At 52.9% G+C, this 44,681-nt stretch carries 30 protein-coding genes; 19 read left to right on the top strand and 11 right to left on the bottom strand.

Annotated elements, in window-relative coordinates; all coding sequences use genetic code 11:
- Nucleotides 1-504 precede the first annotated feature (504 nt).
- Nucleotides 505-1,083, bottom strand: coding sequence for a hypothetical protein (locus BLT02_RS13855; protein WP_092996745.1), 579 nt, complete (start codon nucleotides 1,081-1,083; stop codon nucleotides 505-507).
- Nucleotides 1,084-1,670: 587 nt separating this feature from the next.
- Here BLT02_RS13855 and BLT02_RS13860 point away from each other — a divergent pair.
- The 8 genes from BLT02_RS13860 (at nucleotide 1,671) to BLT02_RS13895 (ending at nucleotide 10,985) form a co-directional block, all read left to right on the top strand.
- A complete protein-coding gene (locus BLT02_RS13860) occupies nucleotides 1,671-2,906 on the top strand; it encodes a hypothetical protein (protein ID WP_139187639.1) in 1,236 nt (411 codons plus the stop codon).
- Nucleotides 2,907-3,196: 290 nt separating this feature from the next.
- The gene (locus tag BLT02_RS13865; protein WP_092996751.1) at nucleotides 3,197-3,874 is read left to right on the top strand and encodes a polyphosphate polymerase domain-containing protein; all 678 of its coding nucleotides are present in this window, start codon (nucleotides 3,197-3,199) and stop codon (nucleotides 3,872-3,874) included.
- Nucleotides 3,875-3,948: 74 nt separating this feature from the next.
- Complete coding sequence (locus BLT02_RS13870) at nucleotides 3,949-4,620, top strand: DUF4956 domain-containing protein (RefSeq protein WP_092996754.1); 672 nt, start codon at nucleotides 3,949-3,951, stop codon at nucleotides 4,618-4,620.
- Between the two features lie 12 nt (nucleotides 4,621-4,632).
- Nucleotides 4,633-6,918 (top strand): carbohydrate-binding domain-containing protein, encoded by a 2,286-nt coding sequence (locus BLT02_RS13875; RefSeq protein WP_092996757.1) that lies wholly within the window; start codon nucleotides 4,633-4,635, stop codon nucleotides 6,916-6,918.
- 40 nt (nucleotides 6,919-6,958) lie between these two features.
- Nucleotides 6,959-7,642: a response regulator transcription factor gene (locus tag BLT02_RS13880; RefSeq protein WP_092996760.1), complete on the top strand. Its 684-nt coding sequence runs from the start codon at nucleotides 6,959-6,961 to the stop codon at nucleotides 7,640-7,642.
- Nucleotides 7,635-8,936, top strand: a complete 1,302-nt coding sequence (locus tag BLT02_RS13885) for a sensor histidine kinase (protein ID WP_207649416.1) — start codon at nucleotides 7,635-7,637, stop codon at nucleotides 8,934-8,936. The genes BLT02_RS13880 and BLT02_RS13885 overlap by 8 nt, the downstream gene beginning before the upstream one ends.
- Nucleotides 8,937-9,238: 302 nt before the next feature.
- Nucleotides 9,239-10,465 (top strand): phosphodiester glycosidase family protein, encoded by a 1,227-nt coding sequence (locus BLT02_RS18265; RefSeq protein WP_347475010.1) that lies wholly within the window; start codon nucleotides 9,239-9,241, stop codon nucleotides 10,463-10,465.
- Nucleotides 10,449-10,985, top strand: a complete 537-nt coding sequence (locus BLT02_RS13895) for a hypothetical protein (protein ID WP_092996763.1) — start codon at nucleotides 10,449-10,451, stop codon at nucleotides 10,983-10,985. The genes BLT02_RS18265 and BLT02_RS13895 overlap by 17 nt, the downstream gene beginning before the upstream one ends.
- A gap of 135 nt (nucleotides 10,986-11,120) precedes the next feature.
- On the opposite strand, the gene BLT02_RS13900 is transcribed toward BLT02_RS13895, so the two are convergent.
- The 3 genes from BLT02_RS13900 to BLT02_RS13910 all read right to left on the bottom strand — a co-directional run bounded on the left by BLT02_RS13900 (nucleotide 11,121) and on the right by BLT02_RS13910 (nucleotide 15,775).
- Complete coding sequence (locus tag BLT02_RS13900) at nucleotides 11,121-12,716, bottom strand: PP2C family protein-serine/threonine phosphatase (protein ID WP_092996766.1); 1,596 nt, start codon at nucleotides 12,714-12,716, stop codon at nucleotides 11,121-11,123.
- Between the two features lie 212 nt (nucleotides 12,717-12,928).
- The gene (locus tag BLT02_RS13905) at nucleotides 12,929-13,762 is read right to left on the bottom strand and encodes a formyltransferase family protein (protein ID WP_092996769.1); all 834 of its coding nucleotides are present in this window, start codon (nucleotides 13,760-13,762) and stop codon (nucleotides 12,929-12,931) included.
- Nucleotides 13,763-13,879: 117 nt separating this feature from the next.
- Nucleotides 13,880-15,775, bottom strand: a complete 1,896-nt coding sequence (locus BLT02_RS13910) for an MATE family efflux transporter (RefSeq protein ID WP_092996772.1) — start codon at nucleotides 15,773-15,775, stop codon at nucleotides 13,880-13,882.
- A gap of 374 nt (nucleotides 15,776-16,149) precedes the next feature.
- Here BLT02_RS13910 and BLT02_RS13915 point away from each other — a divergent pair, with 374 nt between their 5' ends.
- A complete protein-coding gene (locus tag BLT02_RS13915) occupies nucleotides 16,150-17,133 on the top strand; it encodes a serine O-acetyltransferase (protein ID WP_092996775.1) in 984 nt (327 codons plus the stop codon).
- Between the two features lie 243 nt (nucleotides 17,134-17,376).
- On the opposite strand, the gene BLT02_RS13920 is transcribed toward BLT02_RS13915, so the two are convergent.
- The 3 genes from BLT02_RS13920 to hflX all read right to left on the bottom strand — a co-directional run bounded on the left by BLT02_RS13920 (nucleotide 17,377) and on the right by hflX (nucleotide 22,684).
- Complete coding sequence (locus BLT02_RS13920) at nucleotides 17,377-18,000, bottom strand: superoxide dismutase (protein ID WP_092996778.1); 624 nt, start codon at nucleotides 17,998-18,000, stop codon at nucleotides 17,377-17,379.
- 66 nt (nucleotides 18,001-18,066) lie between these two features.
- On the bottom strand, nucleotides 18,067-20,634 hold the full coding sequence (locus BLT02_RS13925; RefSeq protein WP_092996781.1) for a M13 family metallopeptidase: 2,568 nt from the start codon (nucleotides 20,632-20,634) through the stop codon (nucleotides 18,067-18,069).
- 250 nt (nucleotides 20,635-20,884) lie between these two features.
- Nucleotides 20,885-22,684, bottom strand: coding sequence for a GTPase HflX (hflX, locus tag BLT02_RS17945; protein ID WP_242869821.1), 1,800 nt, complete (start codon nucleotides 22,682-22,684; stop codon nucleotides 20,885-20,887).
- Nucleotides 22,685-23,199: 515 nt separating this feature from the next.
- On the opposite strand from hflX, the gene BLT02_RS13935 reads away from it, so the two are divergent.
- The 6 genes from BLT02_RS13935 (at nucleotide 23,200) to BLT02_RS13960 (ending at nucleotide 32,578) form a co-directional block, all read left to right on the top strand.
- The gene (locus BLT02_RS13935) at nucleotides 23,200-23,652 is read left to right on the top strand and encodes a MarR family winged helix-turn-helix transcriptional regulator (protein ID WP_092996784.1); all 453 of its coding nucleotides are present in this window, start codon (nucleotides 23,200-23,202) and stop codon (nucleotides 23,650-23,652) included.
- A gap of 480 nt (nucleotides 23,653-24,132) precedes the next feature.
- Entirely contained in the window at nucleotides 24,133-26,709 is a 2,577-nt protein-coding gene (secA, locus tag BLT02_RS13940; RefSeq protein WP_092996786.1) for a preprotein translocase subunit SecA, read from the top strand.
- A 138-nt stretch (nucleotides 26,710-26,847) separates the two neighbouring features.
- Nucleotides 26,848-27,975 (top strand): peptide chain release factor 2, encoded by a 1,128-nt coding sequence (gene prfB / locus BLT02_RS13945; RefSeq protein ID WP_092996789.1) that lies wholly within the window; start codon nucleotides 26,848-26,850, stop codon nucleotides 27,973-27,975.
- A 152-nt stretch (nucleotides 27,976-28,127) separates the two neighbouring features.
- The gene (locus BLT02_RS13950) at nucleotides 28,128-29,531 is read left to right on the top strand and encodes an alanyl-tRNA editing protein (RefSeq protein ID WP_092996792.1); all 1,404 of its coding nucleotides are present in this window, start codon (nucleotides 28,128-28,130) and stop codon (nucleotides 29,529-29,531) included.
- A 186-nt stretch (nucleotides 29,532-29,717) separates the two neighbouring features.
- A complete protein-coding gene (locus BLT02_RS13955; RefSeq protein WP_092996795.1) occupies nucleotides 29,718-30,044 on the top strand; it encodes a hypothetical protein in 327 nt (108 codons plus the stop codon).
- A 221-nt stretch (nucleotides 30,045-30,265) separates the two neighbouring features.
- Nucleotides 30,266-32,578 carry a M13-type metalloendopeptidase gene (locus tag BLT02_RS13960; RefSeq protein ID WP_092996798.1) on the top strand — a complete coding sequence of 771 codons (2,313 nt, stop codon included), beginning with the start codon at nucleotides 30,266-30,268 and terminating at the stop codon, nucleotides 32,576-32,578.
- Between the two features lie 310 nt (nucleotides 32,579-32,888).
- Here BLT02_RS13960 and BLT02_RS13965 read toward each other — a convergent pair whose 3' ends face one another.
- The 3 genes from BLT02_RS13965 to BLT02_RS13975 form a co-directional block, all read right to left on the bottom strand.
- Entirely contained in the window at nucleotides 32,889-34,766 is a 1,878-nt protein-coding gene (locus BLT02_RS13965; protein ID WP_175453848.1) for a Na/Pi cotransporter family protein, read from the bottom strand.
- A 213-nt stretch (nucleotides 34,767-34,979) separates the two neighbouring features.
- A complete protein-coding gene (gene glgX, locus BLT02_RS13970) occupies nucleotides 34,980-37,070 on the bottom strand; it encodes a glycogen debranching protein GlgX (protein WP_092996804.1) in 2,091 nt (696 codons plus the stop codon).
- 455 nt (nucleotides 37,071-37,525) lie between these two features.
- Nucleotides 37,526-38,344, bottom strand: a complete 819-nt coding sequence (locus BLT02_RS13975) for a transposase (RefSeq protein ID WP_175453849.1) — start codon at nucleotides 38,342-38,344, stop codon at nucleotides 37,526-37,528.
- A 741-nt stretch (nucleotides 38,345-39,085) separates the two neighbouring features.
- Between BLT02_RS13975 and BLT02_RS13980 the strand changes: the two genes are divergently transcribed.
- From BLT02_RS13980 to BLT02_RS13995, 4 genes are all read left to right on the top strand, one after another.
- A complete protein-coding gene (locus BLT02_RS13980; RefSeq protein ID WP_092996810.1) occupies nucleotides 39,086-40,039 on the top strand; it encodes a carbohydrate kinase family protein in 954 nt (317 codons plus the stop codon).
- 276 nt (nucleotides 40,040-40,315) lie between these two features.
- Complete coding sequence (locus BLT02_RS13985) at nucleotides 40,316-40,942, top strand: cytidylate kinase-like family protein (protein ID WP_242869822.1); 627 nt, start codon at nucleotides 40,316-40,318, stop codon at nucleotides 40,940-40,942.
- Nucleotides 40,943-41,322: 380 nt separating this feature from the next.
- Nucleotides 41,323-42,291: a TAXI family TRAP transporter solute-binding subunit gene (locus BLT02_RS13990; protein ID WP_092996813.1), complete on the top strand. Its 969-nt coding sequence runs from the start codon at nucleotides 41,323-41,325 to the stop codon at nucleotides 42,289-42,291.
- 13 nt (nucleotides 42,292-42,304) lie between these two features.
- The gene (locus BLT02_RS13995) at nucleotides 42,305-44,389 is read left to right on the top strand and encodes a TRAP transporter permease (protein WP_092996816.1); all 2,085 of its coding nucleotides are present in this window, start codon (nucleotides 42,305-42,307) and stop codon (nucleotides 44,387-44,389) included.
- A 136-nt stretch (nucleotides 44,390-44,525) separates the two neighbouring features.
- Here the strand turns inward: BLT02_RS13995 and BLT02_RS14000 are convergent.
- A partial coding sequence (locus BLT02_RS14000) for a transposase (RefSeq protein ID WP_175453850.1) occupies nucleotides 44,526-44,681 on the bottom strand: 156 nt, incomplete at its 5' end.

The following is a 44,681-nucleotide window of genomic DNA, read 5'->3' on the forward strand; positions in this document are numbered from 1 at the left end:
GTTTTATTGTTTTGAGTTTATCTGTAGTTTAGTGTATCAGCCGACTGGCGCCGTAGGTTCCTTTTGAATTTACGGCCCGGTCGGACTGGTACCAGGTATCTACAGATCATACTTGCTGTATCTTCTATCCTGCCGTTTAAAAAGCGGATACAATTCTTTTGTGCCTGAGTATGGTTCAGTACATAGGTATATTTTTCTGTTTTTTTCTTAATATCCCCGACAGCGGATGCAACAAATGATGAAAAATTATATAAAGTCAGCTTGGCATAGATCTCCTGAAGGAGGAACTCTCTTTTCAGAGAGTGGATAGGGACCATGTTTCCTGCATATTTCAGATATCGGTATGCCACTTCATGATTCCACCGGAGGTTGTAGAGCTCTTTGAGCGTCTGCAGAGGAAAAGCATACTTTGGAAGATTTGTCACAATATACTCATAAGAATCTTCTCCAATAGGAAATTTCAGGACACGAAACTGCAATGCATCTGCATTATCTGATCCGGGCTCAATAAAATCGTAGTGCCGGGATGTTGATAAACAATGATAATTCTGCAGCTGAGCATTCTTTTTCGTCCATTTCCCGTATACCCTGAAGCTCGGCATCCAGAAAAATGTCATTTAAGAGGTCATAAAAGGTATTCAGGTGTATCTGGTTTATGCCTCTACGCCCCTTAATACAATTGATATGACTGAACGCATCAGAAGGATTATAAGGAAGATTGACGCGGGAACCATCTGCTCCAATAAGCTGATATCCTCTAAAAGTCTTTAAAATCTGTGCTTTTTGGGTAAAATGCAGAAAAAGTTCACGAAAAGCTTCTGGCTTCAATTGATTACGGCGTTGGATCATTGCAGAAGCTGTGGGTAATGATTTTTCACCATAGAAATCAACCAGTTCGTCATTGACTGTTTTAGATCCGGCAGTCATAACAAAGAGCATGGTCTGAACAAGAGATATTTTTCTTGTCCTGGAAAAAGCAGTATCTGTGGATGTAAATGATGTTTTTTTACAAGCGAAGAGCGAGTTGATCGAAGAGATCAGGGACTCCCTGATCTGGCCGGGGGTAGTAGGATTATATTGCATAGCAGCACCTCCAAAAAAATATATATTTTTCAAGGCGCGCCGCATTTTTTGATCATTTTGTCAAGCTTTTTTTGTAAAAAAAGCAAAAAAATCAGAGGATATTTCACCTCTGATTGAATAAGAAACTATTGTTTTGGACACAGGGGGGGGCTTAGCTTAATGTCATTGGGACGGTCCTTTTGTGTCCGTCCCCTTGTTTATGTCAGTGTAAACAAGGGGACAGATATAAAAGGACCGTCCCTCTGTTTTCACAAATGGAACAGGCTTGCTAAACCACCGCCTTTAGGCGGAATCACAATAATGCCCTGGAGGGGCTAACTCAAACCACCAGCGGAGCTGGTGGTCCTGACTTTGTGGTACCTGGCACGTAAACTCAAATTCCGCCTTGAAATCATAATCCTTCGTCTGCTAGAATGAAAATATCCAAAAGCATGTACAGGGGGCGGCAGGGCCTGCCCCCGCGTGCTTTGTCAGACCGGTGCCGCACCGCGGCGCTGCCGAAGTCTCATTATTCCATGGGGCTCCGGCAGACCTGCATCCGCAGCACCGGAGCCCCTCCGCATACAATTTTACTGCAGGAGGTGCATATGACAAAGAACACCGACACCATAAGCACACAGAAAGCAGCTTCCGCGGCCGGGAAGGCTGCCCTTTCCGGCGCGGATATACTGCAGCCGGCACAGTATGATGCTCTCAGCAAGGCAGGATTGCCGACGCTGCGCTCCGCCTTTCCACAGTACAGGGAGCTTGCAGAAGTCCTTCAGGAAATTGCCGCATCCCCGGAGATGACCGGCACTTTCCGGTCCCTGACACCCTCCCGCCGGCAGGAGTTTCTGGACTTCTGCTGCGGTAACAGGGGCGTGCGCGTCCTCTATGATTCCTATTTCAAATATGTGTTTGACCCGGATGTACAGGCCGCGGCGCTTTCCCGCATGATCTCCGTTCTGATCGGACTGGATGTAAAGCTGGTACAGATCCTCCCCAATGAATCCCACCTGGGGGCGGATTACACACTGGTCATCATGGACATCATAGTGGAGGCGTCTGACGGGAGCATCGTGAACGTCGAAGTCCAGAAGATCGGATACAATTTCCCCGGGGAGCGGGCAGCCTGCTATAATGCGGACCTGCTCCTGCGCCAGTACCAGCGGATCCGTAAGGAATTCTCCGAAAATGACAGTCCGCAGGAGGGTGACGGAAACAGGGAAGAAGACAGGGAGGGTAAAAAGGGGACATTCAGCTACAAATATATCCGACCTGTATACACTATCGTGTTTATGGAGACTTCCACGAAGGAATTCCACAGATTCCGGCAGGATTACATCCACACCTTCGCCCCTGTTTCAGATACCGGCCTGAAGCTGAATCTCCTGCAGAACTACATTTTCGTCCCCCTCGATATTTTCCGGAGCCATCTTGATGCCCTGCTCCGCCCTGCGGGCGGGCAGCCCATGACGGAAAAAGAGGCCTGGCTTGCCTTCCTGTCCTCCGATGACCCCCGGATCATCCTTAGGATCCTGGAGGACTATCCCGGCATCTTCCGTCCGTTATACGACAGGATCTGCACAATGTGCCAAAACACGAAGGAGATGATGCACATGTTCTCAGAAGAACTCTCCATCCTGGACAAAAATACGGTTATGATGATGATCGAAGAGCAGCAGGAAACCATCGAACAACAGAAGCAGGAGCTGTCGCATCAAAAACAGGAACTGTCACAGAAAGACAAAACCATTGGCCAACAGAAGCGGGAGCTTTCACAGCAGAAACAGGAAATCGAGTATCTCCGCAGGGAGCTGGAGAAAGCCCTGCAGAAAAAATAAAACCGGTTTCTTCTTAATCCTGTTTACCAACAGGACAGAAGAAAGTGAAGAAGATTGACAGAAACACAAGGAAATGGCCGGGAATCTGTCCCTCGTGGGACACCCGGTCATTTCTTTTGTGCGCCGGGCATGGCGTAGTCTGCGGGGACGGTTCTTTTGTATGGACCAGGGTGGACCAGGGGACGGTTCCCCGGTCCGTTTTTTTCGATAGAAATTACCCCGCGCTTTCAATCTTTCTTCAATCTACCTCCTTTACAATGTGCCCAACAACTGTAAAGGAGGTTATTTTTATGGATCCGAAATACAGACATGAATGGAAACATGTTCTGAATACCGGGGATCTGCTGATCCTGCGGCAGCGGCTGCGGGCCGTCATGGAGAGCGATCCTCACGCGATCGATGGAAAGTATTATATACGAAGCCTGTACTTTGATAATCCCGATGACAAAGCCCTGCGGGAAAAGATCGACGGTGTCAATATGCGGGAAAAATTCAGAATCCGGCTCTATAACTGCGATTCTTCTGTGATCCACCTGGAGAAGAAAAGCAAGAGGAACGGGCTTGGAACCAAATATTCCGCCGTCTTGACTGCGGAACAGGCGCAGAAGATCGTAGACGGCGATATTGACTGGATGCTCGGTTCCGACCACCCTCTGATCCAGGAGCTGTACTGCAAGATGCGGTATCAGGGAATGCGGCCGAAAACCATCGTGGATTATACCAGGGAGCCCTTTATTTTCCGTCCGGGGAACGTCCGGGTGACCCTGGATTACGATATCCGGACCGGGCTCGGGTGTACAGATTTCCTGAATCCGGACGCCGTCACGATCCCTGCCGGGGATGCGCCGATCCTCATTGAAGTAAAGTGGGATGAGTTCCTTCCCTCGATCATTCGGGACCTGGTTTCCATACCGGACCGGCGGGTCGGCTCTTTTTCCAAATACGCGCAGTGCCGTATTTACGGCTGATGAAATAGTATTCAGAATAATGAAGCAGTATTCAGAAGAATAAATTCAGATAATCAAAAAAAGGAGAGTTTACCATGACATTTTCAGATATCTTTAAATCCAGCTTTCTTACAAACGTGACCAGTGTCAGTCTTCTGGACATGGTGCTTGCCCTGGTCCTGGCCTTCGGTGTCGGCCTTTTCGTATTTTTTATTTATAAAAAGACATACTCAGGAGTGATGTATTCCTCTTCCTTCGGCATGACGCTGATCGCCCTGACGATGATCACGACCCTGGTCATTCTGGCCGTAACGAGCAATGTGGTGCTGTCCCTGGGTATGGTCGGCGCCCTGTCCATCGTCCGTTTCCGGACAGCGATCAAGGAGCCCATGGATATCGCCTTCCTGTTCTGGTCCATTGCTGTTGGTATTGTGCTGGGAGCAGGCCTGATCCCGCTGGCGGTCTTTGGCAGCGTCGTGATCGGCATCATCCTGCTGGTATTTGCCAACCGCAAGGACAGCTCCAATCCCTATATCGTTGTCCTCTCCTGTGAGGGGAACGAGAGCGAGAAGGCGGCAGCGGCATATCTTGCGCAGCAGACAAATAAATGCATCGTCAAGAGCAAGACCGCGCGGAAGGGCAGTGTGGAGCTGAACATGGAAGTCCGCCTGAAGGACGACAACACTGACTTCATCAACAAGCTGGCAGACCTGCCCGGCGTGCAGAACGCAGTACTTGTGAGCTATAACGGCGATTACATGGGATAAGGAGGAGACCAGGTGTCTACGCACAAAAACATCGACAGAATATGTGTTGTCGTACTCGTGCTGACGCTTCTTGTGACTGTGGCCTTCATGAATGGTGAAAAGCTGGGAATCAGGGTAGTTGCGGATGAAGATGCGGAGTCTTACAGCGGCAGTACATATTTTACAGAAAATGATGTGGACGGAGACTGGGCGGATAACGCATATACGACCTATATCACCCTGGATGGCTCCGGGGGAACGATCGACGGTAACGGGGCCTATTTTCTGGACGGAGATCTTGTGATCTCAAATGGCGGGTGGTACGTACTCACCGGTACCCTGGAGGATGGAAAGATCATCGTGGACGCCCATGATTCCTCCAAGGTCTGGATCCGGCTGAACGGCGTGACGGTCAGCTGCTCCGATGATGCCTGTCTGCGGGTCGATCAGGCAGACAAGGTCTTCCTGACCCTGGCGGAGGATACGGAGAACTCTTTCACCAGCGGGACTGTCTACTCCGAGGAGGCGCTGGCGGACAATACCGGCGGCACGATCTTTTCCCATGATGATCTGACCATCAACGGCAGCGGCAGTCTGTCGATTACGGCGGGATATAAGCATGGCATCGACGTCAATGATTCTCTCGTCATCACCGGGGGAAATATCACGATCACAGCGCCCCAGGACGGCATCCATGTGAGTGACAGCCTGCGCTTTATGGAGGCTTCACTGACCATAGACGCAGGAGATGACGCGGTGCACAGCGACGATGAACTCTACATTGAGAGCGGCACTGTTCTCATCAATTCCTGCTATGAAGGCCTCGAAGCGGTGACCATCGAGATCACCGGAGGCGACATTACGATGTATCCCACCGATGACGGCATCAACGCCAATGGCGGCAGCAGCACGATGGGGTTCGGCGGCCGGGGAGGCGGCGGAACAAATGGAATGCCTTCTCCTCCGGATTTTTCTGACAGGGATATGTCATCCATGTCGAATACCTCGGAGGGCGGAATGCCTTCGATGCCGGGAGAAATGTCCGGAACGACATCAACAGACGGAGAGATGTCCGGGATGCCCTCTCAGGGAGAAATGTCTTCGATGCCGGGAGAAATGTCCGGAACGACATCAACAGACGGAGAGATGACCTCCGGGATGCCCTCTCAGGGAGAGATGCCTTCGATACCGGGAGAAATGCCCGGAACGACATCAACAGACGGAGAGATGACCTCCGGGATGCCCTCTCAGGGGGAGATGCCTTCTACACCCGGAGAGATGCCCGGAGCGGCCCAGACAGAGAACAGTGATACTGACGATACTGCGACCGATGAAAAAGAACCATATATCCGCATCAGCGGCGGTACATTGACGATCATCAATGCGACCGGCCGGGACGCGGACGGCCTTGATTCCAACGGAAGCATCTATATTGACGGCGGAGACATCCGCATCAGCCTCCTGGGAGACGGCACGAACAATGCCATTGATTACGGCAGTGAGAGCGGGGGCGAATGTATCGTTACCGGCGGCACAATTCTGGCCTTCGGAGGATCCGGTATGGCAGAAGAGTTCAGCGAAAACTGTACGCAGTGCGCGGTCCTTTACAACATCGGCTCCACTGTGGAGGCGGGGACCCTGTTCAGCCTTTTGGATCAGGAGGGTGAGGAGATCATCTCCTATACACCTGAATGCAGTTATTCTTCCGTGTCCTTCAGCCTGCCGGAAATGACGGTCGGGGAGACTTATACCGTCGTCTGCGGTGAAAACAGCAGTGAACTGACAATGGATTCAACCGCTGTGTCTGCAGGCACCACTGCCGGTGAAAAAATCGGCGGCAATGCCGGCGGTCATGCCTTCGGTATGGGCGGCATGGGCGGTATGCGGCGAGGCGGTATGGGCTTTCAAAATGGAAGCGCGGAAAATGGAAGCGTGGAAAATGGAAGCGCAGAAAATGGAAGCACGGAAAGTGGAAGCACGGAAAGTGGAAACCCGGAAAACGGCAGCACAGAAAGTGGAAGCGCGGAAAGTGGAAACTCGGAAAACGGAAGCGCAGAAAGTGGAAGCACGGAAAGTGGAAGTGTGGAAGCAGAAGTGAATGAAACAGGTTACGGACACAGAACCCGGCCGGCAGGAGACCAGGCAGGGGGGAAGGGATTCATTCCGGAAGGCGCTGCTGACACAGAGGATCAAGTGACAGAATATAGTGGATTTACGGCCTTAAGTGAATTCAGCAGCGAAGTCTGGCTCCTCCTAGGAGCTTCCGTCCTTGCGCTGATTGCGGCAATATTGTTTGCAAAGTACTATCGGAAGCACTAAAATATCAGAAAGTCTACTTTTAGCAAAAGGCGGTGACATCATGCGGGTACTTCTGGCTGAAGATGAAAAGAGAATGGCAGCGGCCCTGGCAGCCCTGCTGAAACAGGAAAAATATGACGTTGACCATATGGAAGACGGAATATCGGCCCTCGCTGCGCTGGAGAGCGGTGTTTATGATATAGCTGTTCTCGACGTGATGATGCCCGGGATGAACGGCTTCGAGGTGGCCCGCAGAGCCAGAGGCAAGGGAATCAGGACACCCATCCTGATGCTGACAGCGAAAAGTCAGCTGGACGACAAGGTCACCGGTCTGGACAGCGGCGCGGATGATTATCTGACCAAGCCTTTTCAGAGCAAAGAGCTTCTGGCCAGACTCCGGGCCCTGGGACGCCGGAATGCTGGTTTTCAGGATAATAGTCTGAGCTACGGAGACCTGTCCCTGGACACCTCGAAGGCTGTGCTGACCTGTCAGACTACAGGACAGAGTGTGAGACTCGGGGAAAAGGAGCTTCGGATCCTGGAGTACATGTTCGGTAATAAAGGGCAGATCATGACCAGGGAGCAGCTCGCCGTGAAGATCTGGGGCTTTGAAAATGAAGCGGAATACAATAACGTGGAGGTCTATATGTCTTTCACGAGGAAGAAGCTGGCCTTTGTCGGCTCCAGGGTCGGGATCAAGGCTGTGCGCGGCCTGGGTTATGAATTGAGGATGAAAGATGTTTAACCGGTCCAGAAAAAAGATCATACTGTCGATCATGGGATCACTCATCCTGCTTTTCTCTGTCACACTGTCTGTGATCCTGGCCGCAAGTTTCCGGGAAGTGCGGCACAGAAACAGTAAGATGCTGGAGCATTATGTGCAGACGTACTCACTGGAGCAGCAGACCGGGATGAACGCTCCGGAACAGCAGACTGCCGGACAGAATATACCTGCGCACAAACCTGTTCATGAATCCGACAGACAGGAAATGCAGGGACCTCCGCTGGATCCTGGCAAGCCCCCGATGGACGAAAGGCCGGATTATAAGCTCTCCACCTTCTACTCGGTGGCTTTGTCCGGGGAGGGCGAAGTTCTTGCTGTTGACAATGGAAAAAACGCTGTCTATGAGGAGAATGCCCTGGCAGAACTGGCAAAAACCATACTGGATGGAAATACTTCCTCCGGGCGGATCGACAATCTTTTTTATATGGTAAGCTGCAGGGACGGATATACCCTGGTGGCCTTTATGGACAATACGGTTTCAGAGGGCGGACTGCACACCCTGCTCCGCACTGTCCTGATCGTAGGCGGCGTATCGATCGTCCTGCTGTTTTTTATCTCTCTTTTTCTTTCAAAACGGATCATCCAGCCTCTGGAAGAAAATGACCGGCAGCAGAAGCAGTTCATCTCTGATGCCGGCCACGAATTAAAAACTCCTGTGGCTGTGATCAGCACCAATGCGGAAATGCTGGCCAGAGAGCTTGGTGAAAATGAGTGGCTTTCCAATATCCAGTATGAAAATGAACGCATGGGAGACCTTGTGAAACAGCTGCTGGACCTCTCCAGAGCGGAAAACACGGAAGCGCCCATGGAAACGGTCGATCTGTCCCGCCTTGTCACCGGGGAAGTGCTTGCCTTTGAAAGCCTGGCTTTTGATCAGGGAAAAATGCTTCGAAGTGATATCGATGACGGGATCAGTATTACAGGCGATCAGGCCCGGCTTACCCAGCTTACATCCATCCTGCTGGACAATGCGGTCAGACACTCAACAGGCAGTGAGATCGAAGTGTCCTTAAAGCGCGAGGGTCACTTGGCTGTGCTCAGCGTGGTCAATGAGGGCAGTGAGATCCCGCCCGATAAACTGGACCGCCTCTTTGACCGCTTCTATCGGGTCGATGAAGCCCGGAGCGATGAAGGAAATCATTACGGGCTGGGCCTTTCTATAGCAAAGGCAGTTGCGGAAAAGCACGACGGCAGCATTTCGGCCGCCTGCCAGGATGGAAAGATCCGCTTCTCCGTATCGATTCCTGAAAAATAATAAATAAAGATGGCTCTTCCGCACCTGGAAGAGACTTTATCATCAGGAATCACTAATTCTGGGAAAGATAACTGCAAAACACTACTGTTTGCGGAAGAACCATAAAGATACCTGGAAAAAATAAATAAAACTTCAATCTTGTTTCAATTAATCTCCCTTACAATGAGTTCGTCAAATGTAAGGGAGTTTTTTTCATCTTTTTAAAAACTGACTCCCTGAATCCGGGGGCTGTCGATTAGAATGCAGCGGCTGGAGAAACCTTGAAATTGAATACAAATAGCAAAAAGTGAGGTGGAACCATAATGAAAAAAAATACCTGGGCAGTGGTCTTTTCTTTCTGCCTGATCGCCTTTACCGTTTTCATTGCTCTGGACACATTTGTCCTTTCCAGTGTCTATCAGGCCGATGCGACACAGATCAATACGGAGATGATCATTGCCGCGAAGGAAAATGGAGAGAGCGCGCAGAAAGAGTCAGAGAGCCCACAGACTGATGACACAGATGATTCAGGAAAGAATGGGGACGGGAATCCTGCCGGCGGCGGAGCGCCCCAAAGTGATGCAGGAGACAGTCCAATCCAACAAGAAGCAGATCAGAGCAGCAGTCCGTCCCAGAGTGATGCGGGAGACAACGAAAGCGGAGAGGAAAAGGGAAGCAGGACTGGAGGGGGCCCCGGGTCTTCCAGGCACGGAAAGAAACCGGGCAATAAACCGGGACATGGGGATTCCACAGCGACAACAAAAACAATCATCGGTTTTGACCAGGAGGAGGCTGCAGAGTCGGCTGCGGAGGTGACGACGGACAATTCCGGGGACTCCCGGGAGTACAAGGATGAAAATGTGCAGGTCACCTATACGCAGTATGAGACAAACGGGACGACGATCCATGTCGCGGACGTCAGGGTGAGCTCGGCGGAGTACCTCAAGACAGCTTTTGCGAAGGGTACCTACGGGAAAAACGTGACACAGAGCACTTCGGAGATCGCGGCTTCCAACAATGCCGTTCTGGCAGTCAACGGAGACTATTACGGCGTCCAGGAGCGCGGTTATGTGATCCGGAACGGAGTCCTTTACCGGGAGGAAGCCGGGGAAAATGATGTCCTCTGCATTTACGCGGATGGCAGCATGAAGGTCGTTGATCCGTCTACAGCAACCGCGCAGGAGCTGCTGGAGCAGGGTGTCTGGCAGGCCTTTTCCTTTGGGCCCGGCCTGATCACTGACGGAGAGATCGATGTCGCTTTAAATACAGAAGTCGGCAAGGCAAAGGCGAGCAATCCCCGGACTGCGATCGGGATCATCGATGACCTGCACTATGTTTTTGTGGTCTCCGATGGACGGTCGGGTGAGAGCGAAGGGCTCTCACTTTATGAACTTGCTTCTTTCATGGAACAGCTCGGGGTGCAGACAGCCTACAACCTGGACGGCGGCGGATCCTCTACCATGGTTTTCCAGGGAGAGGTCGTGAACAACCCTTCTTCTGGGTTCAGGGACGAGGAAAGAGAGGTGAGCGATATTGTTTACATCGGATAGGAAAAAAGCTGTTGAATACGCGTATAAACTTTTTAATTATGCCTGTATCTGCCTGACAGCGGCGATTTTCTGTGCCCTCTTCGGCGCAGTCTATGAAGTGTTCAGCCATGGAGTTTTCTCTTTTTACATGATCTATGCTTTTGCCATCCCCCTTTGTCTGGGCACTTTCCCTCTCATGATCATCCTCCTCTGTGCCGGGAGGAAAACAGAAAAACTGGAGATCATTGATCTTAAAGAAGCGGAGACCCTCTATGAAGAGGACAGGTATTGGGAGAACAGCTGCCTTTATCTTTTCCCGGGAAGGACGGCTTTGAATGCATGGTTTTCCGGAATCGCGGCGCTGACAGCAGGCTGTCTGTTCCAGGGAGTCCTGGAGATCTACGGGACGACGAACCGGCTGATCGTGGTGTATCCTGTGGCGGGCGTGGTATTGCTGGCAGCCGGGCTAGCAGCATTCGTGATCCCGGCTATAGCAGCCCGCAGAATGTACCGCCGCAGCAGAGGTCTTTATCCTCAATGATGACGCTGCATTCAAGACTCGTTCGCGGGTCTTGCGCGCTGAAGAATAAAAACCTCCCCCTGCTCTGCAGGGGGAGGGAGATGGGGAGGGAGATTATTGTTCCGGGACCCGCGCGGGCACGGCCTTTCCTGCCCTCTACGTCGCGGGACCATTGTAGTAAAGCGCCAGCATCGTCACATCGTCGAACTGCGGGGCATCGCCTGTAAAGGAGTCGATGTCCTTTTTCATGTATTCCAGAAGTTCCTGGGGCGAAGGATCCTGCAGAGTATTGAGAGCGTCTGTCATCCGGTCGGTTCCGTAGAGCTCCTCCCGGGAATTGGTGGCTTCAGGGACACCGTCAGTGTAGACAAACAGGCGGTCGCCGGGATCAAGGACATATTCGTGCTCCCGGAAGCGGATGCCTTCCATGGCTGCGACAGCGGGGGAGTGTTTATAGAGGACGAGTTCATAATTTCCGTCTTTGTGGCGGACGACAGGGTGCTCATGGCCTGCGTTCGCGGCGATCCCCCTGCCGGTGGACAGCTCGAGGATGGAGAGCCAGACCGTTACAAACAGGTCCTCCTCGTTCCCCTCACAGAGCTGGTTGTTGACGTCATAAAGGATCTCTCCCGGCGTGCCGCCCATCTGTGTGCGGTTTTTGATCAGGGTCTTGGCGATCACCATGAACAGGGCTGCGGGCACTCCCTTTCCGGAGACGTCCGCCATGACCAATGCCAGATGGTCTTCATCCACCAGGAAAAAGTCGTAGAAATCGCCGCCGACTTCTTTGGCGGGATTCATGGTGGCATAGAGGTCGATCTCCTTGCGGGACGGGAAAGGAGGAAAGATTCTGGGCAGCATGTCCGCCTGGATCCTGGTCGCAACGTTCAGCTCTGCCCCGATGCGCTCCTTCTCGGCAGTGACAGCAGCCAGGTTTTGGATATAGACCTCCAGTTCCCTGGTCATATGTTCAAAGGACTCCCCGAGCCACTGCAGTTCGTCCCCGGTGTGGACCCGGTTCCGGAAGGCACCCAGCGCTTCCATCTGGTCACTGACCAGCTTGCGGGTATCCTCATTCAGGATATGGATCGGTCTGATCAGGATCCTGCGGATATAGGAATAATAGAACAGGGAGGAAACGAGAACGATTCCCAGGGAGACAATGAGAAAAATGAGATAGAACCGCTGGATCTCATGGTTGATGATATCCATGGAAATGTCCACGCTGGCCAGCGCCGCAGGCTGTCCCCTGCTGTCCAGTATAGCCACGTAGGCGGAGGCCAGGTAGCCGTAAAGATCGCCATTGGTGACCAGCATCGTCTGCTCGGCATCGGGAGAAAATGCAGCATGCATTATCTCATAGCCGTTGCCGTAGTATTCATCCGTGTCTCCCAGGTCACAGACGCCCTCGTCGCCCTCTTCGCCCGTATCCCAGATGTAAAACTGCACATCCTCCGGGATGACGACATACAGGTATTTCACACCGGTGCTCTGGCGGATCATCTGCAGAGTCTGATGGACAGACTCGTAATAGGCATCCTTTTTGAGGGTTTTGCGGTACTCGGCGATCCGGTCTCCGTCGATCAGCTGCGCGGCGATCGAGGCCGTGTCAAATGCCTCCCTGGAATAGACGACCTCCATTTTTCTGCGGTAGATCGCCCCGCCCAGGGCTGTCAGGGTCAGCACCAGGACAGTGCTCATGATGATCAGACCGAGCACCAGTCTGGGTCTTAGACGTAGTTTGTTCTTCATATCCCGATTTTCCTTTTGCTCTGTTCAAGAGCGGTTCATTTCTTTGGTCCTTCCATATCTGTCAGAGACTTTTTCTTCAGATATCACCAATTCCTGGAAAGATCCAGGGGAAGATATCCGCAAAAACTGCTGTTTGCGGGAGAATCAGTTCTTATCATGGAATTATTATCATAGAATTTTTATCATGGAATTAACTGAAGCAGAGTGATGTCTCAGCGTCTGTCGCTTCCTGTTTTCGGATGGACAAAAAGGCGGGCGTGGCCGTCCTTGAGGGCATACAGCCACTGATCCTGTCTCAGAGCCCACTCCTGCCGGGGCAGGGAGGCACTCCCTGTATCCAGTGCCAGAACATAATAGAGTTTATAGTCCAGTTCCACCTGTGTCAGGCTGTTAAAACACCGGAACATCTGCCGGGCTTCCTCCCGGGTCAGGCCATGGGTCAGGGTCAGTCTATCTGCGGAGGGACGTTTCCAATAGGGTCTTTTTTCCGGCTGAGGCCGCGCCTTCTGCCATGCGGACTCAAAATCCTCCATGACGGATTCCGTCATGTCCCGGGCCAGAGCTCCCAGCCTCAGATAGATGTCCACGCTGTCCATGTCATCGGAGATGGGCAGGATCCGCTGATCCAGGATGGCGCCGCAGTCCAGCATGGGGGTGAGCCTGTGCATGGTGACACCGGTCTGCGCCAATTTGCGGTCCATGGCCGCTTCGATGGGATAATAGCTCCTTCCATCCGGCAGGATCGAGCTGTGGACATTCACACCCCGGAAACCGGCAATATCATCCGGGACCGGGATCTTGCGGTCATACTCAGCCGCAAAGAGGAGACCGCATCCCTCCTCCTGAAAAAAGGCGCGGATCCGGTCTTCCGTGATCGATTCAAAGGTCACAGGAATATTCGTTTCTTCAGCTCTGCGAACAATTCCCGCCTCTGTCATGTAGTCCTCATCACAGTGATAGGTATATAACTCTTCAATCTGATGGTGCGCGAGAAAAAACTCGAAACAGGACAAAAAAACATCTGTACCGAAATAAATGATTCTCATAAAGGCGAATCAACCCCTTTTCCATGCGCCGGTCCCGCCGCTTCACATCACAAACAGGAGCATTATATCTTCCTGCGGCTGCAGCGGACATGAAAAACCCTGAGACCGGGGCGCTTCTTATACTGTAATGATCAGTGTGTTAAACCCCTGGAATCTCCTGTAGAAAAATTCTTTGGCCCTCCGGCGGATCATCAGGATCCCTGTGGCATCCAGGTCGTCACTGTCCAGAACATATCCTCCCTCCAGACTGAAAGGATTGAATTCTATCGCGTTGTCCCTCAGATGAAGTTCAAAGGTACCGTCATTCAGGGCAAGGACGGTGATCTGAATAAACCCGCTGCTTTTGTCACTGCGGTGCCGCCAGGATTTAAGCTTTGCTGCGATCCTCTTTAATAAAGGGGCAGCCGAATGGGGATCTGCCCCGGAAGGATGATCCGGTATACTGCCGGTGGTATCTTTGACGCCCTCGAAGCCGTGCTTCAGGATCGTCATACCGACCTCTTCCACCGCCAGCATGACCGTATATTTCTGCCTGATATTTGCCTGCCACTGGTCACAGAAGTCCTTCAGGTCAACGCTTGTCTGCCCGATATCCGTACTGGTGCTCAGGACCGTCCGCCTGAAGATCCTTTCGTCAGGAAGGGATACCACGAAAAGGGGTGTGATCCGGTTCTTGAGCAGGATCCACAGCAATACGACAATGAAGGAGGTGATCTCCGTAAGGGGATAAAGCAGCCAGAAGTTTTCCAGCCCCATGCGGGAGCAGATCAGTGTGGCGGGGAACAGGAAAAGCACTCCCCGGAAGGTTTCCAGCCAGAAGGCATAGAAGGCCAGTCCTCTGGACAGCAGATAGTTGCAGCCCAGGATGCTGATCCCGGCAAAGAAGGCGCCTATGCCAAAGATCCGGATGGCCGTGCAGGCCAGCGGCGCAGCGGCGCTGCCGTACAGACCGAAGAGCAGACAGATGAGATCCGGCCGGACCTCCGCCAGCAGGATCACGACAAGACCTGTCCCGCAGCCGGATATAAAACCGACCCTGAACAGGTTCCGCAGGCCAGGCAGGTTGTTTTCACTGTGATAGGTGGAGATGACAGGCTGCATGGCCCTGGCTGTGCCTTCGTACAGATAGAGGATGAGGTAGGAGGTGTTTTGCAGGACATCAAAGACTGCGATTCCCATTTCTCCACCAATACGGATCAGAAGGTTGTTGCACATAAGCAGGAAGATCATCTGATACAGATACTGGACGGAGACCGACAGTCCCTTGCGGAGCAGAGAGAGTCCCTCCTTCAGCCAGTGCCTGGCAGGTTTGACAAAACGAAGGCAGTGATCCTTTTTCAGGATTCCCGGCAGATAAATGCTGATCGCGATGATCTGCCCCAGCGCCGTGGCGAGAGCTGCTCCCCCGGTCCCCATCTGCAGACCCAGGACCAGGACAAAGTTGAGGGCGATGTCGCAGAGATTTCCGGTCAGAGACCCGATGCCGGCGACCTGATGCATGCCGTCATTTCTTAGATAGTAATTAAAAATATTCGTGAAATAGAAAAGCGGGGTGGCCATAAGCTGGATGCGCAGATAAGCCTTTGTCGCCTCAAACAGGGCCCCGTCTGCCGGGACCGTCCCCAGGATATGCAGCAGAGGATGCAGAAAAACAAGCCCCAGAACAGCAGTGACGCTGCTGAACAGCAGTCCTGTCAGATAAATGTCCGATGCGCTCTGCCTGGCTTCCGTCCGCTTCCCGCGCGCCATCAGGACGGCGTATTGCGTGGCTCCTCCTGTCCCGAGACCGTGCGCGAACATGTTGTTGATCATGTAGACCGGCAGGATCAGGCTGATCGAAGCGAGACCGACAGCGCCCAGATGCTGGCCGACAACAACAGCGTCCGCTATGTCGCTGAGGGACCAGCCGACAGAGGATAAAAGGGCGGGCCACCAGGCCCGGAAAAACATTGCTTTGGTAAATCGATCCCCGGTCTGAGCATTGCTATTGCCGGGGGAATTGCTGCTTTCCATGATAATAGGACCCCTCCCGCATCAGACAGTCCGTGTCCTGACATGATCACTGATGCAAGTTCTTTCTTCTTTATTATAAATTATTATAATTGTAAGGGAACTGCAATTCTTTGTCCAGATGTCAGTGGCCTGCAGCGCTGTTTCACTCGGATCTCTGCGTTGGAAACCACCCCAAAAATGACTTTTTTTTCGGCAATTATGTATTTTCGCTTTTTTCAATAATATTTATGTTTTTATTGCCCATGGATTTCGTTTATAATAACCTAGTGTGAAGACACAAGTGTGACGACACACTGAAGGATTAAATTTGAATACAGCAGGTACAAAACAGCAGGCAGAAATCAGAAAATAGAAATGATTTTGAGGATCGATTTATGAGAAGAGATATCAGCAACCGCATCCAGAACGTGACGAACCGCATCCTGCAGGATTATCAGAACGGCAGAGATATTGACAACATGAATGTCTTTAACCAGCCGGACAGGACGGCGGTCAGAGACATCACCTATAAGCTCCTCAGTATTCTGTTCCCGGGTTATTACAGGCCCAAGTTCAGGAGTTATAATTATGACGGCCGCATTGCGGTCGTGGTTGAGGACGTGATCTACAACCTGCAGAAGCAGATTTCGATCGCCCTGCGGTTCAAGGAGGAATACGCCGCGGAGACGGATTATGAGCTCAAGATGTCCGCGGAGGAGCTGGCCATCGATTTCCTGGACAGGCTGCCCAAGATCAGAGCCCTGGTCAACACGGACATGCAGGCGTCCTATGAGGGAGATCCCGCAGCCTTCAGTATCGATGAGATCGTCCTCTGCTATCCGGGACTCCTCGCGAGCACGATCAACCGTCTGGCCCACGAGCTTTTCCTGCTCGGCGTTCCGCTGATCCCTCGTATGATGACGGAATACGCCCATTCCAGGACCGGAATCGACATTCACCCCGGCGCGACCATCGGGGAGTATTTCTTTATGGACCACGGGACGGGCATTGTCGTCGGCGAGACCTCTATCATCGGGAAACATGTCAAGATCTATCAGGGCGTCACGATCGGCGCGCTCTCGACCCGCGGCGGCCAGCGCCTAAAGGGCGCCAAGCGCCACCCCACGATCGAAGACAACGTCACCATCTATGCCGGAGCCTCCATCCTCGGCGGTGATACGACCATCGGCGAGGGCTCCGTCATCGGTTCCAACGTGTTCATCACCAGTTCCGTGAAGCCGGGAACCAGGGTCAGCGTCAAGACCCAGGAGCTGATCATCCACAATGACGAGGATGATATAAAGAAATACGGCGGAGTTGAGATGATCGAAGATCCCCGGGATTCCGAGACAGATTCGACCTGGTACTATGTGATCTGATACCGGAAAAATGGCTTGATACCGGAAAGTGATTGGAAACCTGAAAAGTGTTCTGATGCCGGAAAATGATCGGAAACCTGAAAAGTTTTCTGATGCTTGAAAACAAAAAACCCTGGAAGAAGCAGAGGCTGAGAAACCTGCATCTTCCGGGGTTTTTGATTGTTTTTGATTTGAGAGAAATGGAGTACAGTAAGTCTCCATCCTCCTGGCTATAATGCAGAAAAACCGGAACGGTTTCCTGTATTATGCGGTCACCTTCGCATACAGCGCTTCGACCTTTTTCCAGTCGATGATATCGAACAGGGCTTTAATGTAGTCGGGGCGGAGGTTTTTGTACTTGAGGTAGTAGGCATGCTCCCAGACGTCGATGGCCAGGATCGGGACGAAGCCGGTGCCTTCACTGATCGGGTTGTCCTGGTTGGGGCTGGCGGAGATCATGAGGTCGCCTGCAGCGTTGGCGGAGAGCCAGGACCAGCCGGATCCGAACTGTCCTGCGGCAGCGGCGGAGAGCTGTGCCTTGCATTCGTCTACGCTTCCGAAAGTGGCATTGATCTTTTCGAGCAGCGCGCCTGTGGGAGCCTTGGCAGCCTCAGCGACGGGGGAGAGGGTGGAGAAATAGAGGTTGTGGTTATAGAAGCCGCCGCCGTTGTTGCGAAGGGCCTTGCGCAGGGCGGGATCCTCCACTTTGTCCAGAGAAGCGAGCAGAGCTTCAGCATCCATGTCTGCAACACCGGCTTTTTCTGCCGCGTCATTGAAGTTTTTGGTGTAGGCAGCGTGATGCTTTCCAAAATGGGTCTCGACAGTCAGGGCGTCAATCACGGGTTCAAGAGCATCATAAGAATACGGTAGGGTGATCTGCTGAAACATGGGTTCCTCCTTTTATAATAAATGTTTATAGTGTCCGTAATAAACCAGTGTATCCGAAACCGATCCTCACCACACCTCCAGCCGGTATTCGGGAGCTAGGTACATGCCATCGCCTTCCCGGGTGCCGTAGGTTCTGTGGAACTCCTCAAACTGGACGACAACGGCGTTGGTCCGCAGATAGGGCAGGGGATGGGAATCCTGCTCGACGCAGTAGGCTTCAGTCTCGATCGATGTCAGGCACCTCCAGTTGGAGGCGAGGGTGCGGAAAAAGAGGTCGTAGTCAAAGCCGCTTTCCTGGGCGGCGATGCGGAGCATGCATTTGACACCGGTGAGATCCGCGATGGCTTCAGTGTCGATCATGGCTCCTTTTACAGGATATCCGCTGATGGGTTCGAAGCCGTTGTAATAATCCACGAGCTTCTGGGCTCTGGCATGGAACAGGCGGTAATCCTCCTCGGTCCACCAGTTGCGCAGGTTCCCCTGCTCGTCGTACTGGCGCCCTGAGGTGTCAAAGGCATGGGAGATCTCGTGTCCGATCATGATGCCGATGTGTCCGAGTTTCTCTTCCTTGGAAAGAGTTTCGCTGTAAAAGATCCCTCCCAGGATGCCTGCGGGGATATTGATGGAGTTGTCCAGAGGATAGTAGTAGGCGTTGACGTCCTGGGGAGCCGCGATCCACTCTGTGCGGTCGACAGGCTGGTTGACTTTGTCATGCATCCGGAGGCAGTCATACTCGGAGATGGCAATGCGGGCATCGACAAGGCTGCCGCCTTCCTCCGGCCCTTTGAAATCAAGGATACGCTTCCCGTTTTTCCCTACAAGGATTTCTTCGTCTGTATCCGATCCGGCGACGGATTGCAGGGCGATTTCCATTTCCTCTGTGTCATCCGGTCTCGCGACGCGGATGGTCAGGTTGTCCAGCTTTTTGAGAGCTTCATTTTTGGTGTTTTCAGAAAGAAATTGCTCTCCTTCCAGCATAGTGTGGTAATATTCGATACATTCGTTGATCAAATCTGTGATATCACCCTTGGTCTTTTCTGTGATGTAAGTCTCCGCGTAGACTTCGCCCAGCTCCATCTCGAGGACGTTGTTGACAGCGTCGCAGGCGGCCTTGCGGTCGTCGACCTGGCCGGAGGAGCCGGACAGGACGTTGCGGACCTGCATCATTCTGTCGTAGCAGTCGCGGTCCAGGAGATCCATGAACTGCAGGACATCGGAGACCAGGAGATAGGCCTTCATTTTCTCCAGATACCGGTCAGTATAGAGGCGGTTCATCCTCTCGAGCCAGGCGGGCTCCTGAAGGATGAAGACTTTTGAGCCGGCCAGACCGGCGCCTTCGAGCATTCCCGTGAGGGGAAAATTCCCCTGCTCTTCCTGCAGCTGGGCAAAGGTGCGGGGATTATTGCAGCGGATCGTGGAGTCCTCCGCATTGTGCTCTTCTGTGGTCATCATGGCGCTGGCCATCTCGCACTCGAAGGTATAGCTGTCCTTGAGGATCCTGTCTCTTTCATTTTCGGAGTATCCGAGACGCTCCAGCATGTAGCCGGCAGCGTAGATATATCTGGGCTGGTATTTCCAGCTGTTCCTGTCGAGAGAGGAGTAGTATTTGGGATCCTGGAAAACAAGCGACGGAGGGGAGATATAGACGGCGATGGAATCCGCGTCGTTGAGGTTGGCGGCGGTGAAGGTGGACGACAGGGGCAGAGCCCGGATCGTTGTGTCCGGATCCGACAGATAGGCGGTCATCTCATCCAGGCTGTGTACATTCATGAGGGGGGTGATGATTTCCCGGAGCGGTTCTACGCCGGCGTCGTTGCGAGCGTCCCAGTCCAGCCACATGTCATAGTAATCCTTCACCAGTTTCTGGCAGTGTGCCACGTAAGGGTCGGAGAAGGCGACATTGCTCTCCAGGATATTCTGCAGCTCGGCATCAACCTCCAGCTGCCTCTCCGCAAAGGTATCGTAGGAGACGTAGCCGGACGGGATCGAGCTTGTGGAAAGCCAGTCCCTGTTGACAGCGGCGTGAAAATCTTCTGTCAGGGCGTATTCACCCAGCTTCTGGTTGTTTTCGACGAGATCCGAGCAGAGCCAGTTGTGGGCACTCGACTTCTGGGCGGGATCCGACTCGTCGTAGGGGAGAGTCAGCAGAGGCTCTGAAGAGGAGGCGGCGGAGCCCTGTCCGGAACCGGGTACTGCTTCATCCGTGTTTTCAGCGTTGCCGGAATCTCCTTCCGGGAGATTCCCTCCGGCCTGATCAGCCTGCCCTGACTGCAGAGCGGTCTGCGGGGTTGATGTGGCCTGTCCCTTTCCTGCTTCCGTTTGAGAAGGCAGGATGGAATCAATTTTGCAGCCGGTGAGAGTCCCCGCGGTCAGAACCGCAGCAAAAACTGCTCCCGCAAAGCAGAGACAGGCCAGAAACAGCCGTGCCTGCTTCCTGATGCTCGAAGTGCTGCTTTTCTTTTCTGCAATTTTCTTTTCTTCGCTTTTCTTTTCCGCTGATTTGTTTTCTGCCGGTTTCTTTTCTGCGGCTTTATTATCTTTGGCTGTAATTCCGAAGTTATTATCGTCAGACTTCGGAGCTTCAAGATCCGGGGCTTCCGGATTGTCGTTCCTCTTATCGAAAGGCTGATCCATGAAATGTAATCCTTGCTCTGTTCTGATGGTTGACGGTAAAAAAAGGGTGGACAACTGCGCAATTATTATAGCACCCTTTCACCGGGCTGTGAAAGAGTGTCGGGAAAATTCGTCTGCTGGGCTGCTGGTCATTCCGCGCAGAGGAGGGAGATTCTCCGATTCGACACATCCCTGATGGAAGTCTGAGGGTCATTCCGCGAAGAGGCGGGAGATCCTCATCACAGGCCATGCCGTGACGGACAAGCTCCGGTCATTCCCCGCAGAGGCGGGAGATCCTCAGGGCATCCTCACGGCGGCAGCGCGCCCGGACGCGGATCCCTTCCGGAAGGTATTCTTCCGAGAGCAGGACGCCGCAGCTGCGGATTTCCTGCAGGAGGGCGCCTTTTTTATAAGGAATGAGAAAACCGGTCTCTGTGCGGCTTTCCTCCAGGGCGTCGTCGATCAGGGTGAGGATGTCCGGGATCCCGATCTTTTTTCCGGCGGCGAGGTAAAGGATCTCACCGCGCCGGTAGGGGATCCGGAGAGGCACAGGGCGGTCTTTCTCCGAGGCTTCTTCCCGCAGGGCCAGATCGACCTTGTTGTAGAGATAGACGACAGGAATATGCCCGGCGCCGATCTCCTCCAGGGTCCTGGCGGTCACCTCGATCTGCCGGCGGTAATCGGGATCGGAGAAGTCGACCACCTCCAGGAGAAGGTCCGCGCAGCATACTTCGTCCAGAGTGGACCGGAATGCCTTGACGAGGGCATGAGGGAGATCGCTGACAAAACCGACGGTATCTGACAGGAGGAAAGGAATATGACCGGGCGCGTCGATCCGGCGGACGCTGGTGTCGAGTGTGGCAAAGAGCATGTCGGCTTCAAAGACGGTCTTGCCCCCGGCTTGCTCCGCCGTATCAGGAGAACTCATCCTGTCCTGGGAAATGGGAGCAGAGATGTTCGATGGATCTTTGAAAGATCCCTTGGCTGCTGAATCGCAGAAAGACTCGCCGGCCGGGTCTGTATTTTTTAAAGAACCAGAGAGAGGGCTCCTGTCTGCAGGGGAAAAAGAGCCAGTGCCTGAACCGGATGTCCCCGCGCAGTACTTCAGCAGGGCATTCATCACAGTCGATTTGCCTGCATTGGTGTAGCCGACCAGAGCGACTCTGGTCATGCCTGTCCGCATGCGGCGGTTTCTCTGAGTGGCCCTTTCCCGGCTGACAACATCGAGCTCCCGGCGGAGCTCCGCGATGCGGTGCTCGATCCGGCGGCGGTCCAGTTCCAGCTTCTGCTCGCCAGCTCCCTTGTTGGAGAGGCGGCCGCTCCCGCCGCCCTGACGGGAGAGATTGGTGCGCATGCCCGCGAGCCGCGGGAGCATGTATTGAAGCTGCGCGGATTCCACCTGGAGCTTGGCCTCGCGCGTTCTTGCGCGCAGGGCAAAGATCTGCAGGATCAGCCCTGTCCGGTCCAGGACCTCCGTGTCCAGCACTTTTTCCAGGTTCCTGGTCTGCATCGGAGTCAGCGCTTCGTTAAAGAGGACGATGTCCGCATCGAACTCCTCCACCTCTTTTTTTAACTCGAGGACTTTACCGCTTCCTATGTAGGTGGCGTGGGTGACAGCCGGGGCATTCTGGACGAGGACGGAAACGGCCTTGAGCCCGCAGGCTTCCGCCAGGCCGCGGAGCTCTGCCATGGCGCGGGCATACTTCCCGGCGTCCGTACCTGTGTTGCATCCGGCCAGAATGGCGCGGCTTCCTTTTTCCGCCGGCTCAGGCCCACTGCTTCTGGAAGTCCTGCGCGGTATCTCAGGCTCACTGCTCCCGGCAGCCCTGCGCGGAACCTCCGGCCTTTCTGACCCATGCGGAACTTCCGGTCTTTCTGACCCATGCGGAACCTCCGGCCTTTCTGATCCATGCGGTACCTCTGGCATTTCCAATCTGTAAGGTACCTTCGGTTTTTCCGGGACTTCCTTTGTTTCCGGCGCGGATCCCGCCCGGACATATTTATTTTTTCCCCAGCTGATTATCAGATCTGTATCTGCGCGGCTGTGGTCCGAACCATCATTGTGCTTCAAACGATCATCCCCCTTAAGGCAGTATTTTCGCTATATAAAATTCGTTATATAAAACGATATAAAACGGCATGATAAACGATATAAAACAGCCTGTACCCTATGCGGGCCTTTCCGGCTTCAGTGCAGTGCCGTCACCGGTACAAGTATAGCTATGGAGCCTGTAAGTTACAAGTCACTCATTGACCGGCTGCAGCTTTTAAAAAGCCTTTAAAAAGCAATTGCGCATCATTGCGCACCTTGGAAACGAGAGTATCTGGACAAAGCAATTAAATTGTGATAAATTAAATTGCTCTTTTTGCCCAATAAAGAGAAAGCTCAGACCGGAAAATACAGATCAGAGTCTGAGCTCAGAATCATAAACAAGGAGACAATAGTCATAAACAACGGGATGACAGTCATAAACAATAAGATGACAGTCATAAACAACGGGATGAGTGTCATAAGCAGTGTGACCATAGTCATAAACACAATAGTCATAAACACATAAACAATAGAAACGGAGGTGGACTCAGGGAATGTCCGAAACAATAAATAAATACGACTGCCTGCGTCTGGACAGCCAGCTGTGCTTCCCCCTGTACGCATGTTCCAAAGAAATCATCCGCAGATATAAACCTTATCTGGATAAGCTTGACCTGACTTATACCCAGTACATCACGATGATGGTGCTGTGGGAGCACAGTGACATCAATGTCAAGGAGCTCGGAAAATGTCTGTATCTGGACTCCGGCACGCTCACACCTGTCCTCAAGAAGCTGGAAAGCAAAGGCTATCTGCTCAGAAGCAGGTCCAGGACTGATGAGAGAAATCTGACCGTCTCCATAACGGAGGAGGGAAAAAGGCTGCAGGACCGGGCCCTGGAGGTTCCCGCCCGCATGGCCTGCTACGTTGATCTCTCTGAAGAGGAAGCCGGCCTCCTTTATAATCTTCTGTATAAAATTCTGGGAAATATCAGCAAGGAGCAGTGAGCATACCGGGATAATTCCGCATGGAAATCAGCGCCACAGCCTTTTAAGCTTTTAAAGCTCTTTGAGCCTTAAAGCTACTTTAGCTCTTTGAGTTTTTTGAGCTTTTGTAAGCAGGGCTTAAGCATGGAACCAAAAACGATGAAACCGATGAAACCAGTAATGCGGATACTATGTAGCAGTTTCAACAGAACTATGCTATCATTATTGTGTATGTCCATCTTTATGTGAACTTCTTTAAAAAGTTTAAAAAGGGACAGCTCTGAATAATAAAGTGCAGAAAGATCATGCGCTTACAGGCAGCGGCAGACCATACACTTCAGAGAAGTTTTAAGAGAAGTTTTAAGAGAAGCTTTCAGAAAAGCTTTCATAGATGCTGAAGAAGGGGTGGAGAAAGTGGAGAAACGGTCGAGCCGGTTTCATGCTGCTGACTGCCGGTATACATCCCTTTGATTCGAATATGGAAAGGAACAATAGATCATTATGTCAAGATTAACAGACAAGCTGTTCGGTACGCACAGCGAGAGAGAGATCAAGAGGATCCGCCCCCTGGTGGACAAGATCGAATCGCTCCGCCCTGCCATGCAGGCCCTCACTGATGAGGAGTTCAGGGCGAAGACAGAAGAGTTCAAAAAGCGTTTTCAGAACGGGGAGACCCTGGATGACCTGCTGGTCGAGGCTTATGCGGCAGTCCGCGAAGGCGCGCGCCGCTCGCTGGATATGGAGCCCTTCCGGGTCCAGCTGATCGGCGGCATTATCCTGCACCAGGGCCGTATCGCGGAGATGCGTACCGGTGAAGGTAAGACCCTGGTGGCGACCATGCCCGCCTACCTCAACGCTCTGGAGGGACGGGGCGTCCACATCGTCACAGTCAACGATTACCTGGCAAAACGTGACGCCGAGTGGATGGGGCAGGTCTACCGTTTCATGGGCCTGACTGTCGGTGTCGTCCTCAACAGCATGACACCCCAGGAGCGCCAGGAGGCCTATCGCTGCGACATCACCTATGTGACCAACAACGAGCTCGGTTTTGACTATCTGCGCGACAACATGTCGATCTACAAGGAGCAGCTGGTCCTGCGTGAGCTCCACTACGCTATCATCGACGAGGTCGACTCCGTCCTCATCGACGAAGCCCGTACGCCGCTGATCATCTCCGGCCAGAGCGGCAAGTCCACCAAGATCTACGAGGCCTGCGATATTCTGGCGGGCCAGATGAAGAGGGGCGCCGATGTCGAGGACCTGTCCAAGATCGACGCCATTATGGGCATCGAGCGCGAGGAGACCGGCGACTTCATCGTCAATGAGAAGGACAAGCTCGTCAACCTGACGGCGGAAGGCGTCACCAAGGTCGAAAAATTTTTCCGGATCGACAACCTGGCGGATCCCGAGAACCTGGAGATCCAGCACTGCATCATCCTGGCCCTGCGCGCCCACAACCTCATGCACCGCGACCACGACTACATCGTCAAGGATGACCAGGTCCTGATCGTCGACGAGTTCACCGGCCGTGTCATGCCCGGCCGCCGCTATTCCGACGGCCTGCATCAGGCGATCGAGGCCAAGGAGCACGTCAAGGTAAAACGCGAGAGCCGGACCCTGGCGACCATCACCTTCCAGAACTTTTTTAACAAATTTGATAAAAAGGCCGGCATGACCGGTACAGCCCTGACCGAAGAGCGCGAGTTCCGTGAGATCTACGGCATGGACGTCATCGAGATCCCGACCAACCGCCCTGTGATCCGTTTTGACGACCAGGATGCGGTCTACAAGACGAAAAAGGAAAAATTCCGCGCGGTGGTCAATGCCGTCCGCGAGGCCTACGAAAAGGGACAGCCTGTTCTGGTGGGCACCATCACGATCCAGGTCTCCGAGGAAGTTTCAAAGATGCTGAAAAAAGCCGGCATCCCTCACAATGTCCTGAACGCCAAATTCCATGAGATGGAAGCGGAGATCGTCGCAGAGGCGGGCCGTCACGGCGCCGTCACCATCGCCACCAACATGGCCGGCCGAGGCACTGATATCAAGCTTGATGAGGAGGCACGCGCCGCAGGCGGCCTCAAGATCATCGGCACAGAGCGCCACGAATCCCGCCGTATCGACAACCAGCTGCGAGGCCGAAGCGGACGTCAGGGAGACCCCGGCGAATCCCGCTTCTACATCTCCCTGGAAGACGACCTCATGCGTCTGTTCGGTTCCGACCGCATGATCGGAATGTTCAATGCCCTGAATATCCCCGAGGACCAGGAGATCACGCATAAATCTCTCTCAAAGGCGATCGAGGGCGCTCAGAAGAAGATTGAGAACAACAACTTCGGAATCCGTAAAAACCTGCTCGATTACGACCAGGTCATGAACGAACAGCGCGAGATCATCTACACCCAGCGCCGCGAGGTCCTCGACGGCAAGAGTATGCGGGACAGCGTCTACAAGATGATCACCGATTTTGTCGATTCTACTGTAGATACCTGCATCAGCGATGATATCGACAGCGATGACTGGAATCTCACCGAGCTCAATGAGCTCCTGCTGCCCACCATCCCCCTGCAGGTCGTCAACCGCGGCCGTATCCGCGAGCGCACCCGCGACGGGCTCAAGCAGCAGCTCAAGGAAGAAGCAGTCGCCCTCTACGAATCCAAGGAAGCCGAGTTCCCGGAGCCTGAGGCCGTCCGCGAGCTCGAACGTGTCGTTATCCTCAAGGTCGTCGACCGCAAGTGGATGGACCACATCGACGACATGGAACAGCTCCGTCAGAGCATCGGCCTGCAGGCCTACGGCCAGCACGATCCCCTTGTGGAATACAAGATGGCCGGCTACGACATGTTCAATGAAATGACCCGCAACATTATGGAGGAGACCGTCCGCGTCCTCTTCCACGTCAAGGTCGAGCAGAAAGTAGAGCGCGAGGAAGTCGCCAAGGCCACCGGCACCAACAAGGACGACACCGCTGTCAGACAGCCCAAGCGCCGCACTGACAAAAAGATCTACCCCAACGACCCCTGCCCCTGCGGCAGCGGCAAAAAATACAAAAACTGCCACGGCAGACCCGGAAGAGTCTGAAGCGGCAGCCCCGGCAGGGATAACAGATGTCTGCATAACAGAACATCATCCCTAAAACCAGAACACCATCCAAAAATCAGAACATCATCGAAATAACGTAGAGAACAAGAGGACTGTCATGTCCTCTGGAGGAAATATATGTTACAACTGGATCAGATGAAAACAGAAATCCAGCAGTATGAGAGCACGATGCACGAGGTGCTCGACTCACTGGATCTCGAATACAAAAAGCAGCGTATTGAGGAGCTGCAGCGCGAGTCGGAGGCACCGGACTTCTGGTCGGACGCCGACACCGCTAATAAAAAGATGAAGCAGCTCAAGGATCTGCAGACCACTGTAGAGGACGCGGAGCATGTCGAGAGCCAGTATGAGGATATCCTCATGCTGATCGAGATGGGCAATGAAGAAAACGACGAATCCGTCATCGAACCTGTCCGCGAAGACCTCGATGCTTTCAAAAACAAACTGGAGGAGATGAGGCTGGCGACCCTGCTCACAGGCGAATACGACGACTCTAATGCCATCCTTTCCCTCAACGCCGGCGCGGGCGGCACGGAGAGCTGTGACTGGTGCTCCATGCTCTACCGCATGTACACCCGCTGGGCTGACCGCAAGGGCTTCAAGGTCGACGTCATGAACTATATCGACGGCGACGAGGCGGGCATCAAATCTGTTGATTTCCAGATCAGCGGCCCCAACGCCTACGGCTACCTGAAGAGTGAGCGCGGTGTTCACCGCCTCGTGCGCATTTCGCCCTTCAACGCCCAGGGCAAGCGCCAGACCTCCTTTGTCTCCTGCGATGTCATGCCTGATATTGAAAAGGATATCGATATCGTCATCAACCCGGACGACATCCGGATCGACACTTACCGCTCCAGCGGCGCCGGCGGCCAGCACATCAACAAGACCAGCTCCGCCATCCGCATCACGCATTTCCCGAGCGGCATTGTCGTCACCTGCCAGAACGAGCGCTCTCAGTTCCAGAACAAGGACAAGGCCATGCAGATGCTCAAGGCAAAGCTCTATATGCTGAAAAAAGAGGAGGAAGAGGCCAAACTCGCCGGTATCCGCGGCGAGATCAAGGACATCGCCTGGGGCAGCCAGATCCGCTCCTACGTCCTGCAGCCCTATACCCTCGTCAAGGACACCCGCACCCAGGAGGAGACCTCCAACACCGGCGCCGTCCTCGACGGTGACATCGACCGCTTCATCAACGCCTACCTGCGCATGGGCGCCAACAAGGCCGGAAGAGTAGAGGAAGCATAAATGCATTTAAGCACCGAAATGGCTGGAAGAGCAGAGGAAGCATAAATGCATTTAAGTGCCAACAAGGCTGGAAGAGCAGAGAAAGCGTAAATGCCTATAAGCGCCAATAAGGCTGGAAGAGCAGAGGAAGCGTAAAGAAAGAAGTTTTTATAATGCCGGATAAAGAAACAAAAAAACTCTTCGACGAGGATGGATACGCAGACTCGTTTGAAGCAAAAGTTCTCGCTGTGCGGAAAGATATTGAGCAGAAAAACACCGCACAAAAAACAGCGGAAAATCAGCAGAGAGTCAAAGAAGAGAGTACAGCTAAAGAAGAAAGAATTACTGAAGAAAGAATTACTAAAGAAGAAAGAACCGATAAAAGGAAAAGAACAGGTAAAGAGAAGGGAACAGGTAAAGAAAAAAGAACGGTTGATGAGGGTAGAATTCTGGAAGTCATCCTCGACCAGACCCTCTTTTTCCCGGAAGAAGGCGGCCAGACGCCGGACACAGGAACACTGGGCGGATTTCCGGTCGTTGATGTCCAGCTGGACGGTAATGTGATCCGGCATTTTGTCAGGATCCCCGCGGATGATAAATCCGCAATGGAAATATTTGTCCCCGGCAGGATCATCTCCGGCCAGATCGATTTCGCCCACCGCTTTTCCAACATGCAGAATCACTCCGGCGAGCACATCCTGTCAGGGCTGGTGCACGGTAAATTCGGCTACGACAATGTGGGCTTTCATCTGAGCGACAATACCGTCACCCTGGATTTCAACGGTCCTCTTTCCGATGAGGATATCCTCTGGCTGGAAAAGGCCGCCAACCGCGTTGTATGGGACGATTTGGAGATCCGCGCCTGGTATCCGGATGAAGAGGCTCTTGAAAAAACCCCCTATCGCAGCAAAAAGGAGATCGACGGGCCGCTCCGCCTGGTGGAGATCCCCGGCGTTGACGTCTGCGCCTGCTGTGCGCCGCACGTCCACAGGACCGGCGAGATCGGCGTGATCAAGATCATCCGCACCCTCCGCGAAAGGAGCGGCATCCGCCTGACGATCCTCTGCGGAAGCCGGGCTCTCGAGTATCTGCAGCAGCTGCAGAAAGCGGCAGAGGACACCTCCCACCTGACCAACATGCCCCGCGAGGAGATCGCAGCGGGTGTTGCCCGGATTCTGGACGAGAACGAGAGACTCCGGCAGCGGGAGAGCGCCCTTGAGACCATGGTAACAGATGCCCTGGCGGCAGCTGTCCCGGCAGACCGGGAGCATGTTTTCCTGTTTACGGGCGGGATCGGCAACCTAGCCCAGCGCAGCCTCGTCAACCGCCTGTGCGAAACCCACACCGGTTATTGCGGTGTGTTCAATGGAAACGACGGGACGGGCTACAAATATATCATCGGCGCAGGGACCCCGGCCGGGAACCGGGAACCCGTGGATGCCCGCGTCCTGAATGCCTGCCTCAACAAGAGCTGCGGCGCCAGAGGAGGCGGCAAGCCCGCCATGGTGCAAGGCTCTGTCCAGGCTTCTGAGGAAAAGATCCGCACTGCCCTGGACGAAGCCCTGGACACACCGTGACCCTGAACAGACCCTGAACAATTCAAGACTCGTTCGTGAGTTTTGCGTGCCGGATAAAGATTCAAGACTCGCATAAAATACTCTCCCGGCAGCGTCAGGCTCCGGATCCTGAAAACCGGCCGGTTTTCCGGCCTGAAAACCGGCCTGAAAATACAATGATCTTACTATAAAGAGAGGAGGACTGAGATGGGCGGTATTATATATCTCTTTTTATTCGCGATTATTATTATCCGTTTTATGGCCCAGAAGGGCGGATCAAAAAAAGGGACGGGAAACGCCGGAAACACAGGCAGAACAGCATCAAGACGGCCCTCCGCCAATCGGCCTCTTGCCTCTGACGGACACAGAGTTCCCAGTGATCAGGATATTTCCTGCCGCCGCTTCGGACATAAACACGAAGAATTCGAAACACCCCGTTTTATCCCCCATTCCGATCCCGAAGAAGGCTATATCATCCTTAACGGGATCAAAATGAAAAGGGGAGACGCAGACCGGTATGAGGAAAGGATCTGATTTCTTTCCCTGAACCGCCTTTCGAAAAAGAGGAAGGGGGCTGTTCTCTGTCTCTTTTTAAGTCGCATAAAGCGGAACAGCGTTTAACAGAATTATTGCCATTCTGCTTAAATATAAAATGCCTGGTGAAAAATGCCTGGTGAAAAATGCCCGGCGAAAAATGCCCGGCGAAAAATGCCTGGCAGAAAATACTCGAATTTTGAATTGGGAGGTAATGTTTGATGAGAAGAAGACTTACAGCTGTTCTACTGGCACTCTGCATCATTACGAGTACAGCCCTGCCGGCCTTCGCGTCGGAAGAGAAGGACCAGAAGGGAGAGGGCTCGACTGCAGAGCAGTCGTTATTAATGGAGACATCAGAGGATGCCGGCGGTTTTCAGAGCGTGGAAGAAGCTTCCACCCTGGAGACGGGCGAACAGTCTTTAAGTGAGGGAGCGGAAGATCTGGCCTCTGTCGCAGAGACAGGGGAGCAGTCGTCTCTTGCAGAGACGGGAAAGGAGTCTGCCGCCGAGAGCGCAGAGGAACTGCCGGTCCAGGAAAAGATCAAGCCTTATGGCAGCCCCTGGATCAACTCCAATGTTTACGGCATGATCACCGAGGATACCCCCAGACCCGGGGTCAGGGATGATTTTTACCTGGCTGTCAACTATGATTATCTCAATAAGACGAAGATCAAGCCCGGACACGAAGTCATAGGGACAGAGGACGAGATTTCAGACCTGCTCATCGATAGGATTTCCGGATTGATGACAGATTCTGAGGATACAAGTCCGGAAGCAGACCGGGTCAGGACCCTCTATCAGATGTATCTGGACTGGGAGGGAAGAGAAAAGGGAAGAGACTACATTTCTTCAAAAATCAAAACGATCTTGAACATTTCCTCTCTGGAGGATCTGAGTGCATATCTTGGTTCCTGGGAGGGAAGAACGGGAACGAATATTCTGGAAATCTATCTGGATACCGATATAGATGATCCTGGCCGTCATATGACTGATATCGGTCCCACATCGCTGACCCTTGGAACCAGGGACGAATATGAAAGTATAACCGATTCCGGGAAACGAAATAAAAAACACAGCGACAGTGCCGCAAAGTACATGCTGATCCAGTATGCAGGATGCAGTGAAGAAGCAGCCCAGGAACTGATTGAAAATCGGTATGCCTTTGAAAAAGCGGTTTCAGAAAGTATGATGAACAGCACGGAACTGGCCGCGGGGGATTCGATCAGGAAAAGGACCAACATCATGACAGCGGAGGAGCTTGCTGCCGCTGCCCCTGCGTTGCCCATTAAAGAGATGTTGTCTGCTGTCGGTTTCGATCCTTCGCTCAGGATCAATCTGGAACAGCCTGCCTGGCTGACAAAGCTCAATGAACTCTATACAGAAGAAAATCTGGAGCAGATCCGGGCTTATCTGGTCTGCGAAACCGCGGCTGGTTATATCGGAAAAGCGGACGAAGCGGCCTACAGGGAGGCAAAACGTCTTGAGAGAGAGTTCTCCGGCCTTTCCGCAAGCCGCGAAGATGAATACTATGCGACGAATATGGTCGCAAGAGTTCTGTGGCAGGATGTGGACAAGATGTACGTCGCTAAATACTGCTCTCCTCAAATGAAAGAGGATATCCGCACTCTCATGGAGGAAGCGATCTCTACCTATAGAGAAATGCTCACAGAGGAAACATGGCTTTCACCGGAGACAAGGGAAAAAGCGATCAGTAAGCTGGATCACCTGACCCTTCTTCCCGTCTATCCTGACGACGACAAATGGCTGGACTGGTCGCAGATCTCCATCACACCTGCCGCGGAGGGCGGAAACTACGCGCTGGCCATGGACGAGATCAGTGAAGCGCAGTGGAAAATTTGCCAGCAGATGAGTTTCGAACCAATTGACAAGCAGGTCTGGAATATGCGGACATCTGAGATGAATGCAGCCTATATGCCTACCACTAACAGCATCCTGGTTTTTGCGGGAATGCTGAATGGAAAGTACTACAATGAATCCATGTCCAGAGAGGAAAAAATGGGAGCGATCGGCACTGTGATCGGACATGAGATCTCCCATGCTTTTGACCCCACAGGCTCTCAGTTTGATGAGACAGGCGCTGTTCACAGCTGGTGGACGGATGACGACCGCGCCGCCTTTGACAAGAGAGCGTCAAAACTCATCGCCGCTTATGACGACATACATCCCTGGAAGGACGGCAGCGCCTGCAACGGAACTATTCTGCAGGGAGAGGTGGCTGCCGACATGGGCGGTATGGCCTGTATGCTGCGCATCGCAAAGACGATCGACGGTTTTGATTACGATAAATTCTTCCGCGCCTATGCAGAACTCGATGCTGTAGGCTATCTGGAGAATGTCATGGAGAATATCTATAAATATGATCCTCATCCGCCCTACTACCTTCGCGTCAATATGACCCTCCCCCAGTTCGACGAGTTCCAGAGGCTCTACGATATCCAGCCTGGCGACGGCATGTATGTCGCGCCTGCCGACAGGATCGCGATCTGGGGCATGGGACGCTCCGGAGAATAAGGTGAAGGATCGGCTGACCAGCCGACGCAGAGCCGATGTAGAATGACTAACTGACTGGAAGCGGACTGCCATATTGACAACTGATTGAAAAACCAGCTGAAAATTGACTGAAAACTGATTGAAAAACCAGCTGAAAACGGACTGAAAACTGATTGAAAAAACAGCTGAAAACGGACTGTAAAGAAAAAACGGATCTCCTCTTGCCTGGGAGATCCGTTTTTTTTATCCGTACGATAGGGTGTAAGCAGGATGTTACTTGATTTGATCGTTCTGAGGAACCGCTCTGAGGAACCGCTCTCAGACATCGGTATCAGGCATCATCAAAATCCCGTACAGCTGCCGATATGACCTGTCCCGGCTGAGCAGGGGCAGCATTTTCTTTTTCCACTGAAGTGACAGCTGAGAGCTGCTCAAAGTACTCGTCGCGGGCTTTGAGATATGCACGGTTGTAGTTGGGATCTTCATGCCGCAGATCCCGGAAATAGTGGTGCTCTTTGTCCGCCAGTTCAGGGCGGACGCGGATGACGACGGATTCACCGACGTTGGAACTGACATCCGCGATCCTCATCATATCGGAGAGAAGATTTTCAAAGTTGGGATCGAGAAAGACATTACATTGTCCGCGGCTCATGCGGCTGAGATGATTGTCCTTGAGCTCCCCGATCAGGTCCGCAGTGACCTTTCGCAGAGGCTGGATGTGATAAGCGGCATCGAGGTCGCGCTTTCCGAAGGCAATTTCTGTCTCGTCCAGGATTTTTTCCAGCAGCGAGTACAGGACATTCAGCTCTGACATGGCAATACTTGAAAAAGCAGTGTCTTTTTCACTCATGGACCGGGCGTTGTTGGCGATATTGACGGCGTGGTCACCCAGGCGCTCGAACTCTGAAAAGACCTTGTAATACTGGTTCAGGATGGCGACGTGGAGACTGTCTTTGAGATGAGGCAGGAGGGCGACCAGGTAGCCGCTGATGCGGTCCGCGAACATGTCGATATTTCCTTCATCCTCATTGATCAGATCATAGACGTCTTCCTCGTAATCGGTCAGCAGTCCATAAGCCCGGGAGATGTTTTCTTTTGCAAGCTGGAGCTGGGTCATCAGGATGTCGTAACAGCTGTTGAGGGCCAGTGCGGGTGTGGCAAAGAAGACGGGGTTGAGGGCATCCAGTTTGTCCTGGTATTTGTTCTCCACGACGGGTTCATCCTTGACGATCTTCCGGCTGAGCTTCTCAAAGACCGGGACCATGGGAATGAGCACCAGGGCGCAGGCGAGATTGAAGATCGTGTTCGTGTTGGCAATCAGACTCGAGTTGAGGGTGGCGTCCCAGATCCAGTCGAGCAGTCCCAGGGACCGCACGACCGCCACGACGATCAGCACCAGGGCCGACTTGCTCAAATTATAGAGGATGTTGACAATACCGACCCGGCCTGCTTCCGGCCGGGCGCCGATGGAACAGACGATCGCGGTCGTCACACAGTCTCCCAGATAAACACCGACGATGACCGGGTAGATGGCGTGCCAGATCAGGAGTCCGGAGGAGGAGAAGGCCTGCAGGATACCGATGGTCGCCGAGGAGCTCTGCAGTACGAAAGCAATACCGGCACCGGTCAGATAGCCTGCCAGAGGATTGTTCCCCAGTCCCGCGAAAAGGTCCTGGACGAGGGGGGATTCCGCGAATGAGCTCACGGCGCTGGTCATGTTCAGCAGGCCGGAGAACAGGATACCGAATCCGATGGCGATACTGCCGATGGTCCGCGCATTGCTGAAACGTTTGCTCCCCGTCATGATGATAATGATGCCGATGATCAGCGCGATCGGCGCCAGGGAGGAAGGCTGGAAGATCCGCAGCCAGGAACCCTTCTCAGCGTTCATATCGAGAAGTCGGATGATCTGTCCGGTAACAGTCGTGCCGACATTTGCGCCGATGATAATACCGAGTGACTGGTGCAGGGTCAAAAGACCTGCGCCCACGAGACCGGAGGTAATTACGATCGTCGCGGTCGATGACTGGATGATCGCAGTGACAGCCAGACCCAGTAGAAAGGCTTTAAAGACATTGTTTGTCACCGACTCCATGATCTGCTTGAGCGTTCCGGATGAACTCTCTTTGAGTCCGTCCCCCATCAGCCGCATTCCGTACAGGAACATGGCGAGGCCGCCCGCCAGCGTTAATACATTGAAAAAATCCATGATAGTCTCCATTATATCGTATATCGGCCATTATTCAGAAATAAACGGCACCATATACACACTTTGTTTCAGAAACGAAAAAAACCAACTTCTAACTTACAGGAATTTTTGTCAATAGTCAATGGAATGTCAGGCGGAAAGCTGTACGAAAAAACATCTAAAGACCTTCTCTGGTTATATGCTGCCGAATGTGTAAGCGAATCCCGTTTTTTTTCAGCGGGAGATCAGGACAGCGCTTTCACGGGGGCCAAGGGTAAACCTGGACGAAACGATGAGCGGAGGTTCTTCTCCGGCCGGGAAGGAGATGCCTTTGGAGCTGCAGACAAGGTGCCATTTCAGGCCATTGGGAATGCCGGGCAGGTCAAAGGTGTGCTCCTCCCAGTGCGCATTGACCAGGATATAGAGAAAGGCGTCTTTTTCGGTTTTGTATTTTACATGATCCTCGGCGTAGAGGACGGCAAAGTAGAGGGCGGGAGCCTGCGGATCGATCTCCCACGGGGTGAGGGAATGGAAGGAGAGCTCAGGAAAGCCTGTTCCGTTTACACTGTCATCAAAACGGGGAGCACGCAGAACGGGGTGCGCGGCGCGCAGCGCAAGGAGTGTCTTTACATACTCATACAGGTTCTGATACTCGTTAAGGCGGTTCCAGTTGAGCCAGGAGATCTCATTGTCCTGACAGTAGGCATTGTTGTTTCCGCACTGTGTGTTGCCGAATTCATCTCCGGCCAGGAGCATCGGCACACCGCGGCTTGTGAGCAGCAGGGTGTGGAAGTTGAGGATCTGCCGCATCCGGAGGTCCCGGATGCCGGGATCATCAGTTTCGCCCTCCGCGCCGCAGTTCCAGCTGTCATTGCAGTCAGACCCGTCACGGTTACCCTCTCCGTTTGCTTCATTGTGTTTTTCGTTATAGGAGACCAGATCATACATCGTGAAACCGTCGTGGCAGGTGATGAAATTGACCGACGCCGCAGGTCCCCGTCTGGCATAGATATCCCCCGAGCCCGCGATGCGGTTGTAGAGCTCAGGCGCACAGCTTTCGTCTCCCTTGATGAAACGCCGCACACAGTCCCGGTACTTACCGTTCCATTCCGACCAGCGGTTCCAGGAGGGGAAATTACCGACCTGATACAGACCGCCGGCATCCCAGGCCTCCGCGATCAGCATAGTACTGCCCAGTACGGCGTCATTGGCCAGGGTCTCGATCAGGGGCGGGGACATCATGGGCCTGCCTTTTTTATCCCTTGTCAGGATAGAGGCGAGGTCGAAACGGAAGCCGTCGATGTGATAGGAGGACACCCAGTAACGCAGACAGTCCAGGATGTGGTTCCTGACAACGGCATTATTGCAGTTCATGGTATTTCCGCAGCCGCTGAAATTGACATACGTACCGTCGGGAGACAGCAGGTAATAGGTGCGGTTGTCAATGCCCTTGTAGGATATGACAGTTCCGTTTTCATCCCCCTCCGCCGTGTGATTGAACACGACATCCAGAATGACCGCGATTCCGTTCTGATGGAGCTTTTTGACCAGATTCTTGAGCTCGTCGACCTCCATCCCAAAGGGACCCGATGCCGCGTAACCGGCCTTGGGCGCGAAAAAACAGACCGTCGAATAGCCCCAGTAATTAAAAAGAGTCCTGCCGTCCATTTCACGGGCATGCTCACGTTCGTCAAAAGCAAAGACAGGCATCAGTTCGATACAGTTTATACCCAGGGACTGGAGATAAGGAATCTTTTCCACGATCCCGGCAAAAGTCCCACGGTATTTGATGCCGCTCGAAGGATCCTGGGTAAATCCCCTGACATGCATCTCATAAATGACCAGATCCTCCATCGGGATTTCAAGGGGCTTGTCGCCCTCCCAGTCATAATCCTCCCTGATAATATGTCCCCTGTATAAAAAGGGCATCTCCGCCGCCAGCTCCTGATCCACTGCACTCCTGCCGGAGACAGACTTGGCGTAGGGATCCAGCAGGATATGCCTGCGGTCAAAGAGCAGACCTGCACCCGGATCATAGACACCGTCGAAGCGGTAAGCGTATTCTGTCGTCTCGATGGTGATGCCGAACACCATCATCGTGTAGACGTTACCTATCCGGAATTCCTCCGGAAAAGGGATCTCGGCAAAAGGCTCCTCTTCCCCGATATTGAACAGCACAAGAGTACAGGCTGTCGCTTCTTTGGAAAAAATGCTGAAGTTCACAGCTCCATCTTCGATCAGTGTCGCCCCGAAAGGCATCACCCTGCCGACCCTGTACAGCAGACCGTTTATTTCATTTGTAGGAAAAGTGTCCACCAACTGCATTTTTGAACTCCTTTCACCTTTTTCGTAAATATTGAAAATATTTTAGCATGATAAAAGGCTGAGAGACAAGAGCAGGACACACGGGGGACACACGGGGACGGTTCTTTTGTGTCTGTCCCCATGTTTTGTGGTCTGCGGGGACGGTCCTTTTGGGGACACACGGGGATGTTTCTTTTGTATCCGTCTCCCGCAGGCTGTCCGAAGCCCCAGGTTATATATCCGTCCTCTGCGGGCTGTCCGAAGACCTGGGTTATGTATCTGTCCTCTGTGGGCTGTCCGAAGCCCCAGGTTATGTATCCGTCTCTCGCAGGCTGTCCGAAGCCCCAGGTTATGTATCCGTCTCCCGCAGGCTGTCCGAAGACCCAGGTTATCTAAGCTCAAAAGCCAGTGTTTATGCGACTTTTCCTGGGCGTAAAAAAGGTTATCGGACAGTCTCCCCATGTTTTCGCATGCTTTTATTCCTTTTTTGTTTTGATAGTGCGATAGATAATCGTTCGACTGCATCCGGTAATCCGGCTGATCTGAGTAATGGCTGCTCCCCTGGCATACATCTCTTGTAACAGGCGGTTGCGTGCAGGACGGTCAAGTGCCTGAAAGGCGGCTGCAGAAGTAATATTGTGCTGTTTGACAAGATAATCCCTGATTTCTGCATCACTCTTGTGCCGCACTTTTTCCGGGATATCAATAAAGCAGTCAGAGGTATCTTCGTTTGTGTATGCAATCAGCTCCTCCCGCGACAGGATTGAAAGTGCAAAATCCACATCCGTATGAAGAACAGGTGAAGCGCCAATATATTCCCGGTAACTGCTCGCGTAATACGCCTCGGGCTGCGCGCAGATCCCTGCCTTGATTGGGTTGCGGTGTATGTATCGCAGGGCCATCAGAAAATACGGATCACCATCGATCGGCTCACTTTTAAACCGATCCTGGAACAAGTGTCCGGTGCGCGCGTATTTGCGGTTAAAGAACATCACATACGATACACCCAGCCGTTTTATTGCCTGAGACAATGATTCCCCGGGACCCAGCTCAACTTCAGTATCGCCGATCCTGCATATACAGGGATTTCTGGCTCCATGCAGCAGCAGGTGTACATGATTATTCATCAGGCAATACCCGTACACCGCAAAACCGCAGCGCAGCTTGTATTCATCCAGCAGTGTCAGAAACTTGTCCTTGTCCTCCCGATCTTCGAAAATTTCCTGCCGGTTAATGCCGCGTAACATTACATGATAAATATTCGATTCTCCTGACTTCCTTGCGTGACGTCCCATGCATCCATCCTCCATGTAAATTATTATATTCATATAGATTGCATTTTTGATTGCTCCATCGCGGTATGAAGATGTTAAAAGAAAAACATATGAAGTTGTTAAACAAAAAACAGGGGACAGACACAAAAGGACCGTCCCCACAGACCGTCCCCACAGACCGTCGGACAGTCTCCGCAAATAAAAAACGACCAGACAGGGGCATGAAAAAACTGGAAAATATATTCGCGCCCTCAATCTGATCGTATAGTTTAAAATAGAAATATACGAATGATTTCATTCCTGTGGAAAAGATTATCACACTTCAGTATTCCTTACAAGAGCGAGAAAAAACACATGTCAGATATATTTGCCGAACCAGATTTGCTGAACAAATATGCTGGAACTGAGCAAAAACGAGCTTAAGAAAGGAAAAACGTTTGTACATTTACGGCAAAAACGATAAAAACAGCAAAATGCTTATGGAAAGCAAATTCACTATTGCTGATCCGTAAATCAGCATAGATAATAATACTGAGCATATCGCCACGTTAACAGCAGAATAGACATTCAGATGGGCATCTGCGTGTCAGAAAATAAACAGGAGGACAGACACGAAAGGACCGTCCCGTTGTTTCCAGAAAGTAAACAGGGGGACAGACACGAAAGGACCGTCCCGTTGTTTCCACACGTGTCAGAAAGTAAACAGGGGGACAGACACGAAAGGACCGTCCCGTTGTTTCCCCCTGTTTCAAGAGGATAAAAATGAACAGTTATAAAGACAAAAAGGAGCTGGACGTGCTCTGCATCGGGCAGGCTGTGATCGACTGCATCACCCGGGGGCAGGAGCCTGACAAACACCGGGAAAATGTGTTCCGGGCTGAGAGAATCGAACTGCATATCGGAGGGGATGCCGTCAATGAATCCATCGCCCTCGCCGGTATGGGACACCGCGTTGCCATCGCCTGCGGAACAGGCAGGGACATCGCCGGCAATATCCTGCACACAGAGCTGTCCGGCCGCGGCGTGGACATCTCCCGTGTGCGGGTCATGGATGCTCTGACGACTCCCATTGCTGAATTGATGGTCCACCAGGATGGAGGCCGGCACTCCATCAACAGCAGAGCGACCATGTTGGAGGGGTACATTCCGGCTCCTGAGGAACTTCGGCTGGAAGAGGCGCGGATCGTCTCTCTGGCCAGCCTTTTCAGAGCTCCCCTTGACCGGGCGCAGACGATCAGGGACATCGTCCTTGTCGCAAAAGCTGCCGGCGCGGTCGTGAGTGCGGATACAAAGCTCCCCACCTACCGCGAGCTGCAGCTGGAGGAGATCGCCGACATCCTGCCCCTCATCGATTATATTTTTCCCAATGAAAAAGAAGCCTCCTACTACTCGGGCATTTCTCTGGAAGAAGACGGGGAAACCCCGCTTTCCGATAAATACCGGAAAATGGCCGACGTGTTCCGGGGATACGGGATCAGGAATGTGATCATCAAAGCCGGCGCGGACGGCTGCTATGTCAGCGGTGAAAAAGGAACCTTCCACCTTCCGGCCCTCCCGGTGGAGGTCGTGGATTCCACCGGCGCGGGAGATAATTTTGTCGCCGGATTCCTCTCCGGAGTCCTGCGCGGCGAGGGCCTGACCGCCTGCGCGGAGCGCGGGCGCAGACAGGCCGCTATCTGCATTTCCCGTATGGGAGCCAGTGAGGAAAAGGAATGATCCTGTCGCCTGTCTCTCTGATAAAAGGGCTTGCCATGCCGGCATTTATTCGTTATTCTGGATTAGAGCGCTTATTTGTGTTTTCTTGTATAAATTTTCTTGTATAAAATGGAAAAATCCAGATAAGCGATGTTCCGCCAAATACGGCTCAGGAACTGTAAGCGATGTTCCGCCATATACGGCTCAGGAACTGCCGCCGTCCGCGGCCTGTGCGCCGGCGGACCATTGAAGCGCACAACAGACTGTTTTTAGTTTTTTCAAATCGAGGAGGAGACAATGCCGGTTAAAGAACCTGGAATGGAAGCGGAGAAGAAGTATCCGGTGATCACGATCAGCAGGGAATACGGTGCCCTTGGAAGGACGCTTGCGTCGATTCTTTCAGACCGCCTGGGAATCCCTTATTATGATAAGGATTTTGTCAAAAAAACAGCGGAAGACAGCGGTTATTCCATGGAAGATGTCGAAAGAGAAGGCGAGGATCTCAGCCCCTCGTCAGCATTGCTGAACACATTCCTGAACAGTGCGGTCTCATATAAGAGTTCACACGATGAGATCTTCAAAGCGCAGAAAGCAGTCATTCTGGAGCTTTCAAAATCCCCCTGTATTATAGTCGGCCGCGCAGCGGATCATATCCTGCGGGAGGCCGGGGCGGATGTATTCTGCATCTATCTGTATGCCTCTGTACATGACCGCAGCGTCAACATGGAGAACAGAGTTGAGTACGATGAATTGAGTATCGAAAAATATATAGCCAAGAGAGATTCCCTGAGGAAGACCTATTATAAACAGTACACCGGATGCGAAATGGGGAATGCGAATAATTACAACATTTGTTTTGACACGGGGAGGATCGATATCAGCCTCTGTGCGGATATTATCTGCAGGATTCTGGAGAGCGACTGAATATTTCGGACGTGATACAAAGATACAAAAACCAAGACAGACCTTCGCGGCGGCTCACGCATAAGCCTGCCGCGGAGGTTTTTTACTCGTCTTAGTACCAGCCGTCTCGAAACTCAAGGCGTTTTTTTCGTGGCTTCAAGCGCAAAAACCCAAGTGGAACGGTGAAAACCCCATCGCGAGGCGATAACAAAGCTTCGCATTGTTGAAATGGGATTTTCGTAAGTTACCGGCACTCGTTTTACTATGACAGGTGGCAGTTGTACGGCAATCGGATTTGTGTTAGAATCATACACGTATGCCCGTATACAATAGAGGGGGCTTTTGAAAGTTCCCTTTAAATGGCTTTAAAATAGTATTTTAAAAAGATAAAGGAGGATGCAATGCAGAAACGATTGCGCAGACTGATCGTCGCGGTAGTGCTGAGTGTCTGTATGCTGGTTCTTTCCGGCTGCGGCGGACATCGAATGATGATGGGAACAGGAGGCACGGCAGGAACCTATTATGCCTTCGGAGGTGTGCTTGCCCAGTATATGAAAAATTATACGGGATACAGTGTGACTGCCGTTTCCACGGATGCGTCCAAGGCGAATATCCAGAGCATCGGCGACGGGGATTACCAGATGGGCTTTACCCAGTCGGATGTCATGGCTTATGCCTGGGAGGGGATCAAGTCCTTTGAGAAGGACGGCCCCAGCAGGGACTTCAGAGTCCTGGGAGGCCTGTACGCGGAGACAGTCCAGCTGATCACCATGAATGACAAGATCCAGAGCGTGGCTGATCTGAAAGGCAAGAGCGTCTCGATCGGCGCTCCGGGTTCCGGTGTGTATTTTAACGCTGTGGATGTCCTGGAGGCCTCCGGCATCGGCCTGGACGGCATCAAGCCTCAGTACCAGAGCTTTGATGACAGTAAGGAAGCGCTCAAGGATGGTCAGATCGACGCCGCCTTTATCGTGGCGGGCGCTCCCACCTCCGCGATCACGGAGCTGGCTACGACCAACGGCGTGAACCTGATCCCGATCGACGGCGAGCTGCGGGACAAGATCATGGAGATGTGCCCGTATTACGCGCCCCTGCAGATCCCTGCGGACACCTATCCCAAACAGCCGGATCCCGTTGACACGATCACCATCAAGGCCACGATGATCGTCGATGCAGACCTCGATGCGGACGTCGTCTACGCGCTGACAGCAGCTATTTTTGACCACAAGGATGAGATCGCGCTTGAGAACGCCAAGGGACAGGAGCTCTCGATCGAGAACGCGACGGATGGTATGGCGGTTCCTTTCCACAAAGGCGCTGCGAGGTATTATGCCGAGCACGGCGTAACCGTTGAGACAGCGGATCAATAAGGGGGGAGAGCGGATGAGTAAAGAAGAAATCAAAAATTACGAAATCGAAAATGAAGACCTGGAAGAGGTCATGCGCAAATATGACCGTGAATCCAATGTCCGGGTATGGCAGGGAGTGCCGGCCATTATCGTCAAGGCGGTCCTGATCGGATTTTCCCTTTTCTGCATCTGGGTCACCCTGTTTGCGACCTTCCTGGAGGAGATCCGCCTCACTTCCTTTATGGGTCTGATTATCCTGCTGGGCTTTCTGACCTATCCCGCCAAAAAGGGGGAGCAGAAGGTCAATTATATTCCCTGGTATGACATTATCGGCATGGTCCTGGGGACAGGCGCTTTCCTGTACTACACCTTCTCTGCGCAGCAGATCATCCAGCAGGGAACGCGCTTCCAGACCTACCAGATCATCATCGCCGTGATCGGTGTAGCTGCCCTTCTGGAAGTCACCCGCAGAAGCGTCGGCTGGCCCATTCTGTTTGTGGCTCTGTTCTTTATCCTCTATGCGATCCTGTACGGCCTGACCAACCCGGCCTTCGCAGGGAGACTAAGGTATCTGGTCCGCAACCTCTTTTATACCAAGACCGGAATCCTTTCGACGCCGGTCAACGTGTGTTCCAAGTACATAGTAGTCTTTATTATCTTCGGTGCCTTCCTTGAGCGCACCGGTATCTCTGAATTTTTCATCAACCTCGCGAACTGCGCCGCAGGCCGTTATGCCGGCGGACCCGCCAAGGTCGCTGTCATTTCCTCCGCTCTTTGCGGTATGGTCAGCGGCTCTTCCGTTGGTAATACTGTCACGACCGGTTCTGTCACGATCCCCATGATGAAGGAGACAGGCTATAAGCCGGAATTTGCGGGAGCAGTCGAGGCGGCAGCTTCGACGGGCGGGCAGATCATGCCCCCGATCATGGGCGCCGCCGCCTTCCTCATGGCGGACATCATGGGCGTTCCCTATTCCCAGGTCCTGGTGCGCGCCATCCTGCCCGCGATCCTGTACTTTACAGGTATCTTTATCGCGGTCCATCTGGAAGCCAAAAAATACGGCCTCACCGGTATTCCTGAAGAACGCCTGCCCAGATTCGGACATCTGATCCGCAAGATCTATCTCCTGATCCCCCTGATCCTTCTGGTAATCTGGGTCTCCAACAACATGATGACCATGCAGAGGGCGGCAGCCTATTCCATTATTGCCGCGATCGTCGTCGGCATTATGGATGGAATTCTGGACGGAAGCTATAAAAAGGCTGTCCATGACCTGAAAAAAGACGGCGTGAGCGATCCTGTAAAGCAGGCCATCCTGGGGACGGACAAAGACACCGGAAACTGCTTTACGGTCCGCAAATTCCTGGATTCCCTGGAAGCCGGCGGCAAGGGGACCATCACTGTAGGCGCGGCCTGCGGCGTGGCGGGAATCATTTCCGGAACGATCACTATGACGGGTCTCGCCAATGAAATGATCAATGCCATCGTTGCCGTCGCCGGTGACCGGCTCTTCATCGCCCTGTTCCTGACCATGCTCTGCTGCATCGTCCTGGGCATGGGTGTTCCCACAACAGCTACCTACTGCATCATGGCGGCGACCTGCGCGCCGATCCTGACCAGAATGGGCGTTCCGATCCTGGCTGCGCATTTCTTCGTGTTCTATTTCGGCATTGTCGCGGATATCACTCCTCCGGTCGCCCTCGCGGCCTACGCGGGGAGCGCGATCGCCAAATCCAACCCCATGCGCACCGCTTTTAACGCCACAAAGCTTGCCATCGCGGCGTTCATCATCCCTTATGTCTTCTGCTTCAGCCCCGCCATGCTGCTGATCGAGACCAATGCTGCAGAGGTCGCCCTGATCTCCATCACTTCCCTGGTCGGTATCTTCGGGGTGGCTTCAGCCCTCGAAGGATATCTGCTGACGGATATGGGCATCCTGGACCGCATCCTGCTGGTGGCCGGCGGCCTTTTGATGATCATTCCCGGTTCGATGACAGACATTATCGGTCTGGTGGTCATCGCCGCGGGCGTCGCCCTGCAGTTTTTCAAGGCAAATAAAATGAAACCTGAATTATTCATGGACACCAACGCAAGACCATGCCCCGTGTCTGGTGCCTGATTTTTACCAGTTATCTCTGAGGAATCCCAGCTACCGCTTGAAAAAGGGCATACTTCCCCTACAAATATCAAGGGATTCCTGCGAGATTGTCAATGTTTCTTATTGCATCATATCAGGGATGCAGAAGTGGCGGCCACTATACTGCTGCTGGTTTCAAGCCCCTGATATTTGCAAGTGTTTGGTAGTATTCCTTTTTATAAGGACAGCTGCTGCAAAGTTTAAAAATCGTGTATCGCGCCGAATGTACAGCTTTGGCGGCAACCTTCAGCATTTTCAGCCGGATGGTATCAAC

Origin of the sequence: Sarcina sp. DSM 11001 (assembly GCF_900101015.1) — a bacterium.
Taxonomy (GTDB): Bacteria; Bacillota; Clostridia; order Lachnospirales; family Lachnospiraceae; genus CAG-791.

Excerpts from the sequence above, each read along its gene's own strand:
- BLT02_RS13955 (WP_092996795.1), top strand. The coding sequence starts at position 29,718 with ATGGGCGGTATTATATATCTCTTTTTATTCGCGATTATTATTATCCGT.
- BLT02_RS13865 (WP_092996751.1), top strand. The coding sequence starts at position 3,197 with ATGGATCCGAAATACAGACATGAATGGAAACATGTTCTGAATACCGGG.
- BLT02_RS13980 (WP_092996810.1), top strand. The coding sequence starts at position 39,086 with ATGAACAGTTATAAAGACAAAAAGGAGCTGGACGTGCTCTGCATCGGG.
- BLT02_RS13995 (WP_092996816.1), top strand. The coding sequence starts at position 42,305 with ATGAGTAAAGAAGAAATCAAAAATTACGAAATCGAAAATGAAGACCTG.
- prfB (WP_092996789.1), top strand. The coding sequence starts at position 26,848 with ATGTTACAACTGGATCAGATGAAAACAGAAATCCAGCAGTATGAGAGC.
- BLT02_RS13960 (WP_092996798.1), top strand. The coding sequence starts at position 30,266 with ATGAGAAGAAGACTTACAGCTGTTCTACTGGCACTCTGCATCATTACG.
- BLT02_RS13965 (WP_175453848.1), bottom strand. The coding sequence starts at position 34,766 with ATGGATTTTTTCAATGTATTAACGCTGGCGGGCGGCCTCGCCATGTTC.
- BLT02_RS13975 (WP_175453849.1), bottom strand. The coding sequence starts at position 38,344 with ATGGGACGTCACGCAAGGAAGTCAGGAGAATCGAATATTTATCATGTA.
- BLT02_RS13910 (WP_092996772.1), bottom strand. The coding sequence starts at position 15,775 with ATGGAAAGCAGCAATTCCCCCGGCAATAGCAATGCTCAGACCGGGGAT.
- BLT02_RS13905 (WP_092996769.1), bottom strand. The coding sequence starts at position 13,762 with ATGAGAATCATTTATTTCGGTACAGATGTTTTTTTGTCCTGTTTCGAG.
- BLT02_RS13925 (WP_092996781.1), bottom strand. The coding sequence starts at position 20,634 with ATGGATCAGCCTTTCGATAAGAGGAACGACAATCCGGAAGCCCCGGAT.
- BLT02_RS13885 (WP_207649416.1), top strand. The coding sequence starts at position 7,635 with ATGTTTAACCGGTCCAGAAAAAAGATCATACTGTCGATCATGGGATCA.
- BLT02_RS13950 (WP_092996792.1), top strand. The coding sequence starts at position 28,128 with ATGCCGGATAAAGAAACAAAAAAACTCTTCGACGAGGATGGATACGCA.
- BLT02_RS13880 (WP_092996760.1), top strand. The coding sequence starts at position 6,959 with ATGCGGGTACTTCTGGCTGAAGATGAAAAGAGAATGGCAGCGGCCCTG.
- BLT02_RS13900 (WP_092996766.1), bottom strand. The coding sequence starts at position 12,716 with ATGAAGAACAAACTACGTCTAAGACCCAGACTGGTGCTCGGTCTGATC.
- BLT02_RS13870 (WP_092996754.1), top strand. The coding sequence starts at position 3,949 with ATGACATTTTCAGATATCTTTAAATCCAGCTTTCTTACAAACGTGACC.
- secA (WP_092996786.1), top strand. The coding sequence starts at position 24,133 with ATGTCAAGATTAACAGACAAGCTGTTCGGTACGCACAGCGAGAGAGAG.
- BLT02_RS13855 (WP_092996745.1), bottom strand. The coding sequence starts at position 1,083 with ATGCAATATAATCCTACTACCCCCGGCCAGATCAGGGAGTCCCTGATC.
- BLT02_RS13920 (WP_092996778.1), bottom strand. The coding sequence starts at position 18,000 with ATGTTTCAGCAGATCACCCTACCGTATTCTTATGATGCTCTTGAACCC.
- BLT02_RS13860 (WP_139187639.1), top strand. The coding sequence starts at position 1,671 with ATGACAAAGAACACCGACACCATAAGCACACAGAAAGCAGCTTCCGCG.
- BLT02_RS13990 (WP_092996813.1), top strand. The coding sequence starts at position 41,323 with ATGCAGAAACGATTGCGCAGACTGATCGTCGCGGTAGTGCTGAGTGTC.
- BLT02_RS13985 (WP_242869822.1), top strand. The coding sequence starts at position 40,316 with ATGCCGGTTAAAGAACCTGGAATGGAAGCGGAGAAGAAGTATCCGGTG.
- BLT02_RS13935 (WP_092996784.1), top strand. The coding sequence starts at position 23,200 with ATGTCCGAAACAATAAATAAATACGACTGCCTGCGTCTGGACAGCCAG.
- glgX (WP_092996804.1), bottom strand. The coding sequence starts at position 37,070 with ATGCAGTTGGTGGACACTTTTCCTACAAATGAAATAAACGGTCTGCTG.
- BLT02_RS18265 (WP_347475010.1), top strand. The coding sequence starts at position 9,239 with ATGAAAAAAAATACCTGGGCAGTGGTCTTTTCTTTCTGCCTGATCGCC.
- BLT02_RS13915 (WP_092996775.1), top strand. The coding sequence starts at position 16,150 with ATGAGAAGAGATATCAGCAACCGCATCCAGAACGTGACGAACCGCATC.